We start from the raw sequence: 57,128 nt of genomic DNA, 5'->3' as shown, positions 1-57,128 counted from the left end.
CTGCTCCAGGGCCCCGCGCCGGCCCTCGCCGCACTGGTCGCGCAGGGCCTCGCGCTACGCCATCCGCGGCCCCCGCACCGCCACTATCTGACGGCGGCCGGGCGGCAGCTGCGGGACCGGCTGGACTCCGAACCGCTTCAGTTGGTCCCGCCCCCGGAGCCCGGACCGACGACGGCGATCGGGGTGTTCAGAGCGCGCACCGGCATGGCGGACGGTTCGTCGGACGGCCCGGCCGAGGACCCGCAGCGTGCGCGGGAAGTGCGCAGCGCCTGGGACGGTCTGCTGGAGATGCGGCGGGTCACCAATCCCGACCGTTCCGTGCAGCGGCCGTGCGGCTGGGAGCGTACGCATCTGACGCAAGCCGCGGCCCTGGCGCTGGAGGCGGGCCACTGCCGTGGGTATCTGGTGAGCGAGTCGGCGCAGCCGGAGGCGGTGCGGGTGGACGGGCCGGACTCGGTTGCGTACACCCGGGCGCTCGAGCAGGCGGGGTGGCAGACCTCGGCCCATGCGGACCGGCGGGCGGGTTCGGCGTATCTGCTGGCCTCGCCGCGGCGCAATTAGCGCCTCTGGTCCCCTGGGTCACCGCACGGCCGCCGCCTCGGCCGGAGACCCGTCGGCCTCAGCGCCGGCCGCCCGTTCGCTGTCGCCGGCCTGTTCGTTCTCATCGGGCAGTGGGTCGCGCGAGCGCCGCTTGGCGATCACCGCACACACCATCAGCTGCATCTGGTGGAAGAGCATCAGCGGCAGCACCGCCAGCGACGCCTGCGCGCCGAACAGCACACTCGCCATGGGCAGTCCGGCCGCCAGACTCTTCTTCGAACCGGCGAACTGGATCGCGATCCGGTCGCCCCGTCCGAAGCCGAGCCGCTTGGCGCCGTACCAGCTCAGCGTCAGCATCACGGCCAGCAGCAGGGCCTCGACCGCGAGCAGGCCGAGCAACCGGACGAAGCTGACCTGGTGCCAGATGCCGCGGACCATCCCTTCGCTGAACGCCGTGTAGACGACCAGCAGGATCGAGCCCCGGTCCACATAGCTCAGGACCTTCTTGTTCCGCACCAGGAACCCGCCCACCCAGCGCCGCAGCAGCTGACCCACCAGGAACGGCACCAGCAGTTGCAGCACGATCTTCAGCAGCGAGTCGGCGGAGAAACCCCCGCCGGCGCTGCCCAGCACCATGGCGGCCAGCACCGGGGTGACGACGATTCCCGCCAGCGAGGAGAAGGAGCCCGCGCAGATCGCCGCGGGCACGTTGCCACGGGCGATGGAGGTGAAGGCGATCGACGACTGGATGGTCGAAGGCACCAGGCAGAGAAAGAGCAGTCCGTTGTAGAGCTGCGGCGTCAGGATCACCGGGACGAATCCCTTGGCCGCGAGACCGAGCAGCGGGAAGACCGCGAACGTACAGACCAGGACCGACAGGTGAAGCCGCCAGTGCTTCAGCCCCGCCACCGCCTCACCGGTGGAGAGCCGCGCGCCGTAGAGGAAGAAGAGCAGCGCCACCGCTCCGGTGGATGCCCCGCCGGCCACGTCTGCGGCCCCGCCGCGGGCCGGCAGCAGCGCGGCCAGCGCCACCGTCCCGATCAACGCGAGGATGTACGGATCGATCGGCAGCCAGGACGGAAGCTGCAACGTGCGGCGGCTCATGTTCTCCACTTGCTCTCGGGGGTCGGTTCGTGCCCTCTCCATCGTCCACGCGATCCCCATGATCGGGAATCCTGCATACCACTCTGACTGATATCACGGAACGCTATAACCTCGGACCCATGTACGACCCGGCGCAGCTGCGCACCTTCCTCACCGTGTCACAGACGCTGAGCTTCACCCAGGCCGCCCAGCGTCTCGGCCTGCGGCAATCGACAGTGAGCCAGCATGTGCGCCGACTGGAGGGGGCGACCGGCCGCACCCTCTTCAGTCGCGACACCCACAGCGTGGAACTGACCGAGGACGGTGAGGCGATGCTCGGCTTCGCCCGCACGATCCTCGGTGCCCATGAGCGGGCGGCGGCCTTCTTCGCCGGCTCCAGGCCGCGCGGGCGGTTGCGCTTCGGCGCTTCGGAGGACTTCGTACTCACCCGGCTGCCGGAAATCCTGGAGTCCTTCCGCACCGATCACCCGGAGGTCGACCTGGAACTGACCGTCGGGCTCTCGGGCATCCTGCACGAACAGCTCGCGGCGGGCGGACTCGATCTGGTGCTCGCCAAGCGGCGTAACACCCGCAGTCACGGTGAATTGGTCTGGCGGTCCACGTTGGTCTGGATCGGCGCTCCCCGCCTGCACATCGACCCGCAGCGTCCGCTTCCGTTGATCCTCTTCCCGCCGCCCGGCATCACCCGTGCCCGGGCGCTCGACGTACTGGAGCGGCACGGGCGGTCCTGGCGCATCGCCTGTACGAGTACCAGCCTCAGCGGACTGATCGCGGCGGCGCGGGCAGGCCTCGGCGTCATGGCGCACACCCGGGGGCTGATCCCACCGGGCCTCACCCGGATCCCGGCGCGGGCCGGACTGCCGGAACTGGGCGATGTGGACTTCGTACTGCTGCACGGGCGGGAGGGAGCGCGGGCGCAGGACGCGGCGGACGCGTTGGCCTCGGCGATTCTGGCGGGGGCGGATCGGCTGCATCGGCACGTGTAGCCGGCTCAGGCGCCGACCGGACCGGATCGGCGCTCCTCGTAGGTGAGTTGCTTCACCCGGCGCAGCATCGGGGTGCACTCCACGTGCTGGACCCCGTCCAGCCGGCCCAGGCGGCCGCTCACGTAGGCGTAGAGGGCAGCGACATCGCGGCACACGATCACCGCCAGGAGATTGCACGCCCCCGACGTCGCGCCGGCGAAGCTCACTTCGGAGTGGGTGGCCAGTTCGCGGCCCACGGAGTCCAGGGCCGAAGGGGCCGCGGTGATCCACAGCATGGCGGCGGAAGCGTAACCGAACCGTTCGGTCTCGAACTGCACGTCGATGTAGAGCGCCCCGGATTCCAGCAGCTGGTCCAGGCGTCGGCGTACGGACGATTCGGAGCGGCCGGTCGCCTTCTCGAGCTCGGCGAAGGTCGCACGGCCGTCGCGTTCCAGAGCGGCGACCAGGGATTCGTCGTCCGCCGTGATGACGGGGGCCTGCGGTCGTCCGTCATGGTGCGGACGGAGCGCCGCCACCTGTGCGTCGCTGAGGGCACGGCTCTTGGCCATCCAGGACTCGGGTCCGCCGAAGAAGCGGTGGAGCATCTGGTGGGCCTGGATCTCGACGATGCTGGGGGTGCGGGGCAGCTTGCCGAGGAGCAGTTCGTCGTGTTCGTCGCGGGTGCGCGCCCTGGTCATGCCGACGACTTCGGTGCCGCCCGAGGTGAGCGCGATCCACGCGGTGTCCGGACGACGGGCCAACGCCCTGGCGATCGACTCGGAGGCATCGGGGGTGCAGCGCAGCCGGAGCGTCCAGGTGTCCTGGCCGAGGACGACCGGGTCACGAACGCCGACGACACGCAGGCCGCCCTCGGTGCGCAGCCGCCGGTAGCGGCGGGCGACCGTCTGGTCCGAGACGCCGAGTACGGACGCGAGCCTGCTGAAGGAAGCCCGGGCATTGATCCCGAGAGCCTGCAGCAACTGCCAGTCGAAGGCGTCGTGGTCGCGGAATTCCATCGCTTCACCGCCTTCTGGTGTCGGGTTCCACCGGATGATCCGCCCTGATGCGAACATCTCGCCGATCGGGACCGATCGTACGTGAGCACGCAAGACGAATACGGGGAACAAGGAGAAGACGATGCGCAAGTGGGGGCCGCTCGTCGCGGTCTGTCTGGGCACTTTCATGCTGCTGCTCGACGTGACGATCGTGATCGTCGCACTGCCCGACATGGCGGGGTCGCTGCATGCCTCGCTCTCCGATCTCCAGTGGGTGATCGACATCTACGCGCTGGCGCTGGCCGCGCTGCTGCTGGGTGCGGGTGCGGCTTCCGATGTGACGGGGCGGCGCAGGCTGTACGCGGCGGGCACGGCGCTGTTCGCGCTGGCCTCGCTGGCCTGTGGTCTCTCGACCAGCCCGGCGATGCTGATAGCCATGCGCGGTATCCAGGGGGTGGGCGCCGCCGCGATGTTCGCGACCACGCTGTCCCTGCTCGCCGCGGCCTACCAGGGACGTGACCGCGGGATCGCGCTCGGCGTCTGGGGCGCGGTGAGCGGGGCCGCTGCCGCGATCGGACCGGTGCTCGGCGGGGTGCTGACACAGTCGCTGGACTGGCGGTGGATCTTCTTCGTCAACCTGCCGGTCAGCGCCGCGGCTATCTGGCTCACGCTGCGCTCGGTCACCGAGTCGCGGAAGCAGGGCGACAGCCGGGTCGACTGGGCGGGCACGGCTGCCTTCGCGGTGTTCGCCGGTGCGCTGACCTTCGCCGTGGTGCGGGCCGACACGGTGGGCTGGACCTCGGCGCGTACCGGCGCGGCCCTGGCTGTGGCGGTGCTCGGGCTGCTGGCCTTCGTGGTGATCGAGAGCCGGGCCGCCCATCCGCTGCTCGACCTGGCACTGCTGCGCCGACCGTCCTTCGCGGTGGTGATGCTGGGCGCGCTGGCGTTCAACGCGACGGCCTTCGGCGTGCTGCCGTACACCTCGATCTGGCTGCAGACCCTGCTGGGGCTGAGTCCGGTACGGGCCGGGCTCGCCGTGCTGCCGCTCGCCGTGGCGTCGTTCGTTGTGGCTGCGGTCGGCGGCCGGCTGCTGCACGGCAGGTCGCCGCGGCTGGTGATCGGCGGCGGCCTGGTGTTCATCGCCGCCGGGGCGCTGGCACAGGGGACGCTGGACGCCGATTCCGGGTGGAGCGGGCTGGCCGTCGGACTGGTGCTGGCCGGCGTCGGGGTGGGCCTGGTGTCGCCCGCTCTGGCGGGGGCCGCGCTGGCCTCCGTACCGCCGCGCAACGCCGGCATGGCCAGCGGGGCCGTGAACACCTTCCGCCAGTTGGGCTTCGCGCTGGGGGTCGCCGTGTTCGGCACCGTGGCCACCTCACGGATGGAGCACTCCCTGCCGGGCGGGCCGGTGGCGCCGCACACCGCGGCGCACATCCTGGCGGGCGGTGGGGCCTCCGCACTGCGCCCCCGGATCGCGGACCGGGCGCTGCACAGTGCCTTCGCCGCGGGCCTGGACGGTGCCGCACTCGTCGCCGGGGCGCTGGCCCTGCTGGCCGGAGTCGCGGTGCTGGTGTTCCTGCGGCCCGCACCGGCCGGGAAACCCCCGGTGCGTGAGCACGAGCGACTGGCCACAGCACGCCGGTAGCGCAGAGCCCGGAGACGCAAAGACGAAGCACCGTGACAGCGGGTGCCCGCGCGAAACCGTGCGGGCACCCCTGCCGCATTCGTGGACAGTTGGCCTGTACCAGTCCACCAGCCCTGCGCAGGTCAACGGGGTGAGCGGTCCTGGTGCCTTCTCCGTACAGATTCAGTGGAGATTCCGGCTCTCGGAACTTACTGTTCGGTCAGGAGGGCGCCCAAGGCCTTCCCCATGTAGGGACATTTCACCCGACGACACCTGCCAATTCCGCACATCTCCGACCACTCGATCCCTCTCCCGCCCGACTCCGCCTTGCGGTACCGTCACGCGCTGTGCGGAGCGTCACATAGGAGCAGGTCACTTGCGCGAGTTCACTGTCCCACCCATGGTGACGGCGCCCCAGGTCGGCGGACTGGCGGACGTCGTGTTCGATTACGCCGAAGAGGATCCCCACCGGGCGGCGCTCGGCCGGAAGAAGGACGGCCGCTGGCACGACGTGACGTCGGGCGAGTTCCGGGATCAGGTGCTGGCCCTGGCCAAGGGCCTGCTGGCCGACGGGGTGCGGTTCGGCGACCGCGTCGCGATCATGTGCCGTACCCGCTACGAGTGGACGCTCTTCGACTTCGCGCTGTGGACGGTGGGCGCCCAGCCGGTGCCGATCTACCCCACGTCCTCCGCCGAGCAGGTCTTCTGGATGCTCTACGACTCCGAGGTCACGGCGTGCATGGTCGAGCACGAGGACCACGCCATGACCATCGGCTCGGTGATCGACCGGCTCCCCAACCTGCGCCGTCTCTGGCAGTTGGATGCCGGTGTGCTCGACGAACTGCTGAGAGCCGGCGCCCAGGTCGACGACGAGGTGGTGCACCGCCATCGCCGGGCGGTCACCCCCGATTCGGTCGCCACCGTGATCTACACCTCGGGAACCACCGGGCGTCCCAAGGGCTGCGTGATCACCCACGCCAGTCTGATGTACGAGGCGGACACGATGGTCGCCCGCTGGGAGCCGGTGTTCCAGTCCAAGCGCGACAACAACGCTTCAACCCTCCTGTTCCTGCCGCTGGCCCATGTTTTCGGCCGGATGGTCGAGGTCGCAGCGGTCCGCGGCCGGGTCATGCTCGGCCACCAGCCCGAACTCGCCGCCCGGGCGCTCCTGCCCGATCTGGCCGCTTTCCGGCCGACTTTCATCCTGGCGGTTCCGTACATCTTCGAGAAGGTCTTCAACGCGGCCCGGCGCAAGGCGGAGGCCGACGGGAAGACGGGCCCCTTCGAGAAAGCCGTCGAGGTGGCCGTGCGCCACGCGGAGGCCATGGAGCACAAGGCCTTCGGCATCGGGCCCGGACCCTCGGCGGGGCTGCGGATGCAGCACCAGTTCTTCGAGAAGGTGGTCTATTCGAAGGTGCGCGACGCGATGGGCGGCCGGGTGCGGCACGCGATGTCCGGCGGTTCCGGGATGGACCGGCGGCTCGGGCTGTTCTTCGCGGGCGCGGGCGTCACCATCTACGAGGGGTACGGTCTGACCGAGACCTCGGCGGCAGCGACGGCCAACCCGCCCGAGCGCACCCGCTTCGGCACGGTCGGCCAGCCCATACCGGGCTCCACCGTGCACATAGCCGACGACGGCGAAGTGTGGGTGTACGGCCGGCACGTGTTCTCCGGATACCTCAACTCCCCCAAGGCGACCGACTCCGTACTCAACGACGGCTGGCTGGCCACCGGCGACCTGGGCGCGCTCGACGACGACGGCTATCTCACCATCACCGGGCGCAAGAAGGAGATCCTGGTGACCTCGGGCGGCAAGAGCGTCTCGCCGGGCGCCCTGGAGGAACGGGTACGCGCGCACCCGCTGGTCGCACAGTGTCTGGCCGTCGGCAACGACCGGCCGTACATCGCGGCACTCGTCACGCTCGACCAGGAAGCCGTCGAGCACTGGCTCACCATGCACGGCAAGGAGTCGATGCCGCCGGCCGCCCTGGTCCGCGATCCCGACCTGGAGACCGAGGTCAGACGGGCGGTGGTGGCCGCGAACACGCTGGTCTCGCAGGCCGAGTCGATCCGTACGTTCCGGATCCTGGCGCATCAGTTCTCCGAGGAGCACGGGCTGCTCACTCCTTCGCTGAAGCTCAAGCGCAAGGCGATCGAGACGGCGTACAGCGAAGAGGTCGAGGCGCTGTACGGGTGACGTGGGGGGCGGCAATCCGGCGCACTCCGTGATCCTTCATCATGGAGGGACCAACCGACGACGTATGAGGAGTCAACCGCTCGTGAGCAAGGTCCCCTCCCTCACCCTCAACAACGGTGTCGAGATGCCGCAGCTCGGCTTCGGTGTCTGGCAGATCGCCGACGACGAGGCCACGAAGGCCGTGGGCACCGCCCTGGAGGCCGGTTACCGCAGCATCGACACCGCAGCCGTCTACGGCAACGAAGAGGGCACCGGCAGAGCGATCGCCGGATCGGGGATCGCGCGTGACGACCTCTTCGTCACCACCAAGCTGTGGAACACCGAGCAGGGCTACGACTCCACGCTGCGCGCCTTCGACACCTCACTGGGCAAACTCGGCCTCGACTACGTCGACCTGTATCTGATCCACTGGCCGGTCCCGGCCAAGGACGCCTACCTGGACACCTACCGGGCCTTCGAGAAGATCTACGCGGACGGCCGGGCCAGGGCGATCGGTGTGTCCAACTTCCTCCCCGAGCATCTGCGGCGGCTCCTGGACGAGACCTCGGTGGTCCCGGCCGTCAACCAGATCGAGCTGCACCCGCACCTTCAGCAGGCCGAGTCACGCGCCTACCACGCCGAGCACGGTATTCGCACCGAGGCCTGGTCGCCGCTCGGCCAGGGCAAGGGGCTGCTGGAGGTTCCGACTCTCGTCGCGATCGCCAGGAAGCACGGCCGCACGGCAGCCCAGACGGTGCTGCGGTGGCATCTGCAGACCGGGAACATCGTGATTCCCAAGTCCGTGACACCGTCCCGGATCAAGGAGAACTTCGACGTCTTCGGTTTCGAGCTCGATGCCGACGACCTGGCGGCGATCGCGGCGCTGCACGAGGGCAAGCGGCTCGGCTCCGACCCGGCGACGATGAACCTGGGCGCCTGACCCGCTACCGGTTCCCGGTCAACGGAGCGCCGGCTGAGGCTGTTCCGAGGCGCCGGACGGGCCCGCTCCGGGCCGTCCGGTGCCGAACGCGATCAGCCGGTGGACCGGGTCGGGCCGCCGGCTGCCCGGGTCAGGCAGTGCGACGAGTTCCACCGCGAGCCGCTCCGCTGCGGCGCCGCGCACCGCGAGCCGGGAAGCGTATCTGCCCAGCAGCACATCCTCCGCCGTCGCGCTCGGCGTCCGGCCCTGGCCGTACCCGGTGAAGGAGGCCTCGCCGACCGGCCGCATACCGTGTCCGGCCGCGTACCGCTCGATGAGGTCGGCGCGGTCGCTGGGATTCCTCGTACGGTGCGGGGCGAGCACGGCGTCTATGTCGCTGCCCACGTCGTGGCCCTGATCCTTGTCGACGGTCGTGATGAACACCCCGCCGGGGCGCAGCACCCGAGCAGCTTCGGCCACCACCGTCCGCGGCTGCGGGAGCATGTGCAGCAGCCATATCGCGCTGACGGCGTCCACCGAGGCATCGGGCAGCGGCAGTCGGCGGACATCGGCGAGGACGATCGCACCGGCCATGCGATCGACCGCCTTCCGCGCCATGCCGTGAGCGGCGTCCGCGCCGAGGACCCGCAGGCCGGGGCGGACCAGGCGCTCGGTGACGATCCCGGTGCCGCAGGCGATGTCCAGCAGCGTGCGGGCACCGGCGGGCACCAGGGTCAGCACGGCTGCTGCGGCGGCCTCGGCCCGGGGCGTTCCGCCCCGCGTCTCGTCGTAGACGGCGGCCTCGGTGTCGTAATCCAGCATGCCGCCATCCTGTCAGGCGGCACCGTGCCCGGGGGCGATGTCCTCGACGCGGCGGGCCAGGCCGAAGTCCTTCTCGGTGACCGCTCCTCCCGCGTCGTGCGAGTTCACCGTCAGGCGGACCGTGTTGTATCCGAGGGTCAGGTCGGAGTGGTGGCCCAGCTCCTCCTGGATCTGGGCGATGTGGACGACCAGGGCGGTGGCGGCGAAGTGGTGCGGAAGGCGGTAGAGGCGAGCGATCCTGTCCCCCTCCAGCGACCAGCCGGGCAGCTCGTGCAGCCGGTCCTCGATGTCCTTCCGCGGCAGCGGGGCAGCAGGCATGTGCGGGGGCTCCTTCCCAGTAGCGGTGTCTGCGAGGTTACGGTCTGGGTATGACAACTGTCGCGCTCGACACAGGGGTGGGGCCACTGCTGCGCGGATGGCGGGAGCAGCGTCGGGTGAGCCAGCTCGAACTGGCCCTGCGCGCCGAGTCCTCGGCGCGCCACGTCAGCTTCATCGAGACCGGCCGCGCGCGCCCCAGCGAGGCGATGATCCTGCGGCTGGCCGAGCATCTGGACGTCCCGGTACGCGAGCGCAACGCGCTGCTCCTGGCGGCCGGCTACGCGCCCAGATACGCCGAGACGATGCTCGACGATCCGTCGATGGGTGCGCTGCACGAGGGAATCCAGCAGCTGCTCCGGGGTTACGAGCCGTATCCGGCGCTGGTGGTGGACGGTTCGTACAACGTCGTCGCCGCCAACAGCGGGACCACCATGCTGCTCGAAGGGGTGTCCGAGCGGTTGCTCAGCGGTCCGCTCAACGCCATGCGGCTCACCCTGCATCCGTCGGGGCTCGCCCCGCGCATCCGCAACCTCCGGGAGTGGCGCGGGCACCTGCTGCACCAGATGGAGCGTCAGATGGCGCTGGCTCGCTCCGAGACACTGCGCACCCTGTACGACGAAGTGGCCGGATATCCCCTGCCGGAAGCCGGCGACGGCGCAGGTGCGGAGGGCGCCGACGAAGGGGAGGCCCCGCTTCCATGTCCCCGTTTCGCGCTTCCGCTGCAGATCGAGCACCGGGGGCAGGTGCTGTCCTTCGTGTCGTCCATCTCGACCTTCAACACCCCGATGGACGTCACGGTCTCCGAGCTGGCCATCGAGACGTTTCTGCCGGCCGACCCGGCGACGGTCGAGCATCTGCAGTCGATCGGGCGGTAGACCACGCGCACGCTCAGTCCCGGTTCGCGTGCCGTGCCCACAGCGGGATCACGATCCAGTACAGGACGAACCAGGCGACCATGGCGCCGACCAGCCACACGGCGGTGGTGTTGTGGACCGCGACCCGCAGGATCAGCAGCAGCGACGAAGCCGTGGTGCAGAGCAGCAGGCCGAGTCCGAGGACCGTGAGCCGGGAGGCCCAGACGACGGTCTGCGGCTTGAGCCGCTGGCCGGTGAGCAGCCGGTGCAGGGAGACCGGCGCGATGAGTGCGCCGGTGGTGGCGGCGCCCAGCATCACGGTCACCACGTAGATGTGGCGGTCGGTCGGCGACAGATCGCCGAAGCGCTGCTGGAAGACCACCGTCAGCAAAAAGCCGAAAAGGATCTGCACGCCCGTCTGGGTGACCCGCAGTTCCTGAAGCAGGTCCGTCCATTTCCGGTCGGCCCGCTGCTCCGGCGTCTCGTGGCGGCCCCATCCGTCGTCGCTGCCGTCGTCGCGACCCGGGCCGTTTTCACTCATTCGCATAGACTGCCCGCCGGTACGGCGCCTTGAAACCGGGGTCGTCGGCCGTGGGGAGGCGATGAATGTGCGCGAGACGCCTGTGAACGTCTCGGAGCGCCCGGGGGTGCCGGCGGCACGGACGCGGCGGGAACTCCTGACGGGCGCCAGGGACGCCGTGAAGGACCTGGACGCGGTGATGCTGCTGGTCGAGGACGACGCGGGTGACGCCCTGCTCGTCGAGGAAATGCTGATCGACAGTGACCTGGATTTCCCTCTGACCTGGAGCAAGTCGCTGGCGGAGGCCCAGCGGTTCCTCAGTACCTGCCGCACCCCGGTGTGTGTCCTGCTGGATCTGCACCTGCCGGATGTGCGCGGCCTGGAGGCGGTCACCGCCATCGTCCGGACGGCCCCGGACGTGGCCATCGTCGTACTCACCGGTCTGGCGGAGGCCGACGCGGGGCTGGCCGCCGTCGCCACCGGCGCACAGGACTATCTCGTCAAGGGCAGGCTCGACCCGGAGTCCCTGGGGCGGGCGGTCCGTTACGCCCTGCAGCGCAAGCAGGTCGAGCAGTCGGCTGCCGCGCTGCAGGCCAACCGGCTGATGGCGGAGGAGAACGCCCGCCTGGAGCGCGGCCTCCTGCCGGTGCCCCTGTTGCGCGGGCCGGACTTCGAGGTGGTCGCCCGGTACACACCGGGCCGGGCGCACGGACTGCTGAGCGGCGACTTCTACGACGTCGTGCAGACCGCCGACCGGACCGTGCACGTGGTGATCGGTGACGTGTCGGGGCACGGGGCCGCCGAAGCGGCGCTGGGCGTGTGTCTGCGGGTTGCCTGGCGCACCGCTGTGCTGTGCGCGATGGACCACCTGGAGCAGATACGGCTCCTGGAGGAGATCCTGGTCGCCGAGCGGTCCGATCCCCGCATCTTCGCCACCGTCACCTCGCTGGTCTTCCCGCCGGACGGCGGCCGGGTGCGGGTCACCCGGGCCGGCCACCCCGGCTTCCTGGTGCGCCATGGCACGGCGGTGAGCTGGGACGAACCGGCCGGCGGGATGGCCCTGGGCCTGCTGCCCGGGGCGGCCCGGTGGAACGAGACGGAGGTGGCCCTGCCCCCCGGCGGCCATGTGGTGCTCTTCACCGACGGGCTGTTCGAAGGCCGTACCGGGCCCGATTCCCGACTGGGCGAAACCGGCCTGCTGCAACTGGCGCTGCGAAACGGGGCGCTGGCGGCCGACGCTTTCGTCGACGCCCTCGTCCGGGAAGCGACCGAGGGTGCCGCGCCGTACGGAGGACTCGCGGACGACGTGGCGGTACTGCACCTGGGGTGGGGCACGACGCGCCATGGCTGACGACGGAGCCCGGGAGGACCGGGGAGAGGTGGCGGGCTTCCGGTCCCGGCTTTCGGTGCAGAACTGGGTCCATCTGATCCTCGCCGGTTTCGTGGTCGTGGCCTGCGTCTGTACCGCGGTCGGCGGCGTCTTCCTGTCCCGCACCGACGACCGGACGACCGAGCTGGTCGACCACATCCAGCCGGCCCGCGCCGCCGCCTTCCAGCTGCAGAAGTCCCTCCTCGACCAGGAGACCGGGGTCCGCGGCTACGCGCTCAGCGGTGACCGCTCGTTCCTCGATCCGTATGAGCAGGGCAAGCGGGACGAGCAGCGGTACCTCGCCGCAATCGGCGGGTTCCTGGACCGTGGCGAGCCATACGCACAGGATCTGGACCTGATCCGGCACGCCGGGCAGACCTGGCGGCGGGAGCAGGCGGAACCGCTGATCGCTGACGTACGGTCGGCGGGACCCGGTGCCGGCTCCGCTGCCCCGGCCCAGCGCAGCACATCCGCCTTCGACGCCGTGCGGACCGACCTCGCGCTCCAGCGGAAGCACATCGAGACGGCCCGGGTGCGGGCCCGTCAGCAGCTCGCCGACGCACGCAGCACCCAGGAGCGGGCCCTGCTGACGCTGGTCGGCGCCTTCGCCGTGATGGTGCTGGTGCTGGGCGTGCTGCTGCACCGGATCGTGGGCCGGCCGCTGCGTATGCTGCGCACCTCGTCGGACAGGGTGCGCAGCGGAACCTTCGACCGGCGGGTCAGGGTCCCCGGGCCGGACGATGTGCGGGCCGTCGGGGCGGCCGTGGAGGACATGCGCAGGCGGCTGGTGGACGAGCTCGCCGAGGCACGGGAGCGTGAGGCGCTGCTGGCCGAGCAGGCGGACGAACTGCGGCGGTCCAATGCGGAGCTGGAGCAGTTCGCCTATGTCGCCTCACACGACCTGCAGGAACCGCTGCGCAAGGTCGCCTCGTTCTGCCAACTGCTCGACAAGCGCTACGGCGAGGAACTGGACGCCCGGGGAAAGCAGTACATCGACTTCGCGGTGGACGGTGCGAAGCGGATGCAGGTCCTGATCAACGACCTGCTCACCTTCTCACGGGTCGGCCGGGTCCTGGACGGCCGGCAGCCGATACCCCTCGACGAGTCGCTGGACCGGGCGCTGGACAACCTCGCGGCGCTCGCCGAGGAGTCAGCGGCCACGGTCGTACGGGAGGATCCGCTGCCCCGGGTCACCGGCGATCCGACCGGCCTGACCATGCTCTGGCAGAACCTGCTCGGCAACGCCCTCAAGTTCCGCAGCTCCGACGAGCCGTGCCGGATCACCGTCGGCTGTGTCAGGGAAGCCGACGAGTGGCGGGTCACGGTGTCCGACAACGGTATCGGGGTACCGCCGGAGTTCGCCGAGAAGATCTTCGTGATCTTCCAGCGTCTGCATGCCCGCGACGCGTATGAGGGAACGGGCATCGGTCTCGCCCTGTGCCGGAAGATCGTCGAGTTCCACGGCGGCCGGATCTGGCTGGACACCTCGACACCGGCGGGCACCCGGATCCATTTCACCCTCCCGGTAAGGAGCGAACCGTGACCGTCCCTCTCGAGTCCATCGTCATTCTGCTGGTGGAGGACGACCCCGGTGACGAGCTGATGACCCGCGAGGCGTTCGCGGACAACAAGATCCAGAACACCCTCCACGTGGTCCGGGACGGGGAGGAGGCACTCGACTTCTTCTACCGGCGCGGCGCGCACAGCGAGGCGCCGCGCCCGGACCTCGTACTGCTCGACCTGAATCTCCCCAAGTACGACGGACGGCAGGTGCTGGAGCGGATCAAGTCGGATCCCGGCCTGTGCGACATACCCGTCGTCGTGCTGACCACCTCCGCGGCCGAGGAGGACATCCTGCGCAGCTACCAGCTGCACGCCAACGCGTATGTCACCAAGCCGGTGGATCTGGAGCAGTTCCTTTCGGCGGTGCGCCAGATCGACCACTTCTTCCTCAGCGTGGTGCGGCTGCCGAGGCAGGCCTGACCGCCCGCTAGCGGCTTTCCAGAACCAGTTCCAGCTCCTTTTCCTGGTCTCCGAAGGCCGTGCCCTTCTCCTGCACGGTGAACGTTCCCTCCAGGACTCCGCGGAGCACGTCGACCGCGTGGTAGCCGCCCTGCACGCTGGCCGTCATGGGGGCCGTGAGGGTGGTGGCCGCCGGCTCCCCCTGGGCGGCCTCCCGCACCTCGTAGGCCGCGGTCCACACGGTCGGCCGACCGCCGTCGGTCTCCATCTGCGGTACGTCGGACGCGGCACGGTCGGAGGGGAACGCGGCCCGCAGCGCCTCGAAGACGGCCGCCGCGTCGTCGTGGGAGCGGCCGGTGAGCGCCACCTTGACCAGGGCTTCGGGGTTGTCTGTTCCGGGCATAGTGCTCACTTTCCTTACCCATTCCCTTCAGGCTTCAGGACTCGTCCGGTTCGGCTCCGTGCCAGACCGTGGTGATGTTGCAGAACTCGCGGATGCCGTGGCCGGCCAGCTCGCGTCCGTAACCCGAGCGCTTGACGCCGCCGAAGGGCAGGGCGGGATGCGAGGCCGTCATCCCGTTGACGAAGACCCCGCCGGCGTCCAGATCCCTGACGAACCGGTCCACCTCCGCGTCGTCCCGGGTCCAGACGTTCGAACTCAGCCCGAACGGGGTGTCGTTGGCCAGCTGCACCGCCTCGTCGATGCTGTCCACCCGGTACACCGTGGCCACCGGGCCGAAGGTCTCCTCGCGGTGGATGCGCATCTCGGCGGTGACGCCCATGAGCACGGTGGGGGCGTAGTACCAGCCGCGGTCGAGGTCCTTCGGCCGCTCGCCGCCGCAGAGCACGGTGGCTCCCCGGTGCACGGCGTCGTCCACCAGCTCCTCCAGGGTGGCGCGGCCCTGTTCGCTGGCGAGCGGTCCGACCTCGGTGGATTCGTCCATCGGGTCGCCCACCTTCAGCGCCGCCATCCGGGTGGTGAAGCGGTCCACGAAGGTGTCATAGACGTCCGAGTGGGCGATGAAGCGCTTGGCCGCGATACAGGACTGCCCGTTGTTCTGCACCCGGGCCGTCACCGCGGTGCTGACCGCCCGCTCGATGTCCGCCGACGCCATCACGATGTACGGGTCACTGCCGCCCAGCTCCAGCACGGTCTTCTTGACCTCGTCGCCGGCCACCGCGGCGACCGACCGGCCGGCCGGCTCGCTGCCGGTGAGCGTCGCCGCCGCCACCCTGGGATCACGCAGGATGGACTCGACCTCGCCGGAGCCCACCAGCAGGGTCTGGAAGCAGCCTTTCGGGAAGCCGGCCCGGTGGAAGAGATCGCCCAGGTAGAGCGCGGTCTGCGGGACGTTCGAGGCGTGCTTGAGCAGCCCCACGTTGCCTGCCATCAGGGCGGGGGCGGCAAACCGTACGACCTGCCAGAGCGGGAAGTTCCAGGGCATCACGGCCAGCACCACGCCGAGGGGCCGGTAGCGGACGTACGCACGATCGGCGCCGGAGTCCCGGGCGTCGGCGTCCGAAGGGCGCTCGTCGGCCAGCAGCTCGGCGGCGTGCCGGGCGTACCAGCGCATCGCCTTCACACACTTGGCCGCTTCCGCACGGGCGGCCGGCAGCGGCTTGCCCATCTCGGTGGTCATGGTGCGCGCGATATCGTCCTGCTCCTTCTCCAGCAGGTCGGCGGCGTGGTTCAGCAATCGCGCCCGCTCGTCGAAATCCGTGGTGCGGTACTGCCGGAAAGCGGCGTCCGCGGTGGCGATCCGGTGCTCGATCTCCTGGGCCCCCAGCGCGTCGAACGTCCGGAGCGTCTCGCCGTTCGCGGGGTTCACCGTGGCGATGGGCATGAGGTGTTCCTCCTAGTACTCGCTGTCACGACCCTGCCGCGCCCGGCACCGCCTCGCAACGCGGGCCACCTTGTGGCCCGGCGTCGGGGACGCCGTGGGCGGCAGCCGCCAGCGCGGAGTAGACGTCGTCCGTTCCGGTGGCGACACAGAGCAGCTGCGCCACGGTGTCCAGCTCCCGGCGTATCTCCGGGGTGCCCTGCACCGAGTACTGCCGGGACAGGGCCTGATGACGCTCGACGAGGTTCCGCAGGATGACGGGGTGGGCGAGCAGCACGGTGATCTCCTCGGAGAAACGGACGGGCGGGTTCGATCTTCGGGTGCCCTGAGGCCGTCCTTTCATGCGGTGCGCGGCCCGCACGGACGCCCGCGCGGCGGGCACGGCTTGAATCAGCCGGGTTGTTCGCCGCCGCTGCCGCGCTGCTTCATCCGGACGTCACGCCCCCTTCCCTTTCCCCCACTCCTCTGGAAACACTCAGCTGGCCCCTGCCCTCACACCGCGAGAGGTCCCCACACTCATGCCTCAGCTCAACCGGCGCCGATTCCTCCAGATCGCAGGCGCGACCGCGGGCCTTTCGGCCCTGTCGGACAGCATCGCCCGCGCCGCCGCCATCCCCGCCGCGCGCCGCTCGGGCACCATCGACGACATCCAGCACATCGTCGTCCTGATGCAGGAAAACCGTTCCTTCGACCACTACTTCGGCTCCATGAAGGGCGTACGCGGCTTCGGCGACCCGCGTCCGGTGACGCCGGTCGGCGGCAAGCCGGTCTGGTACCAGTCGGACGGCAGCAAGGACGTGCTGCCTTACCACCCGGATGCCGAGGACCTCGGCATGCAGTTCATCGCCGGCCTCGACCACGACTGGGCGGGCGGGCACCGGGCCTGGAACCAGGGCAAGTACGACCAGTGGATTCCCGCCAAGTCGGCGGGCACCATGGCGCATCTGACCCGGCAGGACATTCCGTTCCATTACGCGCTCGCTGACGCGTTCACCGTCTGCGACGCCTACCACTGCTCGTTCATGGGGGCCACCGACCCCAATCGTTACTACCTGTGGTCCGGCCATGTGGGCAACGACGGCAAGGGCGGCGGCCCGGTCCTCGGCAACGCCGAGGCGGGGTACGGCTGGACGACCTACCCCGAGCGTCTGGAACAGGCCGGGGTGTCCTGGAAGATCTATCAGGACACCGGCGACGGCCTGGACGCGGCGGGATCCTGGGGCTGGATCGACGACGCCTACCGGGGCAACTACGGCGACAACTCGCTGCTGTACTTCAACACGTACCGCAACGCGAAGCCGGGCGACCCGCTCTATGACAAGGCCCGCACCGGCACCGACGCGAAGAGCGGCGACGGCTACTTCGACCTCCTCAAGGCGGACGTGCAGGCGGGCACACTCCCGCAGATCTCCTGGATCGCCGCCCCCGAGGCGTTCTCGGAGCACCCCAACTGGCCCGCGAACTACGGCGCCTGGTACGTCTCGCAGGTGCTGGACGCGCTCACCTCCAACCCGGAGGTGTGGAGCCGAACGGCTCTCTTCCTCACCTACGACGAGAACGACGGCTACTTCGACCACGCCCTGCCGCCGTTCCCTCCGGCCTCGGCCGACCGCGGCGCCTCCACCGTGGACACCTCGCTGGACTACTTCCCCGGCGACTCCGCCTACGCGGCCGGCCCCTACGGCCTCGGTCAGCGGGTGCCGATGATCGTCGTGTCGCCCTGGAGCACCGGCGGTTACGTCGACTCGGAACTGTTCGACCACACCTCCATCCTGCGGTTCATGGAGCGCCGCTTCGGTGTGCACGAGCCCCACATCTCGCCCTGGCGGCGCGCCATCTGCGGCGACCTCACCTCGGCGTTCGACTTCGCGCTGAAGGACACCGGGCGGGTGCCGCTGCCCGACACCGACGGCTACCGGCCGCCGGACAACAAGCGGCACGACAGCTACGTGCCGAAGGCGCCGGACCGTCCCGCCCTGCCGAAGCAGGAGGCAGGGGCCAGGCCGACCAGGCCGCTGCCCTACGCTCCCCTGGTGGACGGCGCGGCCACGCCCGCCACCGGCCGGTTCACGCTCACGTTCAGCGGGGGCGCGGCCGCCGGGGCATGCTTCACCGTCACCTCCGCGAACCGTACGGACGGGCCCTGGACATACACCACCGAGGCCGGCAAGAAGATCTCAGACACCTGGAACGCGGCCTATTCGAAGGGGGCCTACGACCTCTCGGTGTTCGGGCCCAACGGCTTCCTGCGCACCTTCCAGGGGCCCGGCTCGACCGCGGGTCCCGAGGTGACCGCCCGGCATGATCCGGCAGGAGGCGGTGGCATCGAGCTGACCATGACGAACGCGGGCAGCGCCGACTGCCATCTGACGGTGGCCAACGCGTACGGCGGAGCGAGCGAGACCTTCACGGTGCGCTCGGGTCAGCGCGTGGTGCACCGGCTGGGGCTGCGCTCCACCCGGCGCTGGTACGACCTGACGGTGGTGTCCGACACGGACCACACGTTCCTGCGCCGGTTCGCCGGGCATGTGGAGAACGGCACGGCCGGGGTGAGCGATCCGGCGATCATCACCGGCTGACCGGGTTGGGGCCCGGCACCGCTTCCGGTGACACCGGCGGTGGTGCCGGGCTCAGCCGGCCCGTTCGGGTACCACGCCGTCCGGCGCCGCGGCCTGGGTACCCAGGGGCACCTGCGGGCCCGCGCACTCGGTCAGCCAGCGCCGCAGCACGGTGTGCACCTGCTCGGCGCCGATCAGCTCCGCGCCGTCCGCCACCGGCGCGGAGAACTCCCGTGGCGAGAGCAGAAAGGGGTGCGACTGCTCGCCCCCGAGGCCGCCGTGCGAGCCGATCTGCCCTTCGAAGGCGTGCACTTCGCCGCTGGCCGGCTCGTACATCGAGTTGACCATGATGTCCGCGACATGCGGGAAGGTGTCGGTACGCCGCACCGCGTCGGCGGCGCCGGGGCCGAAGTGGGCGAGTGGGCCCTCGCCGTCGACGAGCTCCGCCACAGGGACCTCGACGCCGCCCGCGCCGAGTACCACCGCGCCGTGCGCCTCGCTGCCGACGAGCAGGAACCCGATGCCCGGGTGGTTGGCCAGGGTGGGCAGCAGCGCCGGGAGGCGGCGGTCCAGTTCCTCGCGCGTCATGCGTCCCGGCGTGTCCGGGAAGGAGATCAGCCCCAGATTGCCGGAGGCCAGCACCACCGGATCCGAGCCCGGTTCGGGCAGCATTTCCGCACCGCCCTGGGCCGGTCGGCGCAGCATGACCCGCACGGCGTCCCGTGCCTCGGCGCCGCTCCTGGTCCGGCGGGCCCGGGCCGGCACCGGCAGGCCGCAGCCGGCCCGCACCAGCTCCTTCAACGTCAGCCCGTATCTGCTGTCGAAGGGACGGCCGGGGCTCTGGCCATGGTCGGAGAGCAGCACGATCCGGTACGGGCGGGGTGCGTGCTCGGCGACCTTCGCGATCAGCGCCAGGGAGCGGTCCAGGCGTTCGAGTACCTTGGCCGCGTCCCTGCTGCGCGGGCCGCTGTGATGTGCCACCTCGTCGTAGGCGACCAGGTCGGCGTAGACGGCGGTGCGCCCGGCGAACATGTCACCGATCACCGCCGCGACCACCACATCGCGCTCCACCACGGTCGCGAAGGCGCGGATGAACGGGTACAGCCCGCCGCGCTTGATCCGCGGCTCGTCCTTGCGGATGCGGGCCCGGGTGGACTGACCGATCTCCCGGCCCACCTCCGCGACGAACGACATCGCGGTACGGACGGCGTTCGCGGGGTCGGAGAAGTACGCGAAGTAGCCGGCCCGGGAGCGGTTGCGCCTGCCCCGCCGGGCCGCCATGGACAGCACGAGCGCCAGCTGGTCGGCGCCGCCGCTGAAGAGGTTGCCGCGGCTGGCGCCGTCCACGGTCAGCAGCCCGCCGTCGCCGGTGTACTCGATGGCCCGGCGCTGCAGGACGGCCGCGGCGGCGGGCCGGTTGCAGACCACCACGTCACCGGTTTCCTTCTCGTACCAGCGGAAGGCGGGGATGTCGTGGTTGGAGCCGTGCAGGATGCCCAGCTGGCTGGCGCCGGTCTGGCTCGACCAGTCGGTCCGCCAGGTGTCCAGGCGATGGGTGGCATCGAGCCATCCCGTGACGGTCGGCATCAGGCCCTCGCCCATCGCGCGCAGCAGGGTCGCATGACCGACGCCGTCCAGCTGCAGGAAGACGGTGCCGTGCAGAGCGCCCGGCCCGGCGGCCTCACCGCGTCTGCGTCTGCGGCGGTCCGCGAGGCGCGAGAGTCTTCGCCGGTACGCCTCGTCTTCGCGCACCGCGAGCGACGTCGAGGTGGCCGAGGCGACCGCCGACATCACCGCGGCCACCACGATCGCGGTCTCCGGATTGGACTCACCGCGGCCGTCCGGGATCAGCCGCAGGGCCAGCAGCAGCAGCGAACCGTTGAGGAAGAACACCAGCAGGCCGAGGAGCAGCGCGGGCACCAGCAGCAGCGCGCGCACCACCAGGGGCCACACCAGAGCGCTCAGCAGTCCGAACGCTCCGGCGCCCCAGCCCGCCGTCATCGCCACCCGGGTCGCGCTGTCGCCGTTGTCGGCCTCCAGCTGGAAATCAGGCAGCAGCCCGGCGAGCACCAGCATGGTCAGCGCGGACACCACCCAGACCACCGTCATCCGCAACAGGGCGCTGCCCGCCCTGCGCCACCGCCCTGCCCTCACGCTTCTGCCACCTCACGTCCTGTGGGCCGCCTGCGGGCCCGGCGAGCCAGCTTTTCACAACGCGGGAGGTGGCCCCGCGTCACCGCCGGCCGGAGCCGGGCGCATAGGCTCGTCGGGCGTCGTGGAACGGCGGTGCGGGCAGCCGCCGGCACGGGCGGCGCAGATCGGAGGTGGCGGGGTGACGGTCGAGGTGACCTGGTGGGGACATGCCACCTGCACGATTGAGGACTCCGGGCTGCGGGTGCTGACCGACCCGCTCTTCGTCCGCAGGCTCGCCCATCTGCGCCGCAGGCGCGGAGCGGTGCCGCCGCAGCGGGCCGCCGACGCGCAGGTCGTGCTGGTCTCACACCTGCACCTCGATCATCTGCACCTGCCCTCGCTGGCCCGGCTGGCACCCGGCACCCGGCTGATCGCACCGCGCGGAGCGACCGGTGCGGTGCCCGGCCTGCACCGGCTCGGACTGCCCATCACCGAGGTGGCGCCCGGCGATGAAGTGCGGGTGGCGGACCTGCGCGTACGGGCGGTGCCCGCCCACCACGACGGCCGGCGGCTGCCGGTCGGACCCCAGCGCGCGCCCGCCCTCGGCTATGTCGTCACCGGTGAGGCCAGGACCTACTTCGCCGGGGACACCGGGCTCTTCGACACCATGGCCGATGCGGTCGGCCAGGTCGATGTGGCGCTGCTGCCGGTCGGCGGCTGGGGCCCCTTCCTCGGCCACGGACATCTGGACGCGCAGCGGGCCGCCCGGGCGCTGACCCTGCTGCGGCCGCGCTCGGCGGTGCCGGTCCACTACGGCACGTACTGGCCGGTCGGCATGGACCGCGTCCGCCCGCATGAATTCCACACGCCGGGCGACGAGTTCGTACGCCAGGCGGCACGGCTGGCACCTGAGGTATCGGTCCACCGGCTGAACCACGGTGAACAGGTGCGGCCCGAGGTGGCCAGGTGATCAGTGAACTCGTGGGCCAGGTACCCACCGAGTCCACTCAGCAGGCCGCGGGCTACCCCACGCTGTTCCTGCTGGTGGTGCTGGGCTCACTGGTCCCCGTGGTGCCGACCGGGGTGCTGGTCAGCACGGCGGCGGTGGTCGCCTTCCACCAGAGCGACCCGTTCTCGCTGCTCTTCGTGTTCGCCGTGGCGTCCTGCGCGGCATTTCTCGGGGACATAGCGCTGTACTGGCTCGGCCGGCGCGGGGTGCATTCGAAGAACGGTTCGCGCTGGCTGGAAGCGCTGCGGAAGCGGGCGCCGCAGGCGCGTCTCGTCCAGACCACGGAGAAGCTCGAGCAGCACAGCAAATCGGTCCTGGTGCTCTCCCGGCTGATCCCCGCCGGGCGGATTCCGGTGATGCTGGCGTGCCTGCTCGGCGGGATGCCGCTGCGGATGTTCGCCCGCGGGGACATACCGGCCTGTCTCGTCTGGGCCGCTGCGTACCAGCTGATCGGGATCCTCGGCGGCTCGCTCTTCGACGAGCCGTGGAAGGGCGTCTTGGTGGCGGTCGCACTGACGCTGCTGGTGAGCGGCGCACCGGCGGCGTGGCGCAGGCTCAGGGGTGCTTCCTGAGTCCGCTCGCTGGCCGACGGTCCCCCGTCGGTGGCGGTGCAGACGTCATCGCAGCCGGTCCAAGGCCGTCGCGAACGCGGTCAACGCGCGGGCCACGTGCGGCAGTTCCAGTGGTTCGGGCGAGGCGAGAGACTCCAGACGCTGCCGGCGGGTCGCGCCGAGGAACGGACCGGTTGCGAACCGCACCCGCAGCGCATCCAGATCGTCGCCGAAGCGATGGCCGCCCTGGGTGGGAACGCCGAAGCGTTCGCCCAGGAAGTTCTCCAGTTCCAGCGCGTCGGTGACCCCCCGGGCCTCCAGGCCGCGACGCAACGGCCCCAGGTCGGCGTAGAAGTAACGGCCGGCGGCGGGCGGCCGGGCGAGCGCGCCGGCGGCCAGCACCGCGCGGTGGGCAGCGGCGGCCACTCGGGCGTACGCCGCCGCGGCCTGCCGGGCCCGCTCCCGTACCGCCCGCGGCTCGCCGAGGGCGTGCGCGGCCGCCGCGGCGACCGGCCCCGCCACCACCGCGCCGACCGCGGTGAGGACGTCCAGTGCCCTGGCCCGCCGGGCCGAGCCGCCCGCGGTGTCCGGGAACCGGGCGACGGCGACCGGCCAGGCGGTCGGGGTGAGCGAGCCCGCCAGGTCGACGGTCACGGTGACCCGGTCCGGGCGCATTTCGGCGGGGCTGAGGAGCACTGTCTCCCGCGGCCGGTGGAGGGTACCGTTCCAGGTCTCGTCGCTGATGAGATACAGCCCCTCGGAGACGGCGGCCTCACAGGCCTCGTGCGTCACCTCGGGCGGCGCGACGGTCCCCGTCGGGTCGTCGGCGACGGAGAGCAGCAACAGCCGTGGCGTACCGCCCTCGGCCCGCACCCTGCGCACGGTCTCCAGCAGCGCATACGAATCGGGCACGCCCCCGCACTCGGCCGGGGTCGGCACAGGGTAGGCGCGCCGCCCCAACAGCCGGGCCTGCGGGCTCCACCAGGCAGGGCACGGGCGTGGCACCAGCAGATCACCGCCCTCTGCGGCGAGCAGCGCGAGGAGCAACGACTGCACGCCGTCCGCCGCGACCACATGGTCGGGTCCGCACCGCAGCCCGCGCCGGCTCCAGTAGCCGGCGGCCGCTTCGCGCAGCGCCGGTCCACCGCCGGGCGGCTCCGGCCCGGTACGGGACACCGCTGCGCCGAAGACGGCGGCCAGTTCGGGCAGCACCGGGAGCCCCGGCCCGGGAGCGGGCGGACCGTAGCGGACGGGGCCTCTGCTCTCCTGGACCGCTCGCTGCATACCACCACCTCCGTCGGCTTCCGGGCACCACGTCCCGCCCCCGAAACCTCCCCCCGCACCCTTTATACGTAGGTTTGCCGGACGGGGCGACCGGGTCCGCGTTCTGCGCGCGTTCTGCTCATCCGACGCCCGGCAGGGCGGACACCCTGCGCTCGCTCGCCGCGGCCGGGCGGGCCTGCCCGCGCGCCTGCCGGGCGTGGACAACCGGCTCCCTCAGCACCTGGTTCCGCAGCCGGTCGCAGCTGCGGGCGATCAGCCGGGAGACGTGCATCTGCGAGATCCCGAGGTTCTCCGCGATGCTGCGCTGCGTCATGTCCCGGAAGAACCGCATGTAGAGGATCTCCTTCTCCCGCTCCGGCAGACTGCTCAGCCCCGGGCGCACCGCCTCCCGTTCGACGACGGTCTCCAGTGCACCGTCCGGCCGGCCGAGGGAATCACTCAGCGAGTACCCGTCCCTCGCGCCCGGGAGCACGGCGTCCAGGGAAAGCGCGGAGAAACTGTCCAGGGCCTCGAGACCGGCGGCGGCCTCCTCCTCGGTCAGGGCCGCCTGCGCCGCGATCTCCGCCAGGGTGGGCCGATGGCCGCTCGCGGTCTGTTCCAGCTGCCTTTTCGCGGTGCGCACCCGGTTACGCAGATCCTGAACCCGGCGCGGCACGTGGAGCGTCCACAGGTGGTCGCGGAAGTGGCGTTTGATCTCACCCGTGATGGTGGGCACCGCGAAACTCTCGAAGGCCGCGCCGCGGTGCGGGTCGTAGCGGTCGACTGCCTTCACCAGGCCCAGTGCGGCCACCTGCTGGAGGTCGTCGAGGGCCTCGCCGCGGTTGCGGAACCGGATGGCGATCCGGTGAGCCATCGGCAGCCACTGGCCGATGATCTCCTGCCGCAGCGCTTCGCGCTGCGGACCTTCCTCCATGACCGCCAGGGACAGGAAGGCTTCGGTGGTGTCGGGTGCGTCGTCGTGCGGATGCTGACGGTTTGCCGCGTGTGGGGTGCGCATCGGTTATCCAGCTCCCGGAACGGTGTGATCGGTGCGTTCACCGCGGGGAGTCGTCCGGTCTCCGGTCTGCCACGCCCGGAGCGCACTCCACCCCACGGACGTGCCTCCGGTCCGAAGCACGGCATTCGCCTGCCCCGCGCTCAGGGGCACAAACGGCGCGCCTCACCCGTCAATGACGCCGGGGGGACGGAATCTTCTCCTCGCGGGTCAGCATGAGGTCCTCATAGCGACCGAGCGCGAGTACGACACCCAACATGAACACCGGAATGCAGACGGCTATGAGGGCCATCGGCCCGTCCCTTCCTTGCCGGATTCCCGCCTCACGGGTCACCCGTACGAGTCCGGGCAAACACCCATGTTTGTGTCACCGCGTCACCGGGACCGCCCCCGCGGTCACCGAGGCATGGCCGCCGCGCACCGGGGGTACTCCGAACGAGGCCGTTTTCGTGCACCGCGGTCCCGGCCTTCCGGCACGGAGACGAGGTGGGCAGCGATGACAGAGTTGGTGCGGGACGCCATGACGGCGGGCGTAGCAGCCGTACGGCCGGACGCCTCTCTCGTGGAGGCAGCCCGGCTGATGCGGGTTCAGGACGTCGGAAGTGTGCTGGTCGCGGAGGGCGACCGGCTGGTCGGCGTACTCACCGACCGGGACCTCGCGGTGCGTGCGACCGCCGATGGCGCCGATCCACTGACGGTCAGCGCCGAAGCCATCTGTTCACCGGCGCCGGTGTGCGTCGGCCCCGACGACGAGGCGGCGAAGGCGGTGTCCTTGATGCGCCGGCACGCGATCCGGCGGCTGCCGGTGATCGAGGACGGCAGACCGCTCGGAGTGGTGACGCTGGGGGACCTCGCGCGGCTCCGGGACCCCGAATCCGCGCTGGCGGACATCAGCCGGGCCTCGCCGGACACCTGGCCGGACGTACCCGGCCTCCGCGACGTCTAGTTCGTTTGTCGCGCGGTTGACCCGGGTACCGCGCCGCCAGGCCGGGAAGCCACTCGGTGCGGAAGCGACTGACAAAGGCCGGCGTGTCGGCCGTGCCGAGGACATACCCGACGGCACGGTCACCGTCGAAGAGCGCGTCCCGATCGTCGGGCCGGTAGAAGCTGATTCAGGTTTGGGAGCGCTCCCGCAAGCGCCGGAGGCATGGCCGGGTGCGCACGGGGTACGACGACCCGTCATCGGTGCCGTTATCCATCGCCGTCCATCGCTGTCCGGGGATGGGAGGCTTGGCCGGGCCCGGTACCGTCCGTCGAGAGGTTGGTTCTCCCATGTCATCCGCTGTTCCCCCCGCCGGTCCAGGACGGTACGGGCGGCTGGCCGACTGGCTCGGCAATCAGGATCGAGCCCTGTTCCACACCGCGGCCACCCGACGATGGCCCGGTGCGGGCCCCGTGCTCCCGCGGCTGAGCCGCAGCGCCAATCACGGTCTGCTGTGGTTCGGCGCCGCGGCGGGCATCGCCACGCTGGGCGGCTCGACCCGCGCCCGGCGGGCCGCACTGCGCGGGGTGGCCTCACTGGCGGTGGCGTCGGCCGTGGTGAACACGGTCGGCAAGCACGCGGTCCGCAGGACGCGGCCGATCCTGGACGCCGTGCCGGTGATAAGGCAGTTGAAACGGCAGCCGCACACCACCTCCTTCCCGTCCGGGCACGCGGCCTCGGCCGCTGCCTTCGCGACGGGTGTCGCGCTGGAGTCCAGAAGCTGGGGAGCCGCGGTCGCACCGCTCGCGGTCGGTGTCGCGGCCTCACGCGTGTACACCGGCGTGCATTATCCGAGCGATGTACTGATCGGGGCGGCGCTCGGTGTGGGCGCCGCCTTCGCCGTCCGCGGTCTTGTGCCGACCCGAGGACAACTGCCGGCGCCCGGCAGGCCGCACACCGATGCGCCGATACTCCCCGGCGGCCAGGACCTGGTCGTCGTGGTCAACAAGGCCTCCGGGTCCGCCACCGCCAAGGCGTCCCTGGTGCGGGACGCGCTGCCGCGCGCCGAGGTCCTCGAGTGCGAGCCCGAGGAGCTGATGGAGACCCTGGAGAAGGCCGCGCGGAGCGCTCGGGCGCTTGGCATCTGCGGCGGTGACGGGACGGTCAACCGGGCGGCCGCCGTGGCGGCCCGGCACGGCGTGCCGCTGGCCGTGTTCCCGGGCGGCACGCTCAATCACTTCGCGTACGACCTGGGGATCGAGGAGGTCCACGACACCTGCCGGGCGCTGGCGTCGGGCGACGCGGTCAAGGTCGACCTGGGACGCTTCGTCCCGGGCCCGGGCGGTTCGAGGAGCGAGCCGGGCTACTTCCTCAACACCTTCAGCCTGGGCGTCTATCCGGAACTCGTACGGATCCGGGAGCGCTGGTCACCACGGATCGGTGGCTGGCCGGCCGGCGTGCTGGCCGCAGTGCGGGTGCTCAGCTCCGAACAGCCGCTCAGGGCCGAGTTCCAGGGCCGGGACCGGGCGCTCTGGATGCTGTTCGCCGGCAACGGCATGTACCAGCAGATGGGCCCCACGCCCGGCCGGCGCTTCGACCTCGCGGACGGCCTGCTGGATGTGCGGATCGTGCACGGAGGCCGACTGCCCGGACTCCGGCTGCTGGCCGCGGCGCTCGCCGGGCCGCTGTCCCGCTCCCCCGTGCACGCGGCGGAACGGTTGCGCCGGGTGCGGGTGGGCGGGCTGCCGCCCGGCACCCCGCTGGCCTTCGACGGCGAGATCAACGAAGCGCCGCCGGAGCTCTGGATCGACAAGGCGGACGAGGCGCTCACGGTGTACCGTCCGCTGCCGCTGTAGCCGCATCCGTCACATCGAGATAGACCTGGTCGGCCTCCGGCCAGGCCTTCACGATGGCGGCCCTGATCCGTATGGAGACGAGCTCCAGCTTCTCGCTCTCCAGCCCCGGCACCAGGTCGATGCGGGCGGCCACCAGCGTCGAGTCGGCACCCAGTCGCATGGTCAGCAGCGAGGACACCACGTCGATCTCGGGCTGCGCGTTGAGCAATTCCTCGATCTGCTCCCGCAGTTCGGGGTCGGCGGCTTCGCCGATCAGCTGGTCGCGCGCGTCCTTGCCCAGCCGGTACGCGACGTAGACCAGCAGGGCGCCGATGGCCAGCGAGGCCGACGCCTCCCAGACGATCTGCCCGGTGACCATGTGCATGCCCACCCCGCCCATGGCGAGCAGCACGCCGAGCACCGCGGTGCCGTCCTCGGCGATCACGGTGCGCAGGGCGGGATCACGGCCGATGCCCTTGCCGGGCTGGCCGCGCACCTGCAGCAGCGCCCTGAGCAGCGAACTGCCCTCGGCGATCAGGGCGAAGGCCAGCACGACGAGCCCCACGACGTAGCCGGTGGTGCTCTCCTGTCTGTTTCCGCCGCGCAGCGCCTCGATGCCCTGGAAGACGGAGAAGCACCCCCCGGTGACGAAGATGCCGACGGCGGCGAGCAGGGCCCAGAAGAAGCGCTCCTTGCCGTATCCGAAGGGGTGCTGCCGGTCGGCGGGTCGTTTGCTGCGGCGGAGTGCGAAGAGCAGGAAGACCTCGTTGCAGCTGTCGGCGACGGAGTGCGCGGCCTCGGAGAGCAGAGCCGGCGAACCGGCGAAGAGGCCGCCGAGCAACTTGGCCGCAGCGATGACGAGGTTGGCGGCGAGCGCCACCAGGACCGTCACCCGGGTCTTCCGGTCCGATCCGTTGTCGGCCGGTGCCTTGTCGGCCGGTGCCTTGTCGGGATGGCTCACTTCACGTCACCCGGCTGAGCCGACGGCGGGCCGGCCCCAGTGTCCGGCCGTGTGCGAGGAGTCCCGCCCACGGCTTGGACCGGGCCTGTTCCAGTACGTCGCCGACCTCGGTCAGTGACCAGCGCCGGGCCGTCAGGCCGGGCTCGTCGAGCGCCTCCCAGGTGAGCGGCGCTGCGACCGGAGCGCCGCGCCGGGGACGTACGGACCACGGCGCGACGGCGGTCTGGGCATAGGCGTTGCGCTGGACGTCCACGTAGAGCCGGTCCCCGCGGGCCTGCTTCCGTACGGCCGTGGTCAGCCGGTCCGGACGGCGGGCCGCGAGCACCTCGCCGACGTCCCTGGCGAAACTCCGCGACTCGTCGAACGTGGTGTCGCCGGTGAGCGGAACGATCACGTGCAGTCCTTTGGAGCCGGTGGTCATGAGAGCCGACGGCAGGTGGAGCGTGTCGAGGAGTTCCTTCAGCGCGAGCGCGGCGTCCCGTACGGCGCGGAAGTCGTCGCCCGGCGGATCGAGATCGAAGACCAGCCGGTCCGGCCGCTCCGGCCGGTCTGCGCGCGACAGCCAGCGGTGCAGCGTGAGGCAGGCCTGGTCGGCGAGGAAGACCAGGGTCGCGGTGTCGTCGCAGACGGTGTGGGTGACGGTGCCGCCCTCCTTGCCCACCGTCACCCGGCGTACCCAGTCCGGATAGTGGTCGGGAGTGTCCTTCTGCATGAATCGAGGGCCTGTTATGCCGTCGGGGTGCCGCTCCAGCATCAGTGGCCGGTCCCGCACATGCGGCAGCATGGCGAAGGCGACCCGCCGGTAGTAGTCGGCGAGGTCGGCCTTGGTGAGGCCGCCGTCGCCGTCCGGGAAGAGGACCTTCTCCGGACGGTGGATCTCGACGCTCCGGCGACCCGCGCGCACCGTGTGTGCCTTGCTTGTGGTCATGGGTCCGCAGGTACCCCCTCGTGCCGGACGGAATCGTCAGCGGACCACCGCTTCCTCCAGCAGCAGCCGGATGGCTGCCGCCACCGTTTCGCCGTCGATGCCCGCGGCTTCCAACTGCTCCTGCGGAGTGGCGGAGCCCGGCATGTTCGTCACGGCCAGCCGCACCAGCCGCGGCACCGGCCTGCCGTCGGCGAACGCCTCGGCGACCGCGTCACCGAGACCGCCCTCGGGGTGGTGGTCCTCGACCGTCACCAGGCAGCCCGTCTGGTCCGCCGCCGTCCGCAGCGTCCCGGCATCCACCGGCTTGACCGAATACAGGTCGATGACCCGCACCGCGATGCCCTCAGCGGCGAGGATGTCCGCCGCCCGCAGGCACTCGTGCACGGTCTGCCCGGCGCCCACCAGGGTCACCGCGTCGTCGGCCGCCGAGCGCAGCACCTTGCTGCCGCCGATCGGGAACTCCTCGTCGGGTCCGTAGATGACCGGGCTCTCACCCCGGTTGGTCCGCAGATAGCGGATGCCCTGCGCACCGGCCATGGCCGCGACCAGCTTCGCCGTCTGGTTGGCGTCGCTCGGATACAGCACGGTGCTTGCGTGCACCGCGCGGAACATCGCCAGATCCTCGAGTCCCATCTGCGACGGGCCGTCCTGTCCGATGGCCACTCCCACATGCGAGCCGACGACATTGAGGTCCGCGCCGCTGATCGCCGCCATCCGGAAGAAGTCGTGCGCCCGGGTCAGGAAGGAGGCGAAGCTGCAGGCGAACGGCGTGTAGCCGCGCACCTGCATACCGACCGCGGCGGCGGCCAGCTGCTGTTCGGCGATGTAGCACTCGAAATACCGGCCGGGGTGTTCCTTGGCGAAGAACTCGGCGCGGGTCGAGTCGCCGACCTCCCCGTCGAGCACGACGACGTCGCCGCGTGCCGAACCGAGGGCGGTGACCGCCTCACCGAAGGCGTTACGGGTGGCGACCTCGTCACCGAGCCGGTAGCGGGGCAGATCGAGACTGCCGTTGCCGGCCGGGGCAGCGGTCCGGGCCTTGTCGGGTTTCCGCACGTCGATCCGGATGCTGCGCCGGCCGCCGAGCTCCTCGATGGCCTCGTCCGCATCGGGAAGCGGCTTGCCGTGCATCCCCTCACGGTCCTCGACGGCCGCCACTCCGGACCCTTTGCGGGTGCCTGCGATGATCGCGGTCGGGCGGCCCGTGACGGCGCACACCTCCCGGTAGGCCGCGTCGACGGCCTCGATGTCGTGTCCGTCGACCTCCACCGTGTGCCAGCCGAAAGCACGCAGCCTGCGCGCGTAGGCATCCAGATCGCGCTGGTGGCGGGTGGGCCCGCGCTGTCCCAGCCGGTTGACGTCGACGATCAGGGTGAGGTTGTCGAGATGCTCGAATCCGGCGTGTTCGGCGGCTTCCCAGACCGAACCCTCGGCCATCTCGCTGTCACCGCTCAGCACCCACACGCGATAGGGGACCCGGTCGAGGTGCTTGCCCGCCAGCGCCACGCCCACCCCGATGGGGAGCCCCTGCCCCAGCGAGCCGGTTGCCACATCCACCCACGGAAGGCGCGGCGTGGGGTGGCCCTCCAGTCGGCTGCCCTTCTTGCGGAAGGTGAGCAGTTCCTCGTCGTCGATGGCGCCCGCTGCCAGGTACATGGCGTACAGCAGGGGCGAGGCGTGGCCCTTCGACAGGATGAAGTGGTCGTTGCCCGGATCGTCCGGCCGGCCGAAGTCGTATCGCAGATACCGGGCGAGCAGGACGGCGGCCAGGTCGGCGGCCGACATCGACGAGGTGGGGTGACCGGACCCTGCCGCACCGGCGGCCCGTACCGCGTCGACCCGGAGCTGCTTGCCCAGTTCGGTCAGTTCTGCGTTGTCGGTCAGTTCTGCGCTGACGGTCTTGCTCATGCGCTCCACCTTTCCCGGTGCGGCTGGGATCCGGCCGGCGGGGACTTACGGACAGACGCTCCGGGTGCCCGAGCCGGTCACGGCAAAACGTTCCAGGGGGGTGAAGCGTCGAGGCCTTGCCCGCATGGCTGAGATTGCCCGCATACTGAGATTTCTATCTCACAATCCGGCCGACACCTCTAAGGTGAGGGCACCGCTTCGCAAGAGCCGGACGTCGATCGAGGGAGATCCGCCATGTCGAAGGAGACAGCCGTTTACACCCACGGCCACCACGCCTCGGTGCTGCGCTCGCACACCAGGCGGACCGCCGCCAACTCCGCCGGGTATCTGCTGGACTCGCTCAAGCCCCATATGCAGATCCTGGACATCGGCTGCGGCCCCGGCACCATCACCGCGGATCTGGCCGAACTCGTCCCGGACGGCCGGGTCATCGGGGTGGACATGGCTCCCGCGATCCTGGAGCAGGCGCGTGCGCTGGCCGCCGAACGGTCCCTGGCCAACACCGACTTCGCGGTTGCGGACGTGCACGCACTGGACTACCCGGACGACAGTTTCTGCGTCGTCCACGCACACCAGGTGCTCCAGCATGTGGGCGATCCCGTCCAGGCGCTGCGCGAGATGCGCCGGGTCACCAAGCCCAACGGCATCATCGCGGTGCGCGACGCCGACTACGGCGCCTTCACCTGGTCCCCCGCGTCCCCCGGGCTTGACAGGTGGCTGGAGCTGTACCGCCGGGTCGCCCGCGCCAACGGCGGCGAGCCGGACGCCGGGCGCCGACTGCTGTCCTGGGCCCAGCAGGCCGGCCTCACCGACATCACAGCGACGGCGACGAACTGGGTGTTCGCCACCCCGGAGGAGCGTGACTGGTGGAGCGGCCTGTGGGCCGAGCGCACCACCGCGTCCCGCTACGCGCACCTGGCCGTGGAAGGCGGCCACACGACACCGGAGCAGCTGAGCGAGATCGCCGACGCGTGGCGGGAATGGGGAGCGCGCGGCGACGCCTGGTTCATGGTGCCGCACGGCGAGATCCTCTGCCGGGTCTGAGGCGGGCGCTCAGGAGCGAGCGGACGAACGAGCACGTACGGGCGCGCGGCGGGCCTGCGGATTTCGATCTCATGGCCCGCCGGCGCCAACTAGGCTCGTCGTATGGAGATTCTGGGCACCACGCTGCGCATCTGCGTCGACGACCTCGAGACTTCGGTGTTCTTCTACGAACGCCTCACCGGCGCCAAGGCGTTGCGCTTCGAGCGCGGCGGCGTGTCGGTGGCCGCCGTCAGCTGCTTCCTCCTGATGAGCGGCCCCGAGTCGGAGCTGGCGATTCTGCGCAAAGTGACGGCGACCATCGCGGTGCAGGACGTCGACGACGCCCTGGCCGCGCTCAACGACGTCGGGGCCAAGGTCATCGCCGGGCCGGTACCGACCCCGGCGGGACGCAACCTGATCGCGGTGCACCCGGACGGATCGGTGTTCGAGTACGTCGACCGGAAGCCGGCTGCCGCGTAACGGCCGGTCCGTCCCGGCGAGTCCGGTCCCGGCGCCGCGGTTACCGGGCTCCCGGGCGCATCCGGTACTCGTAGGCGTCCGGCAGAGGTTCGTCGGTGAGGGCCGCCCAGACCTCATTGAGGATCTCCGCGCCTTCCCGCAGATCCGCCACTTCGAAGCCGGCGTCGAAGAGCGCCCGCGCGGCACCGGTCTCCCCTTCGGCGATGAGCAGCTGGGCCTCGATGAGACGGAACCGGCCGCGCTGGCGGATCGAGGGGCGCAGCCGGTGCCACACACCGCGGGCCTCGGAGCCGCGGCCCACCGCGAGCAGCGCCTCGATCGCCTCCCGGCCCAGGGCGGCCAGCACCGCCGTCCAGGGCTCGCCCTCGCGGATCTCGGCGCACAGGTCGTCGAAGGCTTCGGCGTAGCGGTCGGCGGCGCGTTCGTGGTGGCCGCCGCAGAGCTCGGCGACGGCCAGGCAACGCAGCAACGGCCAGCGGGACGGGGCCAGTTCCAGGCCGCGCTCCCAGCTGCGGACCGCCTGGGCGAGATCGCCCTCGTGCCACTGGGCGACGCCGAGGTGGTACTCGGTGAGGGGGTCGGCGGGCGCCGTCTCCAGCATGTCCCGCCAGTGCCTGCCCACCAGCGAGGGGCCTGGCGGCGTGACCCGGCGCGGGACGGGGAAGGAACCGGAGCGGTACAGCTCGAGCCAGGGCTGTTGCGCTTCGCCGATCGTCGACTCGTCGAAGGGAGTACCGGGGAGTTTGTGGCCACCGCGCAGGACTTCGAGCGCCCCCCAGCCGGAACCGTTGGCCAGTGTCTCGTGCGGTTCGAGGTCGGCGCAGGGCCGCCAGGCCGCGTACGCCGCGTCGACCTGCGCCCGGGGCAGCGCCTCCGCCAGCCGGGCTTCCGCCTCGCGGTGGGCGGCGTCCCAGTCGCCGCCGTGGACGGCCGAAGGTTCCGCGGCGAGCGGCCCGTACGCCTCCAGCCAGCTGAACTCGGCGCCCGGGTCGAGGCGGACATGCTCCAACTGGGTGCGGGCGAGCCCCGCCTGGATCTCGGCGTACCCGGGGGTACCCGGTTCGGTCAGCCACTGCTGCCACCGGCGGCCGCCGGTGCCCGAACCCCAGACGAAGAGCTTGCGGCCGCTCAGCCGGTCGGTAGAGGTCTGGACGAGCCCGTGGCCGCTCGCGTCCAGCGAGGCGATCCACTTCCTGGCCTCGCGCGGGACCTCGTAGAAGTAGTCGGCCGGGTACGCGCTGCGCAGCGGATAGCTGCGGTCGGCGCCGTTCCACTCCGGAACCGGGATCCGGCGCAGGCTGCGCTCGTAACCGAAGTGCCAGGCCTCGTCGGCGGGGGCCAGCACCCGGGTGTCCGGGTCCTCGGGCACCGCGATGTTGGACCACCAGTAGGTCGGCACGGTCTGCTCGTGGGGGTTTCGGATGCGTACGCCCACGTGGAGGAAGTCGGAGCTCTCCGGCAGCCACAGGTCCACCTGGAACGGCAGGTCGCGCAGCCGCTCCCACTCCCACAGCCGCAGCATCTCGCCGCCGTCCGGGCCGGCGACGAGCGCGGCGTGCAGGGGAGCACAACTGAGGGTGGTGTGGCCGGTGGCCCCGATGTTCCACTCGATGCCGCCGGAGAACCAGGCGCCGTTGAGTGCGAAGTCCGCGGGCTGCAGGACGGGGTTGCGGTAGAGCAGTTCCCGTCCGGTCGGCTTGTGGAACAGCGAGTGGATCCGGCCGCCGAGACCGGGCAGCACGGTGGCCCGCAGTCGGTCGTTCTCCAGCACCACCGCGTCGATGCCGGTGGGGGTGCGCTCCCGGCCGTACCCGTCGAGGATGCGGACCGGCAGCAGCGTACGCAGCGGTGCGTAGCCGACCTGCCGTGCCATGTCGCGGGGCATGCCGACCCGTCCCTCGGCGTCCACGGTGTGCATCTCGTCGAGCGGGCGCAGGGCGGGCAGTGGGTTCTCCGCCCCCAACGGGGCGGCGGGCAGGGTCAGTACGGCACGTCGCACGGTCGTGGCCATGGCAACCTCACTCGCTCGCACGGGCCACCGTCCGCCCGGCGCCCCTGATGACCATGGAACACCGGCGACGCGATCCTGACCAGGGGGTCCCCCGGCCAGGATTGCCCGAAGTCCCCGGCGCCGGGTCAGTGGCCGCCGGGAAGCATCTCCGCGGTGATCGCCCAGCGTTGGTGGTCCCGCCAGGCACCGTCGATGAAGAGGAAGTCCGGCGAATAGCCTTCCAGCCGGAAGCCGGCCCGCCGCACCAGGGCGATCGAGGCCTCGTTGGCCGGCTGGATGTTCACCTCGAGCCGGTGCAGCCCGAGCGGGCCGAAGGCGTACCGCATCACCTGGTCCAGCCCTTCGCCCATCAGCCCACGGCCCGCCGCGTGTGCGAAGGCGCCGTATCCCAGTGCGCCGCTGCGGAAGGCACCGGTGACGATGTTGTTGATGTTGATGAAACCGGCGATACGGCCGGCTGCGGGGCCCGCACGCTCGCAGACGAGGAAGCCGGCCTTGGCCGGGTCCTCGATCAGCCGGCGGGCGTACACCGCGAAGGCTTCGGCGTCCGCGGGTGGGAAGAGCCAGGGGTGGTGCAGCTCCTTGCTCTTCCCGGCCAGCGTGGTGAACTCTTCCGCGTCCCGGTACGAGAAGTGACGGATGCCCACGCGAGGGCCTTCGGCGAGGTAAGCGGTTGTTCCGGGCATCCGGTCAGGTTACGGCCCGATGCACGCCGTCGCGCGGCGGGGCGGTGCGCCCGGCGTCAGCGCAGCGCCGGTGCGTCGAGGGTGAGGGTGCCGGCGTCGGCGTCGAGCACCGCGGGGAGCCCGAGCGGCATGGTCTGCGCAGGGGTGCAGTGGCCGAAGCCCAGGTCCGCCACGACGGGGACGCCCAGGGCGCCGAGGCGGTCCCGCAGCACCGCCGCTGTCTCCTCGGCGGGAGCGCAGTCCTGCCAGGAACCGAGGGCGATCCCCGAGACGCCGTCCAGCCAGCGGGAGCGGAGCAGTTGGGTGAGGATCCGGTCGAGGCGGTACGCCTCCTCGCCGATGTCCTCGATGAGGAGCAGTCCCCCGCGGGCCGACGGGCGGACCTGCGGGGTACCGAGATCGGCGGCCAGCAGGGAGACGCAGCCGCCGAGGGTGACCCCGGCCGCCCGGCCGGGGACCAGCGGGCGGGCCGTGGCCAGGCCGAGGGTCCGCACCGATTCGGGCTCGAAGAGGGTGGCCCGCAGGGACTCCTGGGTAGCCGCGTCCTTCAGGAAGGCGACCGCTGCGACCATCGGGCCGTGCAGGGTGGCCAGGCCCATCCGGACGGCGAACGCCTCGTGCAGTGCGGTCACATCGCTGTAGCCGAGAAAGACCTTCGGCCCGGCTGCGCGCATCGCGCTCCAGTCGAGCAGGTCGACCATGCGCTGCACACCGTATCCGCCCCGCGCACAGAAGACCGCGGACACCGTGGGGTCGCACCAGGCCTCTTCGAGGTCGCGGGCGCGCGCCCGGTCGGTGCCCGCGAGGTAGCCGAACTGCGGGTGCCGGTCGAGCACATGGGGCATCACGACCGGATCGAGGTCCCAGCCGCGGAGTATGTCGAGACCGTCCGCGAGCCGGTCCTCGGGCAGCGGCCCGCTGGGTGCCACCACGGCGACCCGGGAACCCGGCCGCAGGCGGGCGGGCCGGGTCAGCGGAGACAACGGGGCCAGCAGGGTCGCGGTCACTTCTCCAGCTCCAGAACGGGGATGTCGGGGCGCGCGATGCCGAAGGCCTGTGCGTACAGGGACAGTTCAGCCTCCAGGGCGCGGACCAGAGTGTCGACCCGGCGAAATCCGTGGCCCTCCCCCTGGAAGGTGAGATACGCGTGCGGTACGCCCCGGCCCGCCATCCGCGTCAGGAAGCGCTCACACTGCACCGGCGGGCAGATCACGTCGTCGAGCCCCTGGAGCAGCAGGAAGGGTGCGGTGACCTGCTCCGGGTGGGACGCGGGAGAACGCTCGCGGTAACGCTCGGGGACCTCGGCGAACGGCCCGATGAGGCTCTCCAGGTACTTGCACTCGAAGTCGTGGGTGCCGTCCTCGGACGCCCAGTCCGTCAGGTCGAGGATCGGGTAGCTGATCGTGCCGCAGGCGTAGACATCGGTGGACACCAGGGAGGCCGCGGAGGTCCAGCCGCCCGCGCTGCCGCCGCGGATCGCGAGCCTGGCCGGATCCGCGTTGCCTTCGGCGGCGAGCGCCAGGGCCACGGCGGCGCAGTCCTCGACGTCGACGACGCCCCACTGTTCACGCAGCCGGTTGCGGTATTCCCTGCCGTATCCGGTCGAGCCGCCGTAGTTGATCTCGGCGACGCCGATGCCCCGGGACGTGAAGTAGGCGATCTCCAGATCGAGTACCAGCGGGACCCGGCTGGTGGGTCCGCCGTGCGCCCACATCACGTAGGGCGGGCGTTCCCCGTCGGGCGCGGTGTGGTCCGGGTTGTGCGGCGGGTACACATGGGCGTGGATCTCGCGGCCGGCCGGACCATCGAACGTACGGACCACCGGTTCGGGGTAGTAGGCGGGGTCCACGACGTCGTGGTGCGGGGAGCCGATGACGCGTGGGTGCCCGGTTCGGGTGTCGAGCTCGACGACCTCGTATCCGGTGTGCGCTCCTGCCGCCAGGCCGACGACGCGGGAGCCGGCCACGGACAGCGTCGACGCCCACTCGGTCCAGGGGCCCGGCACGTCGACCAGTTCGCCGGTCTCGGGGTCGAGCACGCCGAGTGCGGTGGCGCCCTTTCCGTGCACCACGGCGATCAGCCCGCTGTCCAGCGGTTCGAACCACTTCTGCCCGATCCGCCAGAGCGGCCCGCCGAACTCCTCGTCACGGGGGCAGAGCGCGAGGTCCCCCCGGTCGGGATCCGCGCAGTACAGATTCCACCAGCCGGTACGGTCCGAGGCGAACAACAGCCGTCCGTCGGCGGCCCATTCGACCTGCGCGACCGACTCGTCGGGGCCACCGGCGCACTGCCGGGCCGTCCCGAAGGTGCCGTCGTCGCCGACGTCGGCGAGCATGACGTCCGTGCCGTCCCACGGCATTCGCGGATGGTCCCAGCCCAGCCACACCGCACGGCGCCCGTCCGGGGACAGCCGTGCGCCGGTGACGAAGCGGTGCCGGCCGTCGGAGAGCTCACGTACCGCGGAACGGTCGTCGGCGGCCGAACCGTCGAGCGGGACGGCCGCGATCCGCCGCCGCACATCGGTCGGCGACTCCCCGGTGAACTCTTCGACCACACACCAGACTTCGCCCCGGTCCAGGTGGATCGTGGGGTCCACCCAGCGCAGCCCGTCACCCACCGCGGAGAGCGGCGTGAGCGGGCGCGGCTCCGCGGCCCGGTCGGGCTCGTACGCGTACAGCCGCTGGTCGGCGAAGTCGACGAAGACCACCAGCGGCCCTCCGTCGGAGCGCGCCGTCCCGGCCCACGGGTGTCCGCCGTACTCGATGACCCTGCTGCGCACATTCCACGGCGCGGGCAGCGCCGACTCCTCGGCGCCGTCCGCCCGCCGCCGCATCAGCGCCCGCCGGCCGCCCTCGGCCGGGCGCGGCGCGGTCCACCACACCTCGTCGCCGACCGCTCCGACGAACTCGGGCCGGCCGTCGTGCGAGGCCGCGAGCGCGGCGTCGATCGGTGACGACCAGGTTCCGTACGCCCCGGTGGCTGTCATGGTTCCCACTCCCCTATGCGGTACGCAGATAGTGATCGAGCACCCGAACGCCGAAGTGCAGGGCGTCCACGGGCACCCGTTCGTCGACGCCGTGGAACAGTGCCTGGTAGTCGAAGCCGGGCGGCAGCTTGAGTGGCGAGAAGCCGTAGCCGGTGATGCCGAGGCGGGAGAACTGCTTGGCGTCGGTACCGCCGGACATGCAGTACGGCACGACGTGGCCCTCGGGGGCGAAGCGCTGGACGGCGGCGCGCAGCTTGGCATAGGTCGGCGAGTCCACCGGCGCCTGGAGCGCCACCTCGCTGTGGTCGAACTCCCAGTCGACGTCCGGGCCGGTGAGCCGGTCGAGCGTCTCCCGGAACTCCTGCTCGCCGCCCGGCAGCACCCGCCCGTCGACGTAGGCGGTCGCGTGCCCGGGGATCACATTGACCTTGTAACCGGCTTGCAGCATGGTCGGATTGGCGCTGTTGCGCACGGTCGCCTCGACCAGCGCGGCGGCCGGGCCGAGCTTGCCGAGCAGGCCGTCCACGTCGAAGTCGGCCGCTCCGGGGTCCGCCTCGATGCCGTGCAGTGCGGCGATCTCGGTGAGCGCCGCCCGCACGGTGGGGGTGAGCCGCACCGGCCACCGGTGGTCGCCGATTCTGGCGATGGCGGCGGCGAGTCTGCTCACCGCGTTGTCCCGGTTGACCTTGGAACCGTGGCCCGCTCTGCCGTGCGCGGTGAGCTTCAGCCAGGCGGTGCCCCGCTCCCCCGCCGCGATGGGGTAGAGCGGCATCCCGGCCCCGGCGTGAAAGGTGAAGGCGCCGGACTCGCCGATGCCTTCGGTGCACCCCTCGAAGAGAGCGGCGTGCCGGTCGGCCAGGAAGCCCGAGCCGTCGACCGCGCTGGCTTCTTCGTCGGCGGTGTAGGCGATGACGATGTCCCGCCGTGGGCGGATGCCGTCGCGCGCCCAGGCGCGGACCACCGCGAGCACCATCGCGTCCATGTTCTTCATGTCTACGGCGCCCCGACCCCAGAGGACGCCGTCCCTGACCTCCCCGGAGAAGGGATGTACGGTCCAGTCGTCGGGCTCCGCGGGCACCACGTCGAGATGGCCGTGGACCAGCAGTGCGTCGGCCGACGGGTCGGTGCCCTCGATCCGCGCCACCACATTGGTCCGGCCCGGGGTGCGTTCGAGCAGGACCGGCTCGATTCCGGCGCCGGCCAGCCGCTCCGCCACGTACTCCGCGGCCGGCCGCTCCCGGCAGTCCCCGCCGCCCCGGTTGGTGGTGTCGATCCGGATCAGTCCCGAGGTGAAGTCCACCACTTCGTCGAGCGCCCGGCCGCCCAGCGCCGTCTCCTCGGTCGTTCCCACGTCAGCCATACTGTTCCTCCACTGCGGACGAGACGATCGTCGTGACCGCCTTGAAGGTACGGATGCCTTCATACATCGTCCCGCTGGTGTACTCGACACGCCGTTCGCCGGTCCGCAGGACCCCCGGAACGACCGTCGCGGCGCCCACCAAATGCTCCGCGTCGAACTCCAGCTGCACGGTGAAGGACTCACCGGTCACCGGCTCGTGCCGTACAGCGAGCGTCGCGGCCTCGGCCGCTGCCGACCGGATGTCGGACGCGGTCCGCGCGGGGGTACGGCAGACCGCCGCATACCGGGAGACATGGTCCTTCACCGCCACCGTGCGCGCCTGCGGGGCGTAGCCCCGGGCATCCTCGCAGGTCAGGTCGTCACCCGTGACCAGCACGACGGGGACGCCGTACTCCGCGACGACATGGGCGTTCAGCAGCCCCTCGCTCGCTCTGCTGCCGTTGAGCCAGACGCCGGTGATGGAGTTGGCGAGGTAGGTGTGCGCGAGGACCCCCTCCATACCCGCGCCGGTGTGATAACCGATGAAGGCGATGCCGTCCACGTCGCCATGCTGCACGCCTTCGACCATGGAGAGCGCCTTGTGTCGCCCGGTGAGCATCTGGACGCGTTCGTCGAGCTGCTCGATGAGCAGGTTGCGCATGGACCAGTGGGCTTCGTTGATGAGCACCTCGTCGGCGCCGCCCGCGAAGAAGCCGACCGCGGCCGCGTTCACGTCGGAGGTGAACAGGGACCGGCAGCGCTCCCATTGCGGCGTGCCCGGCAGCACATCACCGGGCCAGGTCACGCCTGTCGCGCCCTCCATGTCGGCGCTGATGAGGATCTTCATGCGGCATCACGGTACGCGGTCGGGAACCCACTGGCCAGGGGTGTTTTCCGTGTCAGAGGTCCAGTCCACCGAAAGATCAGCTGCCCGGCCGAACAGCGGTCGGCCGGGTGGGAACACGCCCCGCCCGGCCGACCGCCGACTCCTCGGATCCCGCGAACTCAGGACGCGGCGGCGAGCACGAACCACCGGGCCGGGAGATCGATCCGGCTGCCGTCGGGCATCTTCTCGGTCTGGGGCAACACCGTGTCACCGTCGGCCAGAATCGTCAGTCCGGCCGCCTGCAGCAACTCCGGTACCTCCTCGTCGGTGGCGCCCGCCGGCTTGAGGCCGTGGTCGAAGACCCGGCGCAGCTTCTTCGGCGGACCGTCCGGGGCCTCGGCCGCCGCCTGCAGGACGTCTTTCGATGCGGGCGTCAGCTCGACGACGAACGCCCGGCCCTTCTCGCCCACCAGTTCCGCGACCGCTGCGGCGACCGCCGGACGGGCCGCCGGCTCGCTCTGGTGGATCACTGCCCGCATGTAGACGTTGGTGTCGCCGATCCGCTGGTGCAGCGCACCGACCGCGACCGCATCCACCAGGTTGAGCTGCTCGTAATCGGCAACGCCCGCGGTGTCCGCACGCCGGGCATGCTCGACCGCGGCTTGCGAGAGGTCGACTCCGAGCGCGCGGGCGAAAACGGTGGAGAGATAGCGGGTCTGGGTGCCGCTGCCGCAACCCAGGTCCACCACGGGCAACGAGGTGTCGGCGTACGGCAACAGCAGCCGGCAGTGCGGCTCCGCGGACAGCGAGGCCTCCGCGTCCCAGATCGCCTCGCCGGGAGCGTCGGATGTGGCGGCCCAGAAGCCTTCCCATGACTGGCGATACTGCTGCGACACGTCCATGCGCACTCCCAAGTCCAGCTCGTTCGAAGCACTTTGCTCAGGAACGGACTACCCTCCCGGACGCGCCGGAAGCAAGAGCACGGGCTGACTCCTTGTCAGCGACACCCGGCTGTCACCAGGTGTTCGAGCCAGGACGCGGGTTTCGGCTCAGCGCCTGCTCGAACCAGACGGTCTTGCCGTGGGCGCTGGCGCTGGTGCCCCAGGTGCGGGCCAGACTGCTCACCACCAGCAGACCGCGTCCGAACTCGTCGTGGGCAGAGGCGTTGAGCAGTGCGGCCGGAGCCGGTTCGTCGTCACTGACCTCGCAGAGCAGGGCGTCGGTCCTGACCAGCCGCAGTCCGATCTCCTGGGTGCGGCCGTGTTTCACGGCATTGGTGACGAGCTCACTGACCATGAGGACCGCCGACTCCACCGCAGCAGGCAGCCCCCACTCGAGGAGTTTGTCGCGCGCCAACTGCCGGGCCCGTGCCACCTCGCCGGGGTCGAGGGCGAGGTGCCACTCCGCGACGCACTCGTCGGGAATGCCGTTGACCCGGGCCATCAGCAGCGCCACGTCGTCCTTGCGGCCGTCGCTCGGATTCAGCGCCCGGATGATCGCGTCGCAGGCGTCGTCCATCGAGGCGGCCGGGTGGGCCGCCGAGGCGCAGAGCGCGGCGAGGCCGTCCCCGATGTCCTGGCCCCGCACTTCGACCAGGCCGTCGGTGCAGAGCACCAGACGGTCGCCGGGGCGTACCTGGACCGTCGCGGTCTCGAAGGCGACTCCGCCGACCCCGATCGGCGCCCCGGTCGGCAGCTCGATGAGTTCGGCCCGGCCGTCCTCGGCACGGACCAGCACGGGCGGGATGTGCCCGGCGTTGGCGATCTGGATCTCGGAGCGGATCGGGTCGTAGACGGCGTACAGACAGGTGGCCAGATACTGGTCGCCCAGCCGCTGCGCGAGATCGTCGAGGTTGCGCAACAGCTGGGACGGTGGCATTTCCATGGTGGCCATGGTCAGTACAGCGGTACGCAACTGCCCCATCATGGCTGCCGAGTTGAGCCCGTGACCCATCACGTCGCCGACCACCAGGGCGGTGCGTGAGCCGGGCAGTTTGACCGAGTCGAACCAGTCACCGCCGACCCGGCCCAGCCGGGCGCCGGGCAGATAGCGGGTGGCGATGTCGCAGCCCGCCATCCTTGCTTCCACCTGGGGCAGCATGCTGTCCTGGAGCGTCTCCGCGACGTTCTCCTGGTAGGTGTACATCCGGGCGTTGTCGAGGACAAGACCGGCACGTGCGGCGAGCTCGGCGCCGGTGGTGCGGTCGATGTCGTCGAAGGGTTCACGACCCGGGCGGCGCATCAGCACCATGAACCCCAGGACCACGTCGCGGGCCTTCAGCGGCACGATCAGCAAGGACCTGTTGCTGATCAGCGGGCGCAGGTCACGCTTCTCGAATTCACCGGAGATGCGGTCGCTCAGCTCCTCGCTGACGTACGGGATGATGACCGGCTCGCCCGTGACCATGCACTGGAAGAATGGGGTGTGTTCGGGGAAGGCGATCGCCTCGCCGACCGGCACGGTGTCGTCCCAGCGGCCCGGTTCGTCGTTGTGCTCCACCCAGACCCGGTGCCAGACCGTGGTGACATCCGGCGGGCCGTCCGGAAAGCCCTCACCGGCCAGCACGGCGGCCCGCAGATGGGTCCCCGCGAAGTCGGTGAAGCGGGGCACTGCGGCGCTCGTCACCTCGCGGATGGTGCGTTCGAGGTCGAGCGACGTCCCGATCAGGCCGCTGGCCTCGTTGAGGAACTCCAACCGCTCCCGGACCGCCGCATACTCGAGGTCGAGCTCCGGGCGGGGTGCGGCGAGGAGCTGCACCGCGGCGTTCTCCGATGTTCCGGCCGCCGTGGTCCAGCGGCGGGCGGTGCGCCGCGGGACTCCCCAGTCCGGGGTGACGGGGACCCGGTCCCGGTGACTGAACTCCAGGACCGGGTAGCCGAGTTCGAGCACCTGGGAGACGATCCCGGTAGCCTCCTGGACGCTCATGTTCGGCAGGATCTCGGGGAGCCGACCGGCCAGTTCCTGATAGCCGGGGAAGTCGGTGTGCAGCGCGAACCCCGGGGCGACGGTCTCGGTGTCCGCGTCCGTGTGCTCGTCACCCTCGCGCAGTTGGGCGGCGTCGGCCGAGAGCACCAGCAGCCGCTCGGGACCGGGTCCGACCAGCGGGTAGGCCCACCAGAGGACGTCGATACGACCACGCCGGGCTTCGTCGATCCTGGCCCGGCCCGCAGCCGGGTAGGCGATCGTCCCGCTCAGCGAGCTGTCGAGCTCGGGGCCGAAGTCGGAGTAGGCGCTGTCCGGGCCCCGGCCGTCTCCTTGCGCCAACGCACCGGATACCGGAAGGAGTTCACTGGCGGCGCAGCCGACGGCGTCCTCCTTGCTGACACCGAAGAGCCTTCGGGCGCCGGTCGACCAGTGCGACACGAGTCCGCCCGCGTCCACGACGACCACGGCGAGCGGTACTCGGCCCGCCGTGGCGTCGCGTGGCTGTGGTGTCCTCTGCGGCGGTACACCAAGGTCCATGGGTGGAAGGCTCCTTCCCGGCCGCAAGACTCTGCGGTATGTAACTCCACCGTACGGCCCAGCGTCCCGGGTCCGCCGGTCATCGGCGGAATCCGCCCGCACGGGTGGTGCGCCGGCGCACCCGATCGGCTGCGCCGGACCGGCCGTCAGTCCTCGTGGCCCAGTTGGAGATCGCGTTCGGTGCGGCCACCGCCCGCGACCTGGAGTACGGTCGCCACCGGCGGATAGCCTGCGGCGATCACGGTGTACTCACCCGACGAGAGATCGACGAAACGGAAGGTGCCGTCCGGACCCGTGGTGAGCGTGTCGACCACATTGCCCGCTGCGTCGAGCAGCGTGACGCGCGCGTCCTCCACGGGGCGGCCGCCGCTCGCCCGGACGGTGCCGCGCAGCAGTGCGCCGCCTGCCAGTTCGATGTCCTGCCGGGTTTCGCGTGCCGCCTGCACGCTGACCGGCAGGGCGGCGGGGCGGAACGCGGGGGCACTCCCCGCCAGGGTGTACTCGCCGGCCACCAGTTCGGTGATCACGTAGCCGCCCTCCCGGCCGCTGCGGGTGCTTGCCACCACCTCCCCGCGTACGTCGGTGAGGGTGACCGCGGCGTCGCGGACCGGCGTTCCGTCGGCGTTGAGCACGCAGCCCGCCAGCCGTCCGGCTCCGCCGAGGACCACGTCGAGATCGACCGGGCGTTCCCCGACCGTGACGGTCACGGCCTGCGGCTGGTGCCCGCCGGCCGCCGCGATCATGACGTACGAGCCAGGTCCCGGCACGCTGAGCGCGTAGCGCCCGTCCTCGCCGCTCGCTCCGCGGCCGATCTGGCGTCCGGTGACGTCGATCAGCGTGAGAGCGGCGCGCGGCACCGTGGAGCCGTCGTAGTGCTGGACCGTTCCGCACACCGGGACACCGGAGAGCACGGGCGGGGTTGCAGGGACGCGGGCCGACGGAACGGCGGCGTCCGGGGCGGCGGCGGGGGCGTTGTGGGACACCAGCGGTTTCTCCTTGAGGAAGAAGGCGAAGAACAGGCCGAGCACAAGCACCGGCACGAGGTAGAGGAAGATCCGCGGCATCGCGTCCGCGTACGCCTGGATGTAGCCGTCGCGTACCGCGGGCGGCAGCGCGTGGACCAGTTGCGGGGTGATCGACTCGGCGTCCGGCAGCTGTGCCCCGGCCGGGATCCGGGCCGCCAGGGCGTCCGTGAGGCGGCCCGCGAAGAGCGTGCCGAAGACTGCCGCTCCGACGCTGCCGCCGATCTGCCGGAAGTAGTTGTTGGCGCTGGTGGCCGTGCCGAGGTCGGCGGGCGCCACGGAGTTCTGCACGGCCAGCACCAGGACCGGCATGATCAGACCGATCCCGACACCGAGTACGGCCATCCAGACGCTGTAGGAGAGCTGCGAGGTGTCGACCTCGAGGCGCGAGAGCAGCCACATGCCGACGGCCGATACGGCGCTGCCGAGCAGCGGATACAGCTTGTAGCGTCCGGTGCGGCTGATCAGTTGGCCGGACAGCACGGAGGCGATGACGACGCCGCCCATCATCGGCAGCATCAACAGCCCGGACTCGGTGGCACTGGCCCCGTCGACCATCTGCAGAAAGGTCGGCAGGTAGCTGGCAGCCCCGAAGAGCGCCACACCGACCACTCCGCCCACCAGAGCGGTCACATTGAAGATGGAGTCACGAAACAGCCGCAGCGGGATGATCGGTTCGGGCGCGAAGTGCTCGACGACGATGAAGAGCACGGCCGTTCCGAGCGCTCCGGCGCCCAGAGCGATGATGGTGCGGGAACCCCAGGCGTACTCGGTCCCGCCCCAACTGGTCAGCAGCACCAGGCAGGTGGAGGCGGCGGCGAGCAGCAGCGCCCCGAGCACGTCGAGGCGTGGCTTCGCCGTGGGCTTGGGCAGTTTCAGTACGACGGCGATGACGGCCAGGGTGACCAGGCCGAACGGAACGTTGATGTAGAAGCACCAGCGCCAGGAGGCGTGGTCGGTGAAGAAGCCGCCGATCAGTGGTCCGGCGACGGAGGCGAGACCGAAGGCGGCGCCGATCAGCCCCATGAAGCGGCCGCGTTCCCGCGGCGGTACGACGTCCGCGATGATGGCCTGCACGCCGATCATGAGACCGCCGCCGCCGACGCCCTGGACGGCCCGGAAGGCGATCAGCTCGTCCATCGTCCTGGACCAGCCGGCCAGTGCCGAACCGCAGACGAAGACGACGATCGCGAAGATGAAGATGCTCTTGCGGCCGAAGAGATCGCCGAGTTTGCCGTAGACCGGCAGGCCGATCGTGGAGGCGAGCAGGTAGGCGGTGACGGCCCAGGACATCTTGTCGAGGCCGTGCAGTTCGCCGACGATCTTCGGCAGCGCGGTGGCCACGATCATCTGGTCGAGGGCCGCGAGCAGCAGAGTGAGCATCAGGCCGACGAAGACCATCCGCACCCGGCGCGGGCTGAGTTCGCCGTGCTGCGGCTCCGCCGGCGCCGACGGGACCGGGACGGCCACCGGTCGCGTGTCGACCGAACCGTCCGGTGCCGGCCCGTTCGGTGCCACCCCGCGGGGCGCCGGCTCGTCCTGGACCGAACCGTCCTGCACCAGAGTGATCCCACCCACGTATTGCTCCCCTCGTCACGCCTGCGCCGCCCTTTTCTCGCATTCGACGACAAGGGGGTGCAAGCGCGACGATTGGCGCGCCAGGCGCACGCCGGGGGCTTCAGCGCCGGTGGGAGCCCCTACGGCGTACAACTGGGCCGTCGGGAAAACCACTCGAACCGGTGAGCATGACTTCCGCCCGAACGGGGCGAACGGTTACTTGGCGACTTCGGCGGCGAGCTTGTCCAGCTCCGCGTCGTAGATACGGCCGAGTCCCTTGGGCGCGAAAGTCTTTTCGAAGAATCCGCCGATGCCGCCGGCCCCGTTCCACACGGTGGAGACGACGACCTTGGACTTCCCGTCGCCGGCCGGGGTGACCGTCCAGGTGGTGACCATCGAGGAGTTGCGATCCTTCTCGACGAGCTGCCCCTCGGTGGGCTCCGACACGTCGAGCAGGCAGTCGCGGATGCGCTTGCTGGTGGCCTGGAGCTTCCAGTGCACGACGGTGCCCGCACCGTCGCCGCCCTCCCGGACCTCGTACTCGCTGAAGTGCTCGGGCAGCAGCTTGGCCCGCGTACCGCTGTAGTCGGCCAGCGCGTCGAACACCGCCTCCGCATCCGCCGCGATGATCCGCTCCGTGGTGGCCTCTACCTGCGCCATACCAGTTCCTCCAGCTGTCGTTCTTCGCTCGGTGTGATGAACCGCCTGCTGAGCCAACCACCTCGGACGCGAGCACGGAAATCCGGGTTGCACTCATGATACGAACGGGTGTTCTATTTAGCGAAGGGGCCGGGCTATCGAGGAGGCACCATGCGCTGGGACCAGCTCACCGAGGACGGTGCGGACGACGGCGGCGCCGCGAGCGCCGCGCTGTTCGGTGCGGGAGCGGTGACCACGCGCCGCTTCGACACCCCGGAGTTCCGCGGGATCACCTTCCACGAGGTGCGCGCCCGTTCGATCGTGAACCGGGTGCCCGGTGCGTCCCGTATGCCGTTCGAATGGACGGTCAACCCCTATCGGGGCTGCAGCCACGCCTGTGTGTACTGCTTCGCCCGCAGTACCCACAGCTATCTGGACCTGGACACCGGACTGGGTTTCGACTCGCAGATCGTCGTCAAGGTCAACGCCCCGGAGTTGCTGCGCCGCAAACTCGCCTCCCGTCAGTGGCAGGGCGCGCACATCGCGATGGGTACCAACGTCGACTGCTACCAGCGTGCCGAGGGCCGCTACCGGCTGATGCCCGGCATCATCTCCGCCCTGCGGGACCGGGCGAACCCCTTCTCCATCCTCACCAAGGGGACGCTGATCCTGCGGGATCTGCCGCTGCTGCAGCAGGCGGCTGAGGTCACCGACGTCGGCATCTCCCTGTCGGTCGGCTTCGTGGACGAGGAGCTGTGGCGCACGGTCGAGCCCGGCACGCCGTCGCCCCAGCGGCGGCTCGACGCGCTGCGCACCCTCACCGCGGGCGGTATCGACTGCGGCGTGCTGATGGCACCGGTCATTCCCTTCCTCGGCGACCGGCCCGACCAGCTGCGGGCCACGGTGCGCGCCATCGCGGCGGCCGGGGCGACCTCGGTGACACCGCTGGTGCTGCATCTGCGGCCGGGGGCGCGGGAGTGGTTCATGGCCTGGCTGGGGCAGCACCACCCGCATCTGGTCCGACGCTACGAACGGCTGTACGCGGAGGGCGCCTACGCACCCAAGTGGTACCAGCGCCGGATCACCGGCCAGGTGCACGCGCTTGCGGCCGAGTACGGCATCGGGCCGACGCAGCGCGGTATGCCGCGCCGCATACCGGTGCCGCCGGAGCCCGGGCCGGCCGAGCCCACCCAGCTCACACTGCTCTGACCCCCGGCCCCGGCCCGCCGCTGACCGCCGTCACCCGAGACGGCTGAGCGCGTCCGTCGCAGCAGCGGCCAACAGGGGCCGGCGGAGGGCCGCCGCCAGCACAGGCCGGGCCCGTGGATCGCGGAGTCGCCCCAGCCCCTCCACGCAGGCCAGCGCCACTCGCGGGTGCGGATCGCCGGGCGCGATGAGCCGCTCCAGGGTGCGGATCAGTGCCGGTACGGACTCGGGCGCCCGCAGCTCGGTCAGCAACCGGACCGGATGCAGCGCGTACGCGGTGCGCAGGCCGTTCGTCGCGAGGGCCGCCGCGGCGCGCGCGGTGCGCGGATCGTCCAGCCGGGCAAGTGCGTACGCCGCCGAGACGCAGCGCTCCGGGTCCCGGTGGTTGAGCAGCAGCACCAGCGCCTCGAAGGCCCGCCCGTCGCCGGCGCAGCCGAGCCGGAAGGCCGCCAGCTCGCGGGCCCACAGCGGCTGCCCGGCGGCCGTGAGGACCACGGCCAGTTCCTCGTGGTCCCCGGTGACGGTCAACCGCAGAAACTCCGCAGACCCGCCCGCTTCGTTGTGCAGCCGATCGGTGAGCGACCGCAGTTCCTCGTCCGTGCCGGAAGCCATACGCAGACCTTAGACAGGCCGGAAGCCTGAGCGATCCAGATCACAGCTTTCCAGGTATGGCGCGCTCGTTACTCGCCAGTTACTCTCAAGTGAGCGGGTCACACACCCCCGCTGGCACCACCCTCAGGGCGGCCTGGTGACGCAGCCGCCACGAGCGTTCGTCGGTTCAGCAGTGCCTGGCTTCTCCATCGCCAGTACGACGCGGCCCCGGGACCGGGCCCGTCGGACCTTCACCACGACACCTCACGCCCGGATGCCCGGCCGTACCTCCCGTACGCCGCACACCGTGCGTCCCTCAGTCGTCACTCATCCCAGGAGTCCCCTGATGGACACCCCTCTGCACACCATCGCCGTGGTCGGCCTCGGCACCATGGGCACCGGCATCGCCGAGGTCCTCGCCCGCGCCGGACGCGAGGTCATCGGCATCGACATCAATGCTGCCGCGACACGGCGCGCCGTGACCGCACTGGAAGCCTCCACCGCGCGCTCGGTGCTGCGTGAACGCATCAGTGAGCACGAACGGCAGAACATCCTGGCCCGGTTCCGCACCTTCTCCGACCTCCAGGCGGCGGCCGACGCCGACCTGGCGATCGAGGTCGTGCCGGAGTCGTACGAGACCAAGCAGCAGGTCTTCCGCGCCCTGGACACCATCGTGCGGCCGACCGCCATCCTGGCGACCGGCACCAACGCCCTCTCGGTGACCCGGCTCGCCGCGGACACCTCGCACCCCGAACGCGTCATCGGGCTGCACTTCTTCAATCCGGCACCGGCCATGAAGCTGGTCGAGGTGGTGTCATCGGTGCTCACCGCGCCGCCGGCCGTCGAGGCGGTCACCGCTCTCGCGCACGAGCTCGGCAAGGAGCCCGTCGGGGTCGGCGACCGGCCCGGCTTCGTCGCCGACGGACTGCTCTTCGGCTACCTCAACCAGGCAGCCGCCATGTACGAGGCCAAGTACGCCTCCCGGGAGGACATCGACGCCGCGATGCGGCTCGGCTGCGGTCTGCCGATGGGGCCGCTCGCGCTGCTCGACCTGATCGGTATCGACACCGCCCGCACAGTCCTGGAAGCGATGTACGCCGCGTCCAAGGACCGGCTGCACGCTCCCGCGCCGATCCTCAAGCAGCTCAGTGACGCCGGGCTGCTCGGCCGCAAGTCCGGCCGGGGCTTCTACGCGTACGAGGCTCCGGAAAGCGCGGTCGTGGTGCCCGACGGCCGCACCCCGGCGGCCGACGCCGAGGCCGCCGTCGGCCGGCGGATCGATTCGGTGGGTGTCGCCGGGTCGGGCACGATGGCATCGGGCATCGCGGAGGTCTTCGCCAAGGCCGGCTACCGGGTGGTGCTGGCTGCCCGCAGCCCTGAGAAGGCGGACGCGGCCAAGTCGCGGATCGCCAAGTCGCTTTCCCGATCTGTCGACAAGGGCCGGATCACCGCCGAGGCCCGCGACGCGACGCTGGCGCTGATCACTCCGGCCGGTTCTCCGGACGCCTTCGCCGAGGTGGATCTGGCCGTGGAGGCGGTGGCCGAGGACCTGGCGGTCAAGCAGCAGCTTTTCGAGACGCTCGACAAGGTCTGCAAGCCGGGCGCGGTGCTCGCCACCACGACGTCCTCGCTGCCGGTCATCGCCTGCGCCCGGGCCACCACCCGCCCCCAGGACGTCATCGGGATGCACTTCTTCAACCCGGCGCCGGCCATGAAACTGGTCGAGGTGGTCCGTACCGTCCTCACGGCCGACGACGTTCACGCGACCGTGCGGGAAGTCTGCACCACGATCCGCAAGCACCCGGTGGACTGCGGCGACCGGGCCGGATTCATCGTGAACGCGCTGCTGTTCCCGTACCTCAACAACGCGATCAAGATGGTGCAGGAGCACTACGCGACGCTCGACGACATCGACGCCGCGATGAAGCTGGGCGGCGGCTATCCGATGGGCCCCTTCGAGCTGCTCGACGTGGTCGGACTCGACGTCTCGCTCGCCATCGAGCAGGTGCTGCACCGGGAGTTCCGCGACCCGGGCCTGGCCCCCGCACCGCTGCTCGAACACCTCGTCGCGGCGGGCTGCCTCGGTCGCAAGACGGGGCGCGGTTTCCGCGAGTATGCCCGGCGCTGAACCGCGCGGCGACCGCGCTGATCCGTGCGGCGACTGGGGCGGGCTGCTGGAACCCGGCAGTGGCCCGCCCCCGCAGGCACGTCCGGCCGCGCACATGCAGTACGTTCGGACCATGCCCCAGTCCACTGGCCCCGCACGACGCCCGACCCGCAAGAAGGCGTCGTCAGCCGCTCCGGAGAGTGCCGCGGGCAGCCGGGCTGCCGCGCAGCGGCTCAAGATGCGCCGCGAACTGGCATCGGCCGCGATGGAGCTGTTCGCCGCCAAGGGATACGAGGCCACCACGGTCGACGAAGTCGCCGCCCGCGCCGGGGTGGCCCGCCGGACCTTCTTCCGGCACTTCCGCTCCAAGGAAGAAGCCATCTTCCCGGACCACGACGACACCCTGGTCAGGGCCGAGGCGGTGCTCAACGTGGCGCCGCCGCACGAGCACCCGCTCGACACCGTGTGCCGGGGCATCAAAGAGGTCATGCGGATGTACGCGTCGTCGCCGGCGGTCTCGGTGGCGCGCTACAAGCTGACCCGCGAGGTGCCGACCCTGCGGGAGGCGGAGATCGCCTCGGTGGCCCGGTACGAGCGGCTGTTCACCCGTTATCTACTGGGCCATTTCGACGAGCACGACCAGCACGACGGCAACGACGACCCGCTGCTCGCCGAGGTGGCGGCGTCGGCCGTGGTGACCGCGCACAACCACGTACTGCGGCGCTGGCTGCGGGCGGACGGGCAGGGCGACGTGGAGGCCCAGCTGGACCACGCCTTCGCCATCGTCAGGGACACTTTCGGCACCGGGATAGGCGCCGGCCGCACGGCTGAGCGCAGACCGGCTGCGACGGCCCGGAGCAACGGCGAGGTCCTGGTGACGGTGGCACGTACCGACGCACCGCTCGACGAGGTCATGCGCACCATCGAGAAGGCGCTGCGCAAGCACTGACCGCTCCTGACCGCATCCGTACTGCGACGGCCGTCCCTTCCGGGGCGGCCGTTTTTGCTCATCCGTGACCGTCGGATGACAACTGGGCGAATTTGTTGGCACTCAGTGTCTTGCGACTTGGCACGCGGTGCCATACGTTGAAGGTGTCCGGGCGGCCGGCGTGCAGAACCCTTTCGTACGCCGGCTGTCCCCGTAAGCCTCCCGGCTTGCGCGCCCGGATGCCTGCGTCACAGGCACCTCCCGCGCCCCACCACGGCGTAGCCACTCGCTTTTGGACCCACCCTTTCGCCGAACCGACGGCACACCTCCACATCAGCACTGACGTTCCCCCTGGAGCGTTCCCAAGACCGAGCGTTCCCTCAACGCTTCGCCGGAGGCAGCACCGTGAAGGAAATCCTGGACGCGATCCAGTCGCGGACCCACACAGACAGCGGATCCGCCGCGGCGACGGCGGCCGACTTCGCCGCCCTGGCTCTCCCCGAGTCGTATCGCGCGGTAACCGTGCACAAGGACGAGGCCGAGATGTTCTCCGGCCTCGCCAGCCGGGACAAGGACCCGCGCAAGTCCCTGCACGTCGAGAACGTGCCGCTGCCGGAGCTCGGCCCCGGCGAGGCGCTGGTGGCCGTCATGGCCAGTTCGGTGAACTACAACTCCGTCTGGACCTCGATCTTCGAGCCCGTGTCGACGTTCAGCTTCCTGGAGCGGTACGGGAAGCTGAGCGAACTCACCAAGCGCCACGACCTGCCGTACCACATCATCGGCTCCGACCTGGCGGGCGTCGTGCTGCGCGCCGGGCCGGGAGTCAACGCCTGGAGGCCGGGCGACGAAGTGGTCGCGCACTGCCTCTCGGTCGAGCTGGAGAGCTCCGACGGCCACAACGACACGATGCTCGACCCGGAGCAGCGCATCTGGGGCTTCGAGACGAACTTCGGCGGTCTCGCCGAGATCGCGCTCGTCAAGTCCAACCAGCTGATGCCCAAGCCCGATCACCTCAGCTGGGAAGAGGCGGCAGCCCCCGGCCTGGTCAACTCGACCGCGTACCGCCAGTTGGTGTCGCGCAACGGCGCCGGGATGAAGCAGGGCGACAACGTGCTGATCTGGGGGGCCAGCGGCGGCCTCGGCTCGTACGCCACCCAGTTCGCGCTGGCCGGCGGCGCCAACCCGATCTGTGTCGTCTCCAGCGATCAGAAGGCGGAGATCTGCCGGAAGATGGGGGCCGAGGCGATCATCGACCGCAATGCCGAGGGCTACCGGTTCTGGAAGGACGAGCACCACCAGGACCCGCGTGAGTGGAAGCGCTTCGGCAAGCGCATCCGTGAACTGACCGGCGGTGAGGACGTCGACATCGTGTTCGAGCACCCGGGCCGCGAGACGTTCGGCGCCTCCGTGTACGTCACCCGCAAGGGCGGCACCATCGTCACCTGCGCATCGACGTCGGGCTACACGCACGAGTATGACAACCGCTATCTGTGGATGTCGCTGAAGAGGATCATCGGCTCGCACTTCGCCAACTACCGCGAGGCGTGGGAGGCCAACCGCCTGATCGCCAAGGGCAAGATCCACCCGACGCTGTCCAAGGTGTACTCGCTGGACGACACCGGCCAGGCCGCCTACGACGTGCACCGCAACCTGCACCAGGGCAAGGTCGGCGTGCTGGCGCTGGCGCCCCGGGAGGGCCTGGGCGTGCGGGACCCGGAGATGCGCGCCAAGCACCTCGACGCCATCAACCGCTTCCGGAACATCTGACATGAGTGGCCGTCACAAGGACCGCCCCTGGCTCATGCGGACCTACGCGGGGCACTCGACCGCGGAGGCGTCCAACGAGCTCTACCGGCGCAACCTCGCCAAGGGTCAGACGGGTCTCTCGGTCGCCTTCGACCTGCCGACCCAGACCGGCTACGACCCCGACCACATCCTCGCCCGCGGCGAGGTCGGCCGGGTCGGGGTCCCGGTGTCCCATCTCGGTGACATGCGGCGGCTGTTCCAGGACATCCCGCTGGAGCAGATGAACACCTCGATGACCATCAACGCCACCGCCATGTGGTTGCTGGCGCTGTACCAGGTGGTCGCCGAGGAGCAGGGCGCGGACCCCGGCAAGCTGCAGGGGACGACGCAGAACGACATCGTGAAGGAGTACCTGTCGCGCGGGACGCATGTCTTCCCGCCGGGACCGAGTCTCCGGCTGACCACCGACATGATCACGTACACGGTGGCCAACATCCCCAAGTGGAACCCGATAAACATCTGCAGCTACCACCTGCAGGAGGCGGGCGCCACGCCGGTGCAGGAGATCGCCTACGCGATGTCCACCGCGATCGCGGTCCTCGACGCCGTACGCGACTCGGGGCAGGTGCCGCCGGAGAAGTTCGACGCGGTCGTCGCACGGATCTCCTTCTTCGTGAACGCGGGAGTCCGCTTCATCGAGGAGATGTGCAAGATGCGGGCGTTCAGCCGCATCTGGGACCAGGTCACCCGCGAGCGGTACGGCATCACGGACCCCACGAGGCGCCGTTTCCGCTACGGCGTCCAGGTCAACTCGCTGGGTCTGACCGAGGCCCAACCGGAGAACAACGTCCAGCGCATCGTGCTGGAGATGCTGGCCGTCACACTCTCCAAGGACGCCCGCGCCCGCGCCGTGCAACTGCCGGCCTGGAACGAGGCGCTGGGTCTGCCGCGGCCGTGGGACCAGCAGTGGTCGCTCCGTATCCAGCAGGTACTCGCCCATGAGAGCGATCTGCTGGAGTACGAGGACATCTTCGCCGGATCGCACGTCATCGAGGCCAAGGTCGAGACGCTGGTCGCGGAGTCCCTCGCGGAGATCGACCGCATCCAGCAGATGGGCGGTGCGATGGCCGCCGTCGAGTCCGGCTATCTCAAGTCGGAGCTGGTCGCTTCGCACGCCGCCCGCCGGACCCGTATCGAGAACGGCGACGAGAAGATCGTCGGCGTCAACTGCTACGAGTCCACCGAACCCAGCCCGCTGACCGCCGACCTGGACGCGGCGATCATGACGGTCGACCCGGCCAACGAGGCCCGGGTGGTGGCCGCGCTGCACGCCTGGCGGGACAACCGCGAGGAGAGCCGCGCACAGGAGGCGCTGGCCGCTCTGAAGGCGACCGCGGCGGGCGACGGCAACCTCTTCGAGGCCACCGTGGAGTGCGCCCGTGCGGGTGTCACCACCGGCGAGTGGTCCTGGGCGTTGCGCGATGTGTTCGGCGAGTTCCGTGCGCCCACCGGGGTGAGCAGCGCCCCGGTCGCCGTCACCGCCGAGGAGGGCACCCCGCTCGCCACCGTACGGGCCGCCGTGACCCGTACGGCCGAAGATCTCGGAAGCGGGCGGCTGCGGCTGCTGGTGGGCAAGCCGGGCCTGGACGGTCACTCCAACGGCGCCGAACAGATCGCGGTCCGTGCCCGCGACGCCGGCTTCGAAGTGGTCTACCAGGGCATCCGGCTGACGCCCGAGGAGATCGTCGGCGCCGCGCTCGCCGAGGACGTGCACTGCGTGGGCCTGTCGATTCTCTCCGGATCGCACGCCGAACTGGTGCCGGACGTACTGCGGCGGCTGTGCGAGGCGGGCGCGTCCGACATCCCGGTGATCGTCGGCGGGATCATCCCGAACGGCGACGGTGCCGCGCTCAAGAAGGCCGGCGTGGCCGCCGTCTTCACCCCTAAGGACTTCGGTATCACCGAGATCATCGGACGTATCGTCGAAGTGATCCGGACAGCGAACAAGCTCGACCCTCTGGAGGTCCCCGCATGACCGCGCCCGTAGCGCCCTCGTCCCCCGTGAACCGTCTGCGGCCGCGCCGCTCCTGTCTCGCCGTACCGGGTTCCAATCCCCGCTTCCTGGAGAAGGCCCAGGGCCTCCCGGCCGACCAGGTCTTCCTGGACCTGGAGGACGCCTGCGCACCCCTCGCGAAGGAGGGCGCCCGGCACACCATCGTCGAGGCGCTGAACCAGGGCGACTGGACGGGCAAGACCCGGGTCGTACGGGTCAACGACTGGACCACCCACTGGACGTACCGCGATGTCGTCACGGTCGTCGAGGGGGCGGGCCAGAACCTCGACTGCATCATGCTGCCGAAGGTCCAGGACGCCCAGCAGGTGGTCGCGCTGGACCTGCTGCTCACCCAGATCGAGAAGACCATGGGCTTCGAGGTCGGGAAGATCGGCATCGAAGCGCAGATCGAGAACGCCAAGGGCCTCGTCAACGTCAACGAGATCGCGGCGGCCTCGCCCCGGACCGAGACCATCATCTTCGGACCGGCCGACTTCATGGCGTCGATCAACATGAAGAGCCTGGTGGTGGGCGAGCAGCCGCCCGGTTACGGCGCCGACGCCTACCACTACATCCTGATGAAGATCCTGATGGCGGCCCGTACCTACGACCTGCAGGCGATCGACGGACCGTACCTGCAGATCCGCAACGTCGATGGCTACCGCGAGGTCGCCCGGCGCGCCGCCGCGCTCGGCTTCGACGGCAAGTGGGTGCTGCACCCGGGGCAGGTCGACGCGTCGAACGAGATCTTCTCGCCGTCGCAGGAGGACTACGACCACGCCGAGATGATTCTCGACGCCTACGACTGGTGCACCTCCGAGGCGGGCGGCAAGAAGGGCTCGGCGATGCTCGGCGACGAGATGATCGACGAGGCCAGCCGCAAGATGGCGCTGGTCATCTCCGGCAAGGGCCGGGCCGCCGGCATGCAGCGCACGTCCAAGTTCGAAGCCCCGGAGGTGTGAGCGATGCAGTTCGGACGAACCTATGAGGAGTTCGAGGTCGGCGCGGTCTACAAGCACTGGCCGGGAAAGACCGTCACCGAGTACGACGATCATCTTTTCTGCCTGCTGACCATGAACCACCATCCGCTGCACATGGACAGCAACTACGCCGAGGAGACCACCGATTTCGGCAAGAACGTCGTGGTCGGCAACTACATCTACTCCCTGCTGCTCGGCATGTCGGTCCCGGACGTCTCGGGCAAGGCCATCGCCAACCTGGAGGTCGAGTCGCTGAAGCACATCGCGCCGACCTTTCACGGCGACACGCTCTACGGCGAGACGACCGTCATCGACAAGACACCGTCGCGCTCCAAGAACGACCGCGGAATCGTGTACGTGGAGACCAGGGGCTACAAGCAGGACGGCACGGTCGTCT

At 70.7% G+C, this 57,128-nt stretch carries 48 protein-coding genes and 1 pseudogene (2 of these 49 running past the window's edge); 23 read left to right on the top strand and 26 right to left on the bottom strand.

Annotated features, from left to right (window positions below; all coding sequences use genetic code 11):
- A protein-coding gene (locus tag AB0436_RS04740; protein ID WP_366466248.1) for a hypothetical protein crosses the window boundary here: on the top strand, nt 1-561 show its 3' portion. It extends 63 nt beyond the left edge of the window; only the last 561 of its 624 coding nucleotides appear in the window; the start codon falls outside the window, past its left edge; the stop codon is at nt 559-561.
- 18 nt (nt 562-579) lie between these two features.
- On the opposite strand, the gene AB0436_RS04735 is transcribed toward AB0436_RS04740, so the two are convergent.
- Nucleotides 580-1,644 (bottom strand): bile acid:sodium symporter family protein, encoded by a 1,065-nt coding sequence (locus tag AB0436_RS04735; RefSeq protein WP_366466247.1) that lies wholly within the window; start codon nt 1,642-1,644, stop codon nt 580-582.
- Nucleotides 1,645-1,763: 119 nt separating this feature from the next.
- Between AB0436_RS04735 and AB0436_RS04730 the strand changes: the two genes are divergently transcribed.
- The gene (locus AB0436_RS04730) at nt 1,764-2,630 is read left to right on the top strand and encodes a LysR substrate-binding domain-containing protein (protein WP_366466246.1); all 867 of its coding nucleotides are present in this window, start codon (nt 1,764-1,766) and stop codon (nt 2,628-2,630) included.
- A 5-nt stretch (nt 2,631-2,635) separates the two neighbouring features.
- On the opposite strand, the gene AB0436_RS04725 is transcribed toward AB0436_RS04730, so the two are convergent.
- Nucleotides 2,636-3,625 carry an Lrp/AsnC family transcriptional regulator gene (locus tag AB0436_RS04725; RefSeq protein ID WP_366466245.1) on the bottom strand — a complete coding sequence of 330 codons (990 nt, stop codon included), beginning with the start codon at nt 3,623-3,625 and terminating at the stop codon, nt 2,636-2,638.
- Nucleotides 3,626-3,746: 121 nt separating this feature from the next.
- On the opposite strand from AB0436_RS04725, the gene AB0436_RS04720 reads away from it, so the two are divergent.
- The 3 genes from AB0436_RS04720 (at nt 3,747) to AB0436_RS04710 (ending at nt 8,341) form a co-directional block, all read left to right on the top strand.
- Complete coding sequence (locus AB0436_RS04720) at nt 3,747-5,246, top strand: MFS transporter (RefSeq protein WP_366466244.1); 1,500 nt, start codon at nt 3,747-3,749, stop codon at nt 5,244-5,246.
- Nucleotides 5,247-5,625: 379 nt separating this feature from the next.
- On the top strand, nt 5,626-7,422 hold the full coding sequence (locus AB0436_RS04715; RefSeq protein WP_366466243.1) for a long-chain fatty acid--CoA ligase: 1,797 nt from the start codon (nt 5,626-5,628) through the stop codon (nt 7,420-7,422).
- Between the two features lie 82 nt (nt 7,423-7,504).
- Nucleotides 7,505-8,341 (top strand): aldo/keto reductase, encoded by an 837-nt coding sequence (locus tag AB0436_RS04710; protein WP_366466242.1) that lies wholly within the window; start codon nt 7,505-7,507, stop codon nt 8,339-8,341.
- A gap of 18 nt (nt 8,342-8,359) precedes the next feature.
- Here AB0436_RS04710 and AB0436_RS04705 read toward each other — a convergent pair whose 3' ends face one another.
- Both AB0436_RS04705 and AB0436_RS04700 read right to left on the bottom strand, forming a co-directional pair.
- The gene (locus AB0436_RS04705) at nt 8,360-9,142 is read right to left on the bottom strand and encodes a class I SAM-dependent methyltransferase (protein WP_366466241.1); all 783 of its coding nucleotides are present in this window, start codon (nt 9,140-9,142) and stop codon (nt 8,360-8,362) included.
- A gap of 12 nt (nt 9,143-9,154) precedes the next feature.
- The gene (locus tag AB0436_RS04700) at nt 9,155-9,460 is read right to left on the bottom strand and encodes a 4a-hydroxytetrahydrobiopterin dehydratase (RefSeq protein WP_365854970.1); all 306 of its coding nucleotides are present in this window, start codon (nt 9,458-9,460) and stop codon (nt 9,155-9,157) included.
- 50 nt (nt 9,461-9,510) lie between these two features.
- Here AB0436_RS04700 and AB0436_RS04695 point away from each other — a divergent pair, with 50 nt between their 5' ends.
- On the top strand, nt 9,511-10,335 hold the full coding sequence (locus AB0436_RS04695; RefSeq protein WP_366466240.1) for a helix-turn-helix transcriptional regulator: 825 nt from the start codon (nt 9,511-9,513) through the stop codon (nt 10,333-10,335).
- A 13-nt stretch (nt 10,336-10,348) separates the two neighbouring features.
- On the opposite strand, the gene AB0436_RS04690 is transcribed toward AB0436_RS04695, so the two are convergent.
- The gene (locus AB0436_RS04690; protein ID WP_366466239.1) at nt 10,349-10,855 is read right to left on the bottom strand and encodes a DUF6328 family protein; all 507 of its coding nucleotides are present in this window, start codon (nt 10,853-10,855) and stop codon (nt 10,349-10,351) included.
- A gap of 178 nt (nt 10,856-11,033) precedes the next feature.
- Between AB0436_RS04690 and AB0436_RS04685 the strand changes: the two genes are divergently transcribed.
- From AB0436_RS04685 to AB0436_RS04675, 3 genes are read left to right on the top strand one after another with little or no spacing between them, the layout of a single operon-like run.
- Complete coding sequence (locus AB0436_RS04685; RefSeq protein WP_366466872.1) at nt 11,034-12,185, top strand: SpoIIE family protein phosphatase; 1,152 nt, start codon at nt 11,034-11,036, stop codon at nt 12,183-12,185.
- Complete coding sequence (locus AB0436_RS04680) at nt 12,178-13,746, top strand: ATP-binding protein (RefSeq protein WP_366466238.1); 1,569 nt, start codon at nt 12,178-12,180, stop codon at nt 13,744-13,746. The genes AB0436_RS04685 and AB0436_RS04680 overlap by 8 nt, the downstream gene beginning before the upstream one ends.
- Nucleotides 13,743-14,186 carry a response regulator gene (locus AB0436_RS04675; protein ID WP_366466237.1) on the top strand — a complete coding sequence of 148 codons (444 nt, stop codon included), beginning with the start codon at nt 13,743-13,745 and terminating at the stop codon, nt 14,184-14,186. Before AB0436_RS04680 ends, AB0436_RS04675 begins: the two co-directional genes overlap by 4 nt.
- A gap of 7 nt (nt 14,187-14,193) precedes the next feature.
- Here AB0436_RS04675 and AB0436_RS04670 read toward each other — a convergent pair whose 3' ends face one another.
- The 3 genes from AB0436_RS04670 to AB0436_RS04660 are packed head-to-tail and all read right to left on the bottom strand — an operon-like array spanning nt 14,194 to nt 16,283.
- Nucleotides 14,194-14,568, bottom strand: a complete 375-nt coding sequence (locus AB0436_RS04670) for a hypothetical protein (protein WP_366466236.1) — start codon at nt 14,566-14,568, stop codon at nt 14,194-14,196.
- Nucleotides 14,569-14,602: 34 nt separating this feature from the next.
- Nucleotides 14,603-16,009, bottom strand: a complete 1,407-nt coding sequence (locus AB0436_RS04665; RefSeq protein ID WP_366466235.1) for an NADP-dependent succinic semialdehyde dehydrogenase — start codon at nt 16,007-16,009, stop codon at nt 14,603-14,605.
- Between the two features lie 25 nt (nt 16,010-16,034).
- Entirely contained in the window at nt 16,035-16,283 is a 249-nt protein-coding gene (locus AB0436_RS04660; RefSeq protein WP_366466234.1) for a DUF5133 domain-containing protein, read from the bottom strand.
- Nucleotides 16,284-16,524: 241 nt separating this feature from the next.
- Between AB0436_RS04660 and AB0436_RS04655 the strand changes: the two genes are divergently transcribed.
- Nucleotides 16,525-18,585, top strand: coding sequence for a phosphocholine-specific phospholipase C (locus tag AB0436_RS04655; RefSeq protein ID WP_366466233.1), 2,061 nt, complete (start codon nt 16,525-16,527; stop codon nt 18,583-18,585).
- 51 nt (nt 18,586-18,636) lie between these two features.
- Here AB0436_RS04655 and AB0436_RS04650 read toward each other — a convergent pair whose 3' ends face one another.
- A complete protein-coding gene (locus tag AB0436_RS04650) occupies nt 18,637-20,718 on the bottom strand; it encodes a phage holin family protein (RefSeq protein ID WP_366466232.1) in 2,082 nt (693 codons plus the stop codon).
- Nucleotides 20,719-20,896: 178 nt separating this feature from the next.
- Between AB0436_RS04650 and AB0436_RS04645 the strand changes: the two genes are divergently transcribed.
- Together AB0436_RS04645 and AB0436_RS04640 are read left to right on the top strand one after the other, a co-directional pair.
- Complete coding sequence (locus tag AB0436_RS04645) at nt 20,897-21,667, top strand: MBL fold metallo-hydrolase (RefSeq protein ID WP_366466231.1); 771 nt, start codon at nt 20,897-20,899, stop codon at nt 21,665-21,667.
- The gene (locus AB0436_RS04640) at nt 21,664-22,278 is read left to right on the top strand and encodes a VTT domain-containing protein (protein WP_366466230.1); all 615 of its coding nucleotides are present in this window, start codon (nt 21,664-21,666) and stop codon (nt 22,276-22,278) included. The genes AB0436_RS04645 and AB0436_RS04640 overlap by 4 nt, the downstream gene beginning before the upstream one ends.
- A gap of 45 nt (nt 22,279-22,323) precedes the next feature.
- Here the strand turns inward: AB0436_RS04640 and AB0436_RS04635 are convergent, their stop codons facing one another.
- Both AB0436_RS04635 and AB0436_RS04630 read right to left on the bottom strand, forming a co-directional pair.
- Complete coding sequence (locus AB0436_RS04635) at nt 22,324-23,541, bottom strand: aminotransferase class I/II-fold pyridoxal phosphate-dependent enzyme (protein ID WP_366466229.1); 1,218 nt, start codon at nt 23,539-23,541, stop codon at nt 22,324-22,326.
- A 118-nt stretch (nt 23,542-23,659) separates the two neighbouring features.
- Entirely contained in the window at nt 23,660-24,538 is an 879-nt protein-coding gene (locus tag AB0436_RS04630) for a SigB/SigF/SigG family RNA polymerase sigma factor (RefSeq protein WP_366466228.1), read from the bottom strand.
- Between the two features lie 493 nt (nt 24,539-25,031).
- Between AB0436_RS04630 and AB0436_RS04625 the strand changes: the two genes are divergently transcribed.
- Nucleotides 25,032-25,481 (top strand): CBS domain-containing protein, encoded by a 450-nt coding sequence (locus AB0436_RS04625; RefSeq protein WP_366466227.1) that lies wholly within the window; start codon nt 25,032-25,034, stop codon nt 25,479-25,481.
- Between the two features lie 22 nt (nt 25,482-25,503).
- Here the strand turns inward: AB0436_RS04625 and AB0436_RS04620 are convergent.
- Nucleotides 25,504-25,608: pseudogene (locus AB0436_RS04620) on the bottom strand (GNAT family N-acetyltransferase); the annotation flags it as partial.
- Nucleotides 25,609-25,807: 199 nt separating this feature from the next.
- Here AB0436_RS04620 and AB0436_RS04615 point away from each other — a divergent pair.
- Nucleotides 25,808-27,313, top strand: a complete 1,506-nt coding sequence (locus tag AB0436_RS04615) for a phosphatase PAP2 family protein (protein ID WP_366466226.1) — start codon at nt 25,808-25,810, stop codon at nt 27,311-27,313.
- Here AB0436_RS04615 and AB0436_RS04610 read toward each other — a convergent pair.
- Genes AB0436_RS04610 through AB0436_RS04600 form a run of 3 tightly spaced genes read right to left on the bottom strand, consistent with a single transcriptional unit; the run spans nt 27,285 to nt 31,089 of the window.
- Nucleotides 27,285-28,253, bottom strand: a complete 969-nt coding sequence (locus AB0436_RS04610; RefSeq protein ID WP_366466225.1) for a cation diffusion facilitator family transporter — start codon at nt 28,251-28,253, stop codon at nt 27,285-27,287. The two genes, AB0436_RS04615 and AB0436_RS04610, sit on opposite strands and share 29 nt — an antisense overlap.
- Before the next feature lies 1 nt (nt 28,254).
- Nucleotides 28,255-29,181 carry a non-homologous end-joining DNA ligase gene (gene ligD / locus AB0436_RS04605; protein ID WP_366466224.1) on the bottom strand — a complete coding sequence of 309 codons (927 nt, stop codon included), beginning with the start codon at nt 29,179-29,181 and terminating at the stop codon, nt 28,255-28,257.
- A gap of 36 nt (nt 29,182-29,217) precedes the next feature.
- Entirely contained in the window at nt 29,218-31,089 is a 1,872-nt protein-coding gene (locus AB0436_RS04600; RefSeq protein WP_366466223.1) for a transketolase, read from the bottom strand.
- Nucleotides 31,090-31,323: 234 nt separating this feature from the next.
- Here AB0436_RS04600 and AB0436_RS04595 point away from each other — a divergent pair, with 234 nt between their 5' ends.
- Nucleotides 31,324-32,133, top strand: coding sequence for a methyltransferase domain-containing protein (locus AB0436_RS04595; protein ID WP_366466221.1), 810 nt, complete (start codon nt 31,324-31,326; stop codon nt 32,131-32,133).
- A 102-nt stretch (nt 32,134-32,235) separates the two neighbouring features.
- Nucleotides 32,236-32,592: a VOC family protein gene (locus AB0436_RS04590; protein ID WP_366466220.1), complete on the top strand. Its 357-nt coding sequence runs from the start codon at nt 32,236-32,238 to the stop codon at nt 32,590-32,592.
- A gap of 40 nt (nt 32,593-32,632) precedes the next feature.
- On the opposite strand, the gene AB0436_RS04585 is transcribed toward AB0436_RS04590, so the two are convergent.
- From AB0436_RS04585 to AB0436_RS04540, 10 genes are all read right to left on the bottom strand, one after another.
- Complete coding sequence (locus AB0436_RS04585; RefSeq protein ID WP_366466219.1) at nt 32,633-34,603, bottom strand: DUF5107 domain-containing protein; 1,971 nt, start codon at nt 34,601-34,603, stop codon at nt 32,633-32,635.
- Nucleotides 34,604-34,728: 125 nt separating this feature from the next.
- On the bottom strand, nt 34,729-35,289 hold the full coding sequence (locus tag AB0436_RS04580; protein ID WP_366466217.1) for a GNAT family protein: 561 nt from the start codon (nt 35,287-35,289) through the stop codon (nt 34,729-34,731).
- A gap of 56 nt (nt 35,290-35,345) precedes the next feature.
- On the bottom strand, nt 35,346-36,284 hold the full coding sequence (locus AB0436_RS04575) for an LD-carboxypeptidase (RefSeq protein ID WP_366466871.1): 939 nt from the start codon (nt 36,282-36,284) through the stop codon (nt 35,346-35,348).
- 8 nt (nt 36,285-36,292) lie between these two features.
- The gene (locus AB0436_RS04570) at nt 36,293-38,275 is read right to left on the bottom strand and encodes a prolyl oligopeptidase family serine peptidase (protein WP_366466216.1); all 1,983 of its coding nucleotides are present in this window, start codon (nt 38,273-38,275) and stop codon (nt 36,293-36,295) included.
- A 13-nt stretch (nt 38,276-38,288) separates the two neighbouring features.
- Nucleotides 38,289-39,635, bottom strand: a complete 1,347-nt coding sequence (locus AB0436_RS04565) for a M20/M25/M40 family metallo-hydrolase (RefSeq protein ID WP_366466215.1) — start codon at nt 39,633-39,635, stop codon at nt 38,289-38,291.
- Nucleotides 39,628-40,461, bottom strand: a complete 834-nt coding sequence (locus AB0436_RS04560; protein ID WP_366466214.1) for a M55 family metallopeptidase — start codon at nt 40,459-40,461, stop codon at nt 39,628-39,630. Before AB0436_RS04560 ends, AB0436_RS04565 begins: the two co-directional genes overlap by 8 nt.
- 158 nt (nt 40,462-40,619) lie before the next feature.
- Complete coding sequence (locus tag AB0436_RS04555; protein WP_366466213.1) at nt 40,620-41,342, bottom strand: class I SAM-dependent methyltransferase; 723 nt, start codon at nt 41,340-41,342, stop codon at nt 40,620-40,622.
- A 112-nt stretch (nt 41,343-41,454) separates the two neighbouring features.
- Nucleotides 41,455-43,902: a SpoIIE family protein phosphatase gene (locus AB0436_RS04550; protein WP_366466212.1), complete on the bottom strand. Its 2,448-nt coding sequence runs from the start codon at nt 43,900-43,902 to the stop codon at nt 41,455-41,457.
- A gap of 146 nt (nt 43,903-44,048) precedes the next feature.
- Nucleotides 44,049-46,502, bottom strand: coding sequence for an MFS transporter (locus tag AB0436_RS04545; RefSeq protein WP_366466211.1), 2,454 nt, complete (start codon nt 46,500-46,502; stop codon nt 44,049-44,051).
- Nucleotides 46,503-46,697: 195 nt separating this feature from the next.
- A complete protein-coding gene (locus AB0436_RS04540; RefSeq protein WP_365854912.1) occupies nt 46,698-47,141 on the bottom strand; it encodes an SRPBCC family protein in 444 nt (147 codons plus the stop codon).
- A 150-nt stretch (nt 47,142-47,291) separates the two neighbouring features.
- Between AB0436_RS04540 and AB0436_RS04535 the strand changes: the two genes are divergently transcribed.
- Nucleotides 47,292-48,329 carry an Rv2578c family radical SAM protein gene (locus AB0436_RS04535; protein ID WP_366466210.1) on the top strand — a complete coding sequence of 346 codons (1,038 nt, stop codon included), beginning with the start codon at nt 47,292-47,294 and terminating at the stop codon, nt 48,327-48,329.
- Nucleotides 48,330-48,359: 30 nt separating this feature from the next.
- Here AB0436_RS04535 and AB0436_RS04530 read toward each other — a convergent pair whose 3' ends face one another.
- On the bottom strand, nt 48,360-48,938 hold the full coding sequence (locus AB0436_RS04530) for a HEAT repeat domain-containing protein (protein WP_366466209.1): 579 nt from the start codon (nt 48,936-48,938) through the stop codon (nt 48,360-48,362).
- A 325-nt stretch (nt 48,939-49,263) separates the two neighbouring features.
- Between AB0436_RS04530 and AB0436_RS04525 the strand changes: the two genes are divergently transcribed.
- From AB0436_RS04525 to AB0436_RS04500, 6 genes are all read left to right on the top strand, one after another.
- The gene (locus AB0436_RS04525; protein WP_366466208.1) at nt 49,264-51,045 is read left to right on the top strand and encodes a 3-hydroxybutyryl-CoA dehydrogenase; all 1,782 of its coding nucleotides are present in this window, start codon (nt 49,264-49,266) and stop codon (nt 51,043-51,045) included.
- A 94-nt stretch (nt 51,046-51,139) separates the two neighbouring features.
- Entirely contained in the window at nt 51,140-51,973 is an 834-nt protein-coding gene (locus AB0436_RS04520) for a TetR family transcriptional regulator (RefSeq protein ID WP_366466870.1), read from the top strand.
- Nucleotides 51,974-52,357: 384 nt separating this feature from the next.
- Nucleotides 52,358-53,719, top strand: coding sequence for a crotonyl-CoA carboxylase/reductase (gene ccrA / locus AB0436_RS04515; RefSeq protein WP_366466207.1), 1,362 nt, complete (start codon nt 52,358-52,360; stop codon nt 53,717-53,719).
- Between the two features lies 1 nt (nt 53,720).
- Entirely contained in the window at nt 53,721-55,733 is a 2,013-nt protein-coding gene (locus AB0436_RS04510; RefSeq protein WP_366466206.1) for a protein meaA, read from the top strand.
- The gene (locus AB0436_RS04505) at nt 55,730-56,713 is read left to right on the top strand and encodes a CoA ester lyase (protein ID WP_366466205.1); all 984 of its coding nucleotides are present in this window, start codon (nt 55,730-55,732) and stop codon (nt 56,711-56,713) included. Before AB0436_RS04510 ends, AB0436_RS04505 begins: the two co-directional genes overlap by 4 nt.
- A gap of 3 nt (nt 56,714-56,716) precedes the next feature.
- Nucleotides 56,717-57,128, top strand: partial view of a MaoC family dehydratase gene (locus AB0436_RS04500; protein ID WP_366466204.1) — the 5' portion only. 92 nt of this gene lie beyond the right edge of the window; the window shows 412 of its 504 coding nt (coding positions 1-412); its start codon is at nt 56,717-56,719; its stop codon lies beyond the right edge, outside the window.

Origin of the sequence: Streptomyces sp. NPDC051322, from assembly GCF_040689485.1 — a bacterium.
In the GTDB taxonomy this organism is placed as follows: Bacteria; Actinomycetota; Actinomycetes; order Streptomycetales; family Streptomycetaceae; genus Streptomyces.
The sequence above is the reverse complement of the archived record's forward strand: the minus strand, read 5'-3'. Positions and strand labels throughout refer to the sequence as shown.

Bases quoted from the DNA above. Each gene is read 5' to 3' on its own strand.
- AB0436_RS04735 (WP_366466247.1), bottom strand. From the start codon at position 1,644: ATGAGCCGCCGCACGTTGCAGCTTCCGTCCTGGCTGCCGATCGATCCG.
- AB0436_RS04730 (WP_366466246.1), top strand. From the start codon at position 1,764: ATGTACGACCCGGCGCAGCTGCGCACCTTCCTCACCGTGTCACAGACG.
- AB0436_RS04725 (WP_366466245.1), bottom strand. From the start codon at position 3,625: ATGGAATTCCGCGACCACGACGCCTTCGACTGGCAGTTGCTGCAGGCT.
- AB0436_RS04720 (WP_366466244.1), top strand. From the start codon at position 3,747: ATGCGCAAGTGGGGGCCGCTCGTCGCGGTCTGTCTGGGCACTTTCATG.
- AB0436_RS04715 (WP_366466243.1), top strand. From the start codon at position 5,626: ATGGTGACGGCGCCCCAGGTCGGCGGACTGGCGGACGTCGTGTTCGAT.
- AB0436_RS04705 (WP_366466241.1), bottom strand. From the start codon at position 9,142: ATGCTGGATTACGACACCGAGGCCGCCGTCTACGACGAGACGCGGGGC.
- AB0436_RS04700 (WP_365854970.1), bottom strand. From the start codon at position 9,460: ATGCCTGCTGCCCCGCTGCCGCGGAAGGACATCGAGGACCGGCTGCAC.
- AB0436_RS04695 (WP_366466240.1), top strand. From the start codon at position 9,511: ATGACAACTGTCGCGCTCGACACAGGGGTGGGGCCACTGCTGCGCGGA.
- AB0436_RS04690 (WP_366466239.1), bottom strand. From the start codon at position 10,855: ATGAGTGAAAACGGCCCGGGTCGCGACGACGGCAGCGACGACGGATGG.
- AB0436_RS04685 (WP_366466872.1), top strand. From the start codon at position 11,034: ATGCTGCTGGTCGAGGACGACGCGGGTGACGCCCTGCTCGTCGAGGAA.
- AB0436_RS04680 (WP_366466238.1), top strand. From the start codon at position 12,178: ATGGCTGACGACGGAGCCCGGGAGGACCGGGGAGAGGTGGCGGGCTTC.
- AB0436_RS04670 (WP_366466236.1), bottom strand. From the start codon at position 14,568: ATGCCCGGAACAGACAACCCCGAAGCCCTGGTCAAGGTGGCGCTCACC.
- AB0436_RS04665 (WP_366466235.1), bottom strand. From the start codon at position 16,009: ATGCCCATCGCCACGGTGAACCCCGCGAACGGCGAGACGCTCCGGACG.
- AB0436_RS04655 (WP_366466233.1), top strand. From the start codon at position 16,525: ATGCCTCAGCTCAACCGGCGCCGATTCCTCCAGATCGCAGGCGCGACC.
- AB0436_RS04635 (WP_366466229.1), bottom strand. From the start codon at position 23,541: ATGCAGCGAGCGGTCCAGGAGAGCAGAGGCCCCGTCCGCTACGGTCCG.
- AB0436_RS04630 (WP_366466228.1), bottom strand. From the start codon at position 24,538: ATGCGCACCCCACACGCGGCAAACCGTCAGCATCCGCACGACGACGCA.
- AB0436_RS04625 (WP_366466227.1), top strand. From the start codon at position 25,032: ATGACAGAGTTGGTGCGGGACGCCATGACGGCGGGCGTAGCAGCCGTA.
- AB0436_RS04615 (WP_366466226.1), top strand. From the start codon at position 25,808: ATGTCATCCGCTGTTCCCCCCGCCGGTCCAGGACGGTACGGGCGGCTG.
- ligD (WP_366466224.1), bottom strand. From the start codon at position 29,181: ATGACCACAAGCAAGGCACACACGGTGCGCGCGGGTCGCCGGAGCGTC.
- AB0436_RS04600 (WP_366466223.1), bottom strand. From the start codon at position 31,089: ATGAGCAAGACCGTCAGCGCAGAACTGACCGACAACGCAGAACTGACC.
- AB0436_RS04595 (WP_366466221.1), top strand. From the start codon at position 31,324: ATGTCGAAGGAGACAGCCGTTTACACCCACGGCCACCACGCCTCGGTG.
- AB0436_RS04590 (WP_366466220.1), top strand. From the start codon at position 32,236: ATGGAGATTCTGGGCACCACGCTGCGCATCTGCGTCGACGACCTCGAG.
- AB0436_RS04585 (WP_366466219.1), bottom strand. From the start codon at position 34,603: ATGGCCACGACCGTGCGACGTGCCGTACTGACCCTGCCCGCCGCCCCG.
- AB0436_RS04580 (WP_366466217.1), bottom strand. From the start codon at position 35,289: ATGCCCGGAACAACCGCTTACCTCGCCGAAGGCCCTCGCGTGGGCATC.
- AB0436_RS04570 (WP_366466216.1), bottom strand. From the start codon at position 38,275: ATGACAGCCACCGGGGCGTACGGAACCTGGTCGTCACCGATCGACGCC.
- AB0436_RS04565 (WP_366466215.1), bottom strand. From the start codon at position 39,635: ATGGCTGACGTGGGAACGACCGAGGAGACGGCGCTGGGCGGCCGGGCG.
- AB0436_RS04560 (WP_366466214.1), bottom strand. From the start codon at position 40,461: ATGAAGATCCTCATCAGCGCCGACATGGAGGGCGCGACAGGCGTGACC.
- AB0436_RS04555 (WP_366466213.1), bottom strand. From the start codon at position 41,342: ATGGACGTGTCGCAGCAGTATCGCCAGTCATGGGAAGGCTTCTGGGCC.
- AB0436_RS04550 (WP_366466212.1), bottom strand. From the start codon at position 43,902: ATGGACCTTGGTGTACCGCCGCAGAGGACACCACAGCCACGCGACGCC.
- AB0436_RS04540 (WP_365854912.1), bottom strand. From the start codon at position 47,141: ATGGCGCAGGTAGAGGCCACCACGGAGCGGATCATCGCGGCGGATGCG.
- AB0436_RS04535 (WP_366466210.1), top strand. From the start codon at position 47,292: ATGCGCTGGGACCAGCTCACCGAGGACGGTGCGGACGACGGCGGCGCC.
- AB0436_RS04530 (WP_366466209.1), bottom strand. From the start codon at position 48,938: ATGGCTTCCGGCACGGACGAGGAACTGCGGTCGCTCACCGATCGGCTG.
- AB0436_RS04525 (WP_366466208.1), top strand. From the start codon at position 49,264: ATGGACACCCCTCTGCACACCATCGCCGTGGTCGGCCTCGGCACCATG.
- AB0436_RS04520 (WP_366466870.1), top strand. From the start codon at position 51,140: ATGCAGTACGTTCGGACCATGCCCCAGTCCACTGGCCCCGCACGACGC.
- AB0436_RS04510 (WP_366466206.1), top strand. From the start codon at position 53,721: ATGAGTGGCCGTCACAAGGACCGCCCCTGGCTCATGCGGACCTACGCG.
- AB0436_RS04505 (WP_366466205.1), top strand. From the start codon at position 55,730: ATGACCGCGCCCGTAGCGCCCTCGTCCCCCGTGAACCGTCTGCGGCCG.